55 protein-coding genes and 1 pseudogene (2 of these 56 only partly in view) are annotated in these 56,251 nt (G+C 72.4%); 32 read left to right on the forward strand and 24 right to left on the reverse strand.

Annotated features, from left to right (window positions below):
* On the forward strand, window positions 1-664 hold the 3' portion of the coding sequence (locus OO54_RS27765; RefSeq protein WP_033207665.1) for a GNAT family N-acetyltransferase. 476 nt of this gene lie to the left of the window's left edge; the window shows 664 of its 1,140 coding nt (coding positions 477-1,140); the start codon falls outside the window, past its left edge; it ends in the stop codon at window positions 662-664.
* Between the two features lie 30 nt (window positions 665-694).
* Here OO54_RS27765 and OO54_RS27770 read toward each other — a convergent pair whose 3' ends face one another.
* A complete protein-coding gene (locus OO54_RS27770; protein ID WP_033207668.1) occupies window positions 695-2,152 on the reverse strand; it encodes a glycoside hydrolase family 26 protein in 1,458 nt (485 codons plus the stop codon).
* Between the two features lie 157 nt (window positions 2,153-2,309).
* On the opposite strand from OO54_RS27770, the gene OO54_RS27775 reads away from it, so the two are divergent.
* Together OO54_RS27775 and OO54_RS27780 are read left to right on the forward strand one after the other, a co-directional pair.
* Window positions 2,310-3,620, forward strand: coding sequence for a carboxylate--amine ligase (locus OO54_RS27775; protein ID WP_033207671.1), 1,311 nt, complete (start codon window positions 2,310-2,312; stop codon window positions 3,618-3,620).
* A gap of 35 nt (window positions 3,621-3,655) precedes the next feature.
* Window positions 3,656-4,912: an FAD-dependent oxidoreductase gene (locus tag OO54_RS27780; protein WP_033207674.1), complete on the forward strand. Its 1,257-nt coding sequence runs from the start codon at window positions 3,656-3,658 to the stop codon at window positions 4,910-4,912.
* A 26-nt stretch (window positions 4,913-4,938) separates the two neighbouring features.
* Here OO54_RS27780 and OO54_RS27785 read toward each other — a convergent pair whose 3' ends face one another.
* Window positions 4,939-5,172 (reverse strand): chaplin, encoded by a 234-nt coding sequence (locus OO54_RS27785; protein WP_033207677.1) that lies wholly within the window; start codon window positions 5,170-5,172, stop codon window positions 4,939-4,941.
* Between the two features lie 176 nt (window positions 5,173-5,348).
* A complete protein-coding gene (locus OO54_RS27790) occupies window positions 5,349-5,759 on the reverse strand; it encodes a rodlin (RefSeq protein WP_033207680.1) in 411 nt (136 codons plus the stop codon).
* A gap of 218 nt (window positions 5,760-5,977) precedes the next feature.
* Here OO54_RS27790 and OO54_RS27795 point away from each other — a divergent pair, with 218 nt between their 5' ends.
* The 3 genes from OO54_RS27795 (at window position 5,978) to OO54_RS27805 (ending at window position 8,325) form a co-directional block, all read left to right on the forward strand.
* Entirely contained in the window at window positions 5,978-6,388 is a 411-nt protein-coding gene (locus tag OO54_RS27795; RefSeq protein WP_033207683.1) for a rodlin, read from the forward strand.
* A 394-nt stretch (window positions 6,389-6,782) separates the two neighbouring features.
* Window positions 6,783-7,823 carry an LCP family protein gene (locus OO54_RS27800; protein ID WP_033207684.1) on the forward strand — a complete coding sequence of 347 codons (1,041 nt, stop codon included), beginning with the start codon at window positions 6,783-6,785 and terminating at the stop codon, window positions 7,821-7,823.
* A 94-nt stretch (window positions 7,824-7,917) separates the two neighbouring features.
* Window positions 7,918-8,325: a rodlin gene (locus OO54_RS27805; protein ID WP_033207686.1), complete on the forward strand. Its 408-nt coding sequence runs from the start codon at window positions 7,918-7,920 to the stop codon at window positions 8,323-8,325.
* Between the two features lie 79 nt (window positions 8,326-8,404).
* On the opposite strand, the gene OO54_RS27810 is transcribed toward OO54_RS27805, so the two are convergent.
* Window positions 8,405-10,423, reverse strand: a complete 2,019-nt coding sequence (locus OO54_RS27810; RefSeq protein ID WP_033207688.1) for a thioredoxin domain-containing protein — start codon at window positions 10,421-10,423, stop codon at window positions 8,405-8,407.
* 231 nt (window positions 10,424-10,654) lie between these two features.
* Between OO54_RS27810 and OO54_RS27815 the strand changes: the two genes are divergently transcribed.
* On the forward strand, window positions 10,655-11,221 hold the full coding sequence (locus tag OO54_RS27815) for a Uma2 family endonuclease (protein ID WP_033207690.1): 567 nt from the start codon (window positions 10,655-10,657) through the stop codon (window positions 11,219-11,221).
* Window positions 11,222-11,332: 111 nt separating this feature from the next.
* Here the strand turns inward: OO54_RS27815 and OO54_RS27820 are convergent, their stop codons facing one another.
* A complete protein-coding gene (locus tag OO54_RS27820; protein WP_033207692.1) occupies window positions 11,333-12,310 on the reverse strand; it encodes a winged helix-turn-helix domain-containing protein in 978 nt (325 codons plus the stop codon).
* Between the two features lie 89 nt (window positions 12,311-12,399).
* Between OO54_RS27820 and OO54_RS27825 the strand changes: the two genes are divergently transcribed.
* The 4 genes from OO54_RS27825 (at window position 12,400) to OO54_RS27835 (ending at window position 15,196) form a co-directional block, all read left to right on the forward strand.
* Entirely contained in the window at window positions 12,400-13,701 is a 1,302-nt protein-coding gene (locus OO54_RS27825; RefSeq protein ID WP_051787235.1) for an MFS transporter, read from the forward strand.
* Between the two features lie 127 nt (window positions 13,702-13,828).
* Complete coding sequence (locus OO54_RS27830) at window positions 13,829-14,413, forward strand: DinB family protein (RefSeq protein ID WP_033207694.1); 585 nt, start codon at window positions 13,829-13,831, stop codon at window positions 14,411-14,413.
* 363 nt (window positions 14,414-14,776) lie between these two features.
* Entirely contained in the window at window positions 14,777-14,914 is a 138-nt protein-coding gene (locus tag OO54_RS46485) for a DUF6126 family protein (protein WP_167348156.1), read from the forward strand.
* Window positions 14,915-14,992: 78 nt separating this feature from the next.
* Window positions 14,993-15,196 (forward strand): hypothetical protein, encoded by a 204-nt coding sequence (locus tag OO54_RS27835; RefSeq protein WP_051787236.1) that lies wholly within the window; start codon window positions 14,993-14,995, stop codon window positions 15,194-15,196.
* A 63-nt stretch (window positions 15,197-15,259) separates the two neighbouring features.
* Here OO54_RS27835 and OO54_RS27840 read toward each other — a convergent pair whose 3' ends face one another.
* The 3 genes from OO54_RS27840 to OO54_RS27850 form a co-directional block, all read right to left on the reverse strand.
* Entirely contained in the window at window positions 15,260-15,622 is a 363-nt protein-coding gene (locus OO54_RS27840) for an ArsR/SmtB family transcription factor (protein WP_033207697.1), read from the reverse strand.
* Window positions 15,623-15,945: 323 nt separating this feature from the next.
* Window positions 15,946-16,299 carry a pyridoxamine 5'-phosphate oxidase family protein gene (locus OO54_RS27845; RefSeq protein ID WP_033207808.1) on the reverse strand — a complete coding sequence of 118 codons (354 nt, stop codon included), beginning with the start codon at window positions 16,297-16,299 and terminating at the stop codon, window positions 15,946-15,948.
* 49 nt (window positions 16,300-16,348) lie between these two features.
* Window positions 16,349-16,720, reverse strand: a complete 372-nt coding sequence (locus tag OO54_RS27850; protein ID WP_033207809.1) for a zinc ribbon domain-containing protein YjdM — start codon at window positions 16,718-16,720, stop codon at window positions 16,349-16,351.
* Window positions 16,721-16,879: 159 nt separating this feature from the next.
* Between OO54_RS27850 and OO54_RS27855 the strand changes: the two genes are divergently transcribed.
* From OO54_RS27855 to OO54_RS27870, 4 genes are read left to right on the forward strand one after another with little or no spacing between them, the layout of a single operon-like run.
* Entirely contained in the window at window positions 16,880-17,221 is a 342-nt protein-coding gene (locus OO54_RS27855; protein WP_033207699.1) for an ArsR/SmtB family transcription factor, read from the forward strand.
* Between the two features lie 56 nt (window positions 17,222-17,277).
* A complete protein-coding gene (locus OO54_RS27860; RefSeq protein WP_078905377.1) occupies window positions 17,278-18,945 on the forward strand; it encodes a SulP family inorganic anion transporter in 1,668 nt (555 codons plus the stop codon).
* A complete protein-coding gene (locus OO54_RS27865) occupies window positions 18,942-19,406 on the forward strand; it encodes an ATP-binding protein (RefSeq protein WP_033207702.1) in 465 nt (154 codons plus the stop codon). Before OO54_RS27860 ends, OO54_RS27865 begins: the two co-directional genes overlap by 4 nt.
* On the forward strand, window positions 19,403-19,816 hold the full coding sequence (locus OO54_RS27870; RefSeq protein ID WP_033207705.1) for a hypothetical protein: 414 nt from the start codon (window positions 19,403-19,405) through the stop codon (window positions 19,814-19,816). Before OO54_RS27865 ends, OO54_RS27870 begins: the two co-directional genes overlap by 4 nt.
* Before the next feature lie 413 nt (window positions 19,817-20,229).
* On the opposite strand, the pseudogene OO54_RS44020 reads toward OO54_RS27870, so the two are convergent.
* The 3 genes and pseudogenes from OO54_RS44020 to mca form a co-directional block, all read right to left on the reverse strand.
* Window positions 20,230-20,397, reverse strand: a pseudogene (locus OO54_RS44020) (DUF255 domain-containing protein); the annotation flags it as partial.
* Between the two features lie 410 nt (window positions 20,398-20,807).
* Window positions 20,808-21,038: a hypothetical protein gene (locus tag OO54_RS27875; protein WP_033207707.1), complete on the reverse strand. Its 231-nt coding sequence runs from the start codon at window positions 21,036-21,038 to the stop codon at window positions 20,808-20,810.
* A 1-nt stretch (window position 21,039) separates the two neighbouring features.
* Complete coding sequence (mca, locus tag OO54_RS27880) at window positions 21,040-21,921, reverse strand: mycothiol conjugate amidase Mca (protein WP_033207710.1); 882 nt, start codon at window positions 21,919-21,921, stop codon at window positions 21,040-21,042.
* A gap of 98 nt (window positions 21,922-22,019) precedes the next feature.
* Between mca and OO54_RS27885 the strand changes: the two genes are divergently transcribed.
* From OO54_RS27885 to OO54_RS27900, 4 genes are all read left to right on the forward strand, one after another.
* The gene (locus OO54_RS27885; RefSeq protein WP_033207712.1) at window positions 22,020-22,421 is read left to right on the forward strand and encodes a DUF4307 domain-containing protein; all 402 of its coding nucleotides are present in this window, start codon (window positions 22,020-22,022) and stop codon (window positions 22,419-22,421) included.
* A 188-nt stretch (window positions 22,422-22,609) separates the two neighbouring features.
* Entirely contained in the window at window positions 22,610-23,107 is a 498-nt protein-coding gene (gene greA, locus OO54_RS27890; RefSeq protein ID WP_017239792.1) for a transcription elongation factor GreA, read from the forward strand.
* A gap of 139 nt (window positions 23,108-23,246) precedes the next feature.
* Complete coding sequence (locus tag OO54_RS27895; protein WP_033207714.1) at window positions 23,247-25,826, forward strand: protein kinase domain-containing protein; 2,580 nt, start codon at window positions 23,247-23,249, stop codon at window positions 25,824-25,826.
* A 4-nt stretch (window positions 25,827-25,830) separates the two neighbouring features.
* Window positions 25,831-28,107 carry a protein kinase domain-containing protein gene (locus tag OO54_RS27900; protein WP_033207716.1) on the forward strand — a complete coding sequence of 759 codons (2,277 nt, stop codon included), beginning with the start codon at window positions 25,831-25,833 and terminating at the stop codon, window positions 28,105-28,107.
* A 30-nt stretch (window positions 28,108-28,137) separates the two neighbouring features.
* On the opposite strand, the gene OO54_RS27905 is transcribed toward OO54_RS27900, so the two are convergent.
* From OO54_RS27905 to ilvA, 3 genes are all read right to left on the reverse strand, one after another.
* Window positions 28,138-28,986: an ABC transporter permease gene (locus OO54_RS27905; protein ID WP_033207718.1), complete on the reverse strand. Its 849-nt coding sequence runs from the start codon at window positions 28,984-28,986 to the stop codon at window positions 28,138-28,140.
* A complete protein-coding gene (locus tag OO54_RS27910) occupies window positions 28,983-30,014 on the reverse strand; it encodes a daunorubicin resistance protein DrrA family ABC transporter ATP-binding protein (RefSeq protein WP_033207720.1) in 1,032 nt (343 codons plus the stop codon). The genes OO54_RS27905 and OO54_RS27910 overlap by 4 nt, the downstream gene beginning before the upstream one ends.
* A gap of 122 nt (window positions 30,015-30,136) precedes the next feature.
* Window positions 30,137-31,366: a threonine ammonia-lyase gene (ilvA, locus tag OO54_RS27915; protein ID WP_033207722.1), complete on the reverse strand. Its 1,230-nt coding sequence runs from the start codon at window positions 31,364-31,366 to the stop codon at window positions 30,137-30,139.
* 148 nt (window positions 31,367-31,514) lie between these two features.
* On the opposite strand from ilvA, the gene OO54_RS27920 reads away from it, so the two are divergent.
* The 3 genes from OO54_RS27920 to OO54_RS47610 all read left to right on the forward strand — a co-directional run bounded on the left by OO54_RS27920 (window position 31,515) and on the right by OO54_RS47610 (window position 32,939).
* The gene (locus tag OO54_RS27920; RefSeq protein WP_017239786.1) at window positions 31,515-32,072 is read left to right on the forward strand and encodes a MarR family winged helix-turn-helix transcriptional regulator; all 558 of its coding nucleotides are present in this window, start codon (window positions 31,515-31,517) and stop codon (window positions 32,070-32,072) included.
* A gap of 64 nt (window positions 32,073-32,136) precedes the next feature.
* Window positions 32,137-32,691, forward strand: a complete 555-nt coding sequence (locus OO54_RS27925) for a sigma factor-like helix-turn-helix DNA-binding protein (RefSeq protein ID WP_033207725.1) — start codon at window positions 32,137-32,139, stop codon at window positions 32,689-32,691.
* A complete protein-coding gene (locus OO54_RS47610; protein ID WP_033207727.1) occupies window positions 32,688-32,939 on the forward strand; it encodes a hypothetical protein in 252 nt (83 codons plus the stop codon). Before OO54_RS27925 ends, OO54_RS47610 begins: the two co-directional genes overlap by 4 nt.
* A 222-nt stretch (window positions 32,940-33,161) precedes the next feature.
* On the opposite strand, the gene OO54_RS27935 is transcribed toward OO54_RS47610, so the two are convergent.
* The gene (locus OO54_RS27935; protein WP_033207730.1) at window positions 33,162-34,316 is read right to left on the reverse strand and encodes a cystathionine gamma-synthase; all 1,155 of its coding nucleotides are present in this window, start codon (window positions 34,314-34,316) and stop codon (window positions 33,162-33,164) included.
* A gap of 73 nt (window positions 34,317-34,389) precedes the next feature.
* Here OO54_RS27935 and OO54_RS27940 point away from each other — a divergent pair, with 73 nt between their 5' ends.
* The 6 genes from OO54_RS27940 (at window position 34,390) to OO54_RS27965 (ending at window position 42,733) form a co-directional block, all read left to right on the forward strand.
* On the forward strand, window positions 34,390-35,496 hold the full coding sequence (locus tag OO54_RS27940; RefSeq protein WP_033207732.1) for a hypothetical protein: 1,107 nt from the start codon (window positions 34,390-34,392) through the stop codon (window positions 35,494-35,496).
* 117 nt (window positions 35,497-35,613) lie between these two features.
* The gene (locus OO54_RS27945; RefSeq protein WP_033207735.1) at window positions 35,614-37,212 is read left to right on the forward strand and encodes a M48 family metallopeptidase; all 1,599 of its coding nucleotides are present in this window, start codon (window positions 35,614-35,616) and stop codon (window positions 37,210-37,212) included.
* Between the two features lie 77 nt (window positions 37,213-37,289).
* Complete coding sequence (locus OO54_RS27950) at window positions 37,290-38,408, forward strand: hypothetical protein (RefSeq protein WP_033207737.1); 1,119 nt, start codon at window positions 37,290-37,292, stop codon at window positions 38,406-38,408.
* Complete coding sequence (locus tag OO54_RS27955) at window positions 38,405-39,478, forward strand: hypothetical protein (protein ID WP_051787238.1); 1,074 nt, start codon at window positions 38,405-38,407, stop codon at window positions 39,476-39,478. Before OO54_RS27950 ends, OO54_RS27955 begins: the two co-directional genes overlap by 4 nt.
* Window positions 39,479-39,654: 176 nt before the next feature.
* Complete coding sequence (gene msrA / locus OO54_RS27960; RefSeq protein WP_033207740.1) at window positions 39,655-40,317, forward strand: peptide-methionine (S)-S-oxide reductase MsrA; 663 nt, start codon at window positions 39,655-39,657, stop codon at window positions 40,315-40,317.
* A gap of 181 nt (window positions 40,318-40,498) precedes the next feature.
* A complete protein-coding gene (locus OO54_RS27965) occupies window positions 40,499-42,733 on the forward strand; it encodes a protein kinase domain-containing protein (RefSeq protein WP_033207742.1) in 2,235 nt (744 codons plus the stop codon).
* 25 nt (window positions 42,734-42,758) lie between these two features.
* Here the strand turns inward: OO54_RS27965 and OO54_RS27970 are convergent, their stop codons facing one another.
* Window positions 42,759-44,093, reverse strand: coding sequence for a BTAD domain-containing putative transcriptional regulator (locus tag OO54_RS27970; protein ID WP_033207813.1), 1,335 nt, complete (start codon window positions 44,091-44,093; stop codon window positions 42,759-42,761).
* A 116-nt stretch (window positions 44,094-44,209) separates the two neighbouring features.
* On the opposite strand from OO54_RS27970, the gene OO54_RS27975 reads away from it, so the two are divergent.
* Window positions 44,210-44,764 (forward strand): hypothetical protein, encoded by a 555-nt coding sequence (locus OO54_RS27975; RefSeq protein ID WP_033207744.1) that lies wholly within the window; start codon window positions 44,210-44,212, stop codon window positions 44,762-44,764.
* A gap of 97 nt (window positions 44,765-44,861) precedes the next feature.
* Here OO54_RS27975 and OO54_RS27980 read toward each other — a convergent pair whose 3' ends face one another.
* Window positions 44,862-46,130: a L,D-transpeptidase gene (locus tag OO54_RS27980; protein WP_033207745.1), complete on the reverse strand. Its 1,269-nt coding sequence runs from the start codon at window positions 46,128-46,130 to the stop codon at window positions 44,862-44,864.
* A 236-nt stretch (window positions 46,131-46,366) separates the two neighbouring features.
* On the reverse strand, window positions 46,367-46,708 hold the full coding sequence (locus OO54_RS27985; RefSeq protein ID WP_017239775.1) for a hypothetical protein: 342 nt from the start codon (window positions 46,706-46,708) through the stop codon (window positions 46,367-46,369).
* Window positions 46,709-46,820: 112 nt separating this feature from the next.
* On the opposite strand from OO54_RS27985, the gene OO54_RS27990 reads away from it, so the two are divergent.
* The gene (locus tag OO54_RS27990) at window positions 46,821-47,087 is read left to right on the forward strand and encodes a hypothetical protein (RefSeq protein WP_017239774.1); all 267 of its coding nucleotides are present in this window, start codon (window positions 46,821-46,823) and stop codon (window positions 47,085-47,087) included.
* 67 nt (window positions 47,088-47,154) lie between these two features.
* On the opposite strand, the gene hutH is transcribed toward OO54_RS27990, so the two are convergent.
* The 5 genes from hutH to OO54_RS28015 all read right to left on the reverse strand — a co-directional run bounded on the left by hutH (window position 47,155) and on the right by OO54_RS28015 (window position 53,170).
* On the reverse strand, window positions 47,155-48,699 hold the full coding sequence (hutH, locus tag OO54_RS27995) for a histidine ammonia-lyase (protein WP_033207748.1): 1,545 nt from the start codon (window positions 48,697-48,699) through the stop codon (window positions 47,155-47,157).
* 128 nt (window positions 48,700-48,827) lie between these two features.
* On the reverse strand, window positions 48,828-49,979 hold the full coding sequence (locus tag OO54_RS28000; RefSeq protein ID WP_033207751.1) for a GGDEF domain-containing protein: 1,152 nt from the start codon (window positions 49,977-49,979) through the stop codon (window positions 48,828-48,830).
* Window positions 49,980-50,086: 107 nt separating this feature from the next.
* Window positions 50,087-50,881 (reverse strand): enoyl-CoA hydratase/isomerase family protein, encoded by a 795-nt coding sequence (locus OO54_RS28005; RefSeq protein WP_033207753.1) that lies wholly within the window; start codon window positions 50,879-50,881, stop codon window positions 50,087-50,089.
* A gap of 67 nt (window positions 50,882-50,948) precedes the next feature.
* Window positions 50,949-52,118, reverse strand: coding sequence for an adenylate/guanylate cyclase domain-containing protein (locus OO54_RS28010; RefSeq protein ID WP_033207754.1), 1,170 nt, complete (start codon window positions 52,116-52,118; stop codon window positions 50,949-50,951).
* A 206-nt stretch (window positions 52,119-52,324) separates the two neighbouring features.
* Window positions 52,325-53,170 (reverse strand): biotin--[acetyl-CoA-carboxylase] ligase, encoded by an 846-nt coding sequence (locus OO54_RS28015; RefSeq protein ID WP_017239770.1) that lies wholly within the window; start codon window positions 53,168-53,170, stop codon window positions 52,325-52,327.
* A gap of 134 nt (window positions 53,171-53,304) precedes the next feature.
* On the opposite strand from OO54_RS28015, the gene OO54_RS28020 reads away from it, so the two are divergent.
* On the forward strand, window positions 53,305-54,909 hold the full coding sequence (locus OO54_RS28020) for an acyl-CoA carboxylase subunit beta (RefSeq protein ID WP_033207756.1): 1,605 nt from the start codon (window positions 53,305-53,307) through the stop codon (window positions 54,907-54,909).
* A gap of 28 nt (window positions 54,910-54,937) precedes the next feature.
* Entirely contained in the window at window positions 54,938-55,150 is a 213-nt protein-coding gene (locus tag OO54_RS28025) for an acyl-CoA carboxylase epsilon subunit (RefSeq protein ID WP_017239768.1), read from the forward strand.
* Between the two features lie 88 nt (window positions 55,151-55,238).
* On the opposite strand, the gene OO54_RS28030 is transcribed toward OO54_RS28025, so the two are convergent.
* Window positions 55,239-56,251, reverse strand: the 3' portion of a protein-coding gene (locus OO54_RS28030) for an MFS transporter (protein ID WP_033207758.1). The gene runs 382 nt beyond the window's last position; only the last 1,013 of its 1,395 coding nucleotides appear in the window; its start codon lies beyond the right edge, outside the window — the gene reads right to left on this strand; it ends in the stop codon at window positions 55,239-55,241.

A 56,251-nucleotide genomic window follows, 5' to 3' on the forward strand; every position in this document is an offset into this window, starting at 1 on the left:
ACCCATGGAGGGGCTGCTCGAACGGATCCCCTCCGGGAAGGCCCAGCGGGTCCGCGCCAAGCTGCGGAAGCTGGACGCGCTCGGCATCGACGCGCACATCGTCTCCGGGGAGGAGGTCCCTGCCGCCCTCGACCGGCTCCTCGCGCTCCACCGGCTCCAGTGGCAGGGCCGCGGCGTGACCGCCGAGCACACCAGCCGGCGGTTCGCCCAGCACCTCACCCGGGCCGTACGGCCGATGGTCGAGCGCGGCGACGCGATGGTCACCGAGTTCCGGCTCGCCGGGGACGTGGTCGCCGCCGACCTCACCCTCATGTCGCCCCGGCTCGCCGGCGGCTACCTGTACGGCGCCGATCCGGCCCTGCGGGCCCGCAAGGTCGACGTCGCCGCCATGCTCCTGCGCCACGGCGCCCGCGAGACCAGCGCGGGCGGCCGCGCCACCCTCAGCATGCTGCGGGGCAGCGAGTCGTACAAACAGCACTGGCGCCCCGAACCCGTCCGCAACCGGCGCCTCCTCCTCGCCGGCCGCGGGACGGCCCCGCTGCTGTGGCTTCGCGCCGGCGCCGCCGACGCCCGCCGTTGGGCGGCCGGCCAGGCCCGCCGGCACGCCTGGCTCCGCCGCGCCCTCGACCGGCTCCCGGGCCGTACCCCCTCCGGCGGCGGATGAACTCCGCCGCCGCCGTGACCGTCCGGCCGGTCAGAAGGGCCAGACCCCCTTCAACGCGCCCTTCCAGTCGAGATCGACCTCGTCCTTCCACGAGTCCTTCGGCACACAGACGGGCCCACCGATCCAACTCTCCACCCACGAACCGAGATTCACGGTCCAACAGCTGGGCTCGGGCTTCGGCTCGGGCTTCGGCTCGGGCTTCGGTTCCGGCTTCGGCTCGGGCTTCGGTTCCGGCTTCGGTTCCGGCTTCGGTTCCGGCTTCGGCTCGGGCTTCGGTTCCGGCTTCGGCTCGGGCTTCGGCTCGGGCTTCGGCTCGGGCTTCGGTTCCGGCTTCGGTTCCGGCTTCGGTTCCGGCTTCGGTTCCGGCTTCGGTTCCGGCTTCGGTTCCGGCTTCGGTTCCGGCTTTGTGGGATCCGTCGGGTCCACCGGGTCCGTGGGATCCGTCGGGTCCACCGGGTCCGTGGGATCGGTCGGGAGTTCCGGCTCGGCGCCGTAGAGCGCCTGGCGGAAGACGAGGGACGACTGCGGATTGTCGTCGCACTGCCAGACGCCGTGCGGGCAGTAATCGGTGATCGTGTGGTAGAGCGGCTTGTGCTGCTTCATCCATTCCAGCATGCGCCGCATGTACGTGGGATTGTCGCCGTTGCGGAAGAGTCCCCATTCGGGATAGGAGATCTCCTTTCCGTGTTCGGCCGCGAAATCGACCTGCTTCTGGAGCCCGTACGGCTCGCTGACGTGCTGGTCGAAACTCATTCCCGGCGGCTGGTCGTACGAGTCCATGCCGATGATGTCGACGACGTCGTCACCCGGGTAGCACTCGGTCCACGGGACGGCGTCGCGGCCGCGGCTCGGGTTGAAGTCGAAGCGGAACTCCTGGCCCGGAACGGAGCGCATCGCGGTGACGATCCGGTTCCAGTACTTCTTCCACGCGGCGGGGTCGGGCGCGCACCGGTGGGTGTAGGTGGTGCCGTTCATCTCCCAGCCGAGGACGATGACGGTGTCGGTGGCGTTCAGCCCGACGAGGCGTTCGGCGAGGGTCTTGAAGTGGTGGTCGTAGTAGCCGGCGGCGCCGAGCTGGAGCTGGCGGCGGACCTCGTGGTCGGAGACGCCGGCCTCGTTCCGTTCCAGCATGGGCACGTTGAGGACGAAGAGGCGGTCGGCCCTCTCGTTGCGCCAGTCGGCCCACGCGTCGAGGAAGCCCGGGGGTCCCTCGATGCTGCTCCACTGCTCGCCGGGGAGGTAGGTGTGGCCGACGCGGAGTTCGTGGCCGCCGAGCCAGCGCTCCAGCTGCTCGATGCGGGCGACCCCGAGCGCGCCCGAATCGAGGAAGGCCCCCATGGCGCCGGCGAGGGTGGGTGAGGGGTCTTTCGCCGCGACGGAGTCGGTGGCGTGGGCGGGGGACGAGAGGACGACCGACCCCGTGGCGAGGAGACCGGCGGTGAACACCCCCAGCCACCTTCTCGATGTTCTCCGATGCGCAGCTGCCATGGCCGCTCCTTAACGTCGTTCACTTTTTGATGATCCGTCAATCCGATACTCCGAAAGTATTCCTAATGAGCCGACCGTGAACTCGGCTTCCCTCTGATCAGTAGTCCATTAGAGGATTTGATCGCCCGGTTGGGGCACCCGAGAGGAAAGGCATGCCGTGCCGCACGGTCAGAGTTTCGACACCCGCGTCCCCGCCGTCCTGGTGCGGCTCGACCGGAATCCCTTTCATCACGGGACGCTCGGCGCCACGCGCTCGCTGGGACGGGCGGGAATCCCGGTCCACGCCGTCATCGAGTCGGACACCAGCCCGGTCTCCCGTTCCCGCTACCTCCGCTCGGCCCGCACACGCCCCGGTGCGACCTCCGCGCCCGAGCTGGCCGCCCTGCTGACGGACATGGCCGACGAGATCTCCGACGACCCGTCACACCCCCTGCTGCCCGTACCCCTGGACGACATCAGCGCCCTCGCGCTGGCCCGGCACCGCGCCGAACTCGCCCCCCGTTTCCTGCTGCCCGCGCAGAGCGAGGCGCAGCTGCTGCGGGTCGCGGACAAGGCGGCGCTCGCCGGCACCTGCGCGGAGCTCGGTCTGCCCCATCCGCGGACCGAACTGCCCACGGGAGCCGACGAGGCGGCCGCCATGGCGTGGGCGCTCGGCCTGCCGGTGGTCGCGAAGTGGAGCCGGCCGTGGCTGCTGCCGGCGGGCGGCGGGCTGCGCAGCACCACGATCGTGCGGTCGCTCACGGAGGTGAGGGAGCTGTACGCCCGCACGCCGGAGGCGGGCAGCCGCCTGCTGCTCCAGGAACTCCTGCCGGCGGGCCGGGACCTGGACTGGTTCTTCCACGGGTACGTGGACTCCCGGGGCGGCTGCGCGACCGGGGCGACCGGCCGCAAGGAGCGCTCCTGGCCGGACGGGGCGGGGCTCACCGCCGTGGGCCGCTGGACCGTGAACCCGGCCGTGGACCGGACGGCCCGCGAACTGCTCGACGCGCTCGGCTACCGGGGCGTGTGCGATCTGGACTTCCGGCTCGACCGGGCGACCGGCGCGTACCACGTCCTCGACTTCAACCCCCGTCCCGGCGCGCAGTTCCGGCTCTTCGCCGACGCCGCCGGACTGGACGTGGTCCGGGCCCTCCACCTGGACCTCACCGGGCGTCCGGTGCCGCCGTACTCCCCCGCGTACGGCCGCCGGTTCCTGGTCGAGAACTACGCGGCGCTCTCGCTCCTGACCTCGCCGCGCCGCCGGTACGCGGCCGGGCCGGGGGCCGCCCGGCAGCGGACCGAGTTCGCCTGGTGCGCGGCCGACGACCCGGCGCCGGCGCTCGCCATGGGCCGCGCCTGGGCCGCCCATCTGCTGCGCAGGGCGCTGGCCGCGCTCCGCGGGCTGTTCCGAGCGGTCCGGACGCGCCCGCAGGGCGTCGCCTCGCCGCCCGCGGCCCGCACCCCCTCCCACCAGCTCACCCAACGATGAAGACGGAAGGCACGATGTCGAATTCGTCGAAGCCGATGTACGACCTGGTGGTCGTCGGGGCCGGACCCTACGGTCTGTCCGTGGCCGCGCACGCGGCGGCCCGCGGACTGAACCTCCGGACCTTCGGCCGCTCGATGGAGTCCTGGCACGCCATGCCCTCGGGCATGTTCCTGAAGTCGGAGCCCTGGGCGTCCCACCTCTCCGACCCGCGGGGCGCGTACGGACTCGACGCCTACGCGGCGACCCGGGGCGTCCGCGCCGCCCACGGCGTGCCGCTGCCGGTCGACTTCTTCGCCGCGTACGGCGACTGGTTCGCCCGGCAGGCCGTCCCCGCGCTCGACGAGCGGCTGATCGCGTCCGTGGCGCCCGGCGCCGAGGGGTTCGAGCTGCGGACGGAGGACGGCGAGCCGCTCCGCGCACGGACGGTGGCACTCGCCGTCGGCGTCCTGCCGTTCACGGAGGTCCCCGGGCCGCTGCGCGGGCTCCCCCGGCGGTACGTCACCCACTCCAGCCACCACGGCGAGCTCGACGGCTTCGCCGGCCGGGACGTCACCGTCATCGGCGCGGGCCAGGCCGCCCTGGAGACCGCCGCGCTCCTCACCGAGCGGGGCGCCGCCGCCGTCCGGATCGTCGCCCGCGCGGACCGGCTGAACTGGAACACCCTGCCCCCGGCCCTCGACCGCGGCCTGTGGCCGTCGCTGCGCGCCCCGCACACGGGACTCGGCTGCGGCTGGAAGAACAAGCTGTACGCGGACACCCCGGGCGTCTTCCGGCGCCTGCCGGCGGCCACCCGCGCGCGGATCTTCGACTCGGCGCTCGGCCCGGCGGGCGCCTGGTGGCTCCGGGAGCGGTTCGCGGCGATCGGGGACGTACGCCTCGGGCAGCGGATCACCTCGGCGGCCGTGACCGGGGACGAGCGGCTGCGGCTCGACGTCGCCGGGCCCGCCGGGACGACGGTCCTGGAGACCGACCACGTCATCGCGGCCACCGGCTTCACCCCGAGCCTGGACCGGGCCGGCGTCCTCTCCCCCGCGCTGCGCGGCGCCCTGCGCACGGTCGGCGCGGGCGGCGCGCCGGAGGTCGGCGGCCTCTTCGAGTCCTCGTGGCCCGGCCTGTTCCTCGCCGGGCTGCTCACCGCCCCTTCGTACGGCCCGTCGATGCGGTTCGTCCTCGGTGCCGAGTACACGGCGGGGCGCCTGGTGAAGGGGGTGCGGCAGCGGCTGCGGTCCGGTGTCCCGGGCGGGAGGGTCGGACGGCCCCGTACGGGCGAGAAGGCGGCGGTGACGGCATGACCGAGGGCCGGCCTGGCGCCGTGGACTCAGACGTTGACGCAGGTGTTGAAGGCGGCCGGGTTCAGGGCGCCGATGACGTTCACGCTGTTGCCGCAGACGTTGATCGGCACGTGGATCGGGACCTGGACGACGTTGCCGGACAGGACGCCCGGCGAACCGATCGCCACACCGTGCGCGTCCGCGTCCGCGAAGGCCGGCGACGCCGCACCCATGGCCATGACGATTCCGGCGATGACGGCCGCAGCCTTCTTACAGTTCATTTCGTCTGGATCCTTTCCTCGGCGGAATGCATTTCCGCAGCACACAACACAACGAACACGCCTCGGAAAGGAAACCGAAACGGCGAAGTCGTTCCGTCATTCACTCCATTGCCCGCACGGAACAGGGCCGGCGGGAACGCTCTCGTTCCCGCCGGCCCTGTGTCGCGCGGCGCGGATCAGCTGTTGTAGGCGCCGTTGCCCGAGAGGACCGGGATGTCCTCCAGGATGTGCGACAGCGGCTCGTCACCCTTGGCCTGGGTGGAGTTCTCGGCGCACTGCTGGTTCTGCGGGGAGGACAGGACGTTGATGTCCTGCGCGGTGATCGGGATCGCGCCGATGAGGGAGCCGAGGTTGCCCTTGACCGGAACACCGAGGCAGAGCTTGTTCAGCGAGCCCTGGACGGCCGAGAACTGGGGGCTCATGTCGCCCTTGGTCTTCGAGTTGCCGAAGGACTGGTGGGCGCCGTTGCCCGAGAGCGACGTGGTGCCGCCGTCGTTGGCGGTGGCGAGCGCCGGGGAGGCCATCGCGGCAGAAGCGCCGACAACAGAGGCCGTAACAGCCGCAGCCGCCATAATCTTCTTGATCACGGTGATTCCGTTCCTGTTCCCACCAATCGACTTGATTGATGCGACGGGATCAACTGCGCACGTCGGCTTTGGTTCCGGCGCTTCACTCGTTCGACTGGGCCCTCTTTTCGCGCTGCCGCGTGCGCTCCGCCAAGGGGGTGACACAGCGGAACCCTTGCGTCCGTGGCCAGTTGATCAGGCCGCTCCCTGCACGGAGCCGGTTCTAGAAGGGAACTCCCGTGATCAAGAAGGTTATGGCGACCGCGGCCGCGGCCGTCTCCATCGTCGGCGCCTCCGCCGCCGTCGCCACCCCGGCGCTCGCCATCGGCAACGACGGTGGCACCACGTCGCTGTCGGGCAACGGCGCCCACCAGGAGTACGGCAACTCCGCCACCTACGGCAACATGAGCCCGCAGTTCGCGCTGGTCCAGGGCTCCCTGAACAAGCCGTGCGTGGGCCTCCCGGCCAAGGTCAACGCCGGTTCGCTGATCGGCCTCATCCCGATCACGGTCCAGGACATCAACGTCCTGTCCTCCCCGCAGAACCAGCAGTGCACCGAGAACTCCACCCAGGCCAAGGGCGACGAGCCGCTGTCGCACATCCTGGACGACATCCCGGTCCTCTCGGGCAACGGCGTCGGCAACAACTGACGTTCCGCCACCGCGCGACGACGTTCACACGTCAGGGGCCGCCCTCCGGGGCGGCCCCTTTCGTGCTGCTACCAGGTCGGCCACACCGGTGCGGCCATCAGTCGTTCCCACTCGCGGTCCGGCATCCCCGGGACCGTGCGCCCCGCCTGCACCCACTGGGCCACCAGGGCGGAATACAGCGGGAACGGTGTGCGATCGGGAGGGGGTGGTTCACTCACATACCGGCTCTTCGGAATGAAGGCCATCCGTTCCCATTTTCCGGGATCCGGCGCCATCTTCGCTCCTTCCGCTGCGATTCCCGCATTTTTACACAGACGCCGCAGGAGAGTGATTCGACCTGTTCATGTCGCGTCGCGTACCTGTGTGCGAGCCGGGTCGAAATAGCGTGCGGGGCATGAAATTCCCGCGTCCCCGGCGGCTGCGCCGCGCGCTGCTCGCCGCGGCGGCCTTCACCGCTCTCGCCGCCCTCGCCCCCGGCGCCGTCGCCGTCGCGCCGTCCGACCTCCCCTCCCCCGAACAGGGCCTCAACCTGCTGGTGGTCGGCATCGACAGCCGCAAGGGCGTCACCGACGAGGAGAAGGAGCGCTTCCGCCTCGGCGGGCAGGAGTGCGACTGCACCGACGTGATCATGCTGGTGCACGTGTCGGCGGAGAACGACCGGATCAGCGTCGTGAGCCTGCCGCGCGACTCGCTCACCGCCTTCCCCGACCAGCACCGCGACCGGCGCACCGGGAAGCTGCACGCCGCCCACCCCGCGAAGATCAACAACGCCTGGGCGGAGGGCGGTTCCTCCTTCACGGTGGAGACCGTCGAGTCGATGACCGGACTCCCCGTCCACCGCTACCTGGAGATCGACTTCCGCCGCTTCATGGACACCGTCGACCGGCTCGACGGCGGGGTCCCCGTCTGTACGGCGGAGCCGCTCAAGGACCCGGTCACCGGCATCGACCTCCAGCCGGGCACCAAGCGGGTCGCCGGCGGCGAGGCGCTCCAGTACGTGCGGTCGCGGCGGGCCGACGGCCAGATGGACTTCGGCCGGATCCAGAAGCAGCAGAAGTTCGTGGCGAACACGCTCGAACGGCTCCGCGAGGGCGTCCTGGACGACCCGGAGGCGCTGCTGGACTTCGCCGCGACCCTGCGCGGCACGGGCGCCGTCGAGCGGGGCATCACGGCGACGGAGCTCCTGACGCTCGCCGCCCGCCTGAAGGACCTGCCCCCGGACCGTACGGAGTTCTCGACCGTGCCCGTACGCGGCTTCAACCCGAACATCGCCGGCGTCGGGTCGACCCTCGCGTGGGACGAGAAAGGCGCGGCGGAGGTCTTCGGGCGGCTGCGCGAGGACCGGCCGCTGCCGGAGGCCGGGGCGGTGGCGCCGAGCGAGATCCCGGTGGGCACGTACCGCCCCACGCCCGGGTCCTCGCTCATCTGCCCGTAGTCCGTCCGGTGGACTTCCCGGAACCTCCGGGCCTCTGACCAGTTGATCAGCGCGGCTCGGCACTCAGCGGGCCAGGATCCGAAAGGCCTGAACAATGAAGAAGCTTCTGGCGACGGCTGCTGTGGCCGCATCCGTTCTCGGCGCGACGGCGGCGGGTGCCGGTCAGGCGCTGGCGATCGCCGACGACGGCGGCACCACCTCGCTGTCGGGCAACGGCGCCCACCAGGAGTTCGGCAACTCCAGCACCCACGGCGACATGAGCCCGCAGTTCGCGCTGGTCCAGGGCTCCCTGAACAAGCCGTGCGTGGGCCTCCCCGCCAAGGTCAACGCCGGTTCGCTGATCGGCCTCATCCCGATCACGGTCCAGGACGTCAACGTCCTGTCCTCCCCGCAGAACCAGCAGTGCACCGAGAACTCCACCCAGGCCAAGGGCGACGAGCCGCTGTCGCACATCCTCAGCGACATCCCCGTGCTGTCCGGCAACGGCGCCGGCAACAGCTGAGCAACGCCGCTCGGCAACGGTGCGGCCCCGCCACCCCTCCTCGGAGGGGCGGCGGGGCCGTCCCCGTTCCACGCCGGAGTCAGAGCGTGCGGCGCAGCTCGGCCGGGTCGGTGACCGGTGCGTCGCAGGTGAAGTGACGGCAGACGTACGCGGCCGGTCGTCCGGCCACCAGCGGACGGTCCTTCAGGAGCGGGAACTCCTCGCTGTCGGGGGTGCCGGCGGCGAGGACCGCGCCGGGAGCGGTGGCCAGCAGCGCGGCACGGCGCAGCTCCTGGAAGGCCTCGTCGCCGGGGGCGCCCACCACGGCGATCTCCCGGGGCCCGTCGAGGAGGGCCTCGGCGACGGCGAGGCCCCAGCCGATGAAGCGGGGCGCACGCGGGCCAAGGGCCTTGACGACGCCGAGCGCTCCCTCGGCGGCGGCACGGTGGGCCTCGGAACCGGTCTGCGCGGCGTAGGAGAGGAGCGCTCCGGCGGCGGCGGTCCAGCCCGAGGGGGCGGCGTTGTCGGTGGGGTCCTGGGGGCGCCGGATGAGGGCCTCGGCGTCGTGGGCCGTGTCGTACAGCGCGCCGCCCTCGGCGACGAAGCGGTCGAGGACGATGTCCAGGAGGAAGCCGGCGAACTCCAGCCAGGCGCCTTCGCCGGTGACGGCGGCGAGGGCGAGGAACCCCTCGGCGACATCGGCGTAGTCCTCGAGGACCCCCGCGTTGGTACCGGCCCGGCCGTCCTTGGAGGTACGGGTGAGCCGGGCCTGCTCGTCCATGTGGACGCGGACCAGCAGGTCGGCGGCCTCCGTGGCGCGCTCGACGAGGTCGGGGCGGTCGAAGAGGGCGCCCGTCTCGGCGAGCGCGGCGATCGCGAGCCCGTTCCAGGCGGCGACGACCTTGTCGTCGCGGCCGGGGCGGGCCCGCTCCTCGCGGGCCGCGAGGAGCCGGGCCGCGATCGACGCGATCCGCTCGGCGTCGGCCGGACCCGCGCCCTGCGGCAGCTGGAGGACGGAGCTGCCGTGCTCGAAGGTGCCGTCCTCGGTGACGCCGTAACGGGCGGCGGCGAGGGCGGCGTCCTCCTCCCCGAGGACCTCGGCGAGCTGCCCCGGAGTCCACACGTAGAACGCGCCCTCGACGTGCTTGCCGGTGCCGTCGTCGCTGTCCGCGTCGAGGGCCGAGGCGAAGCCGCCCTCGGGGGTGCGGAGCTCGCGGACGAGGAAGTCGGCGGTCTCCAGGGCCACCCGGCGGGCCAGGTCGCTGCCGGTGGCCTTCCACAGGTGGGCGTACGCCCGGCAGAGCAGGGCGTTGTCGTACAGCATCTTCTCGAAGTGCGGGACGACCCAGGCGCGGTCGACGGCGTAACGGGCGAAGCCGCCGCCGAGCTGGTCGTAGATGCCGCCGCGGGCCATCGCCTCGCACGTGTCGGTCGCCATCTGGAGAGCGCCCTCCGAGCCCGTACGGGCGTGATGGCGCAGCAGGAACTCCAAGGCCATCGACGGCGGGAACTTGGGGGCGCCGCCGAAGCCGCCGCGGGTCGCGTCGTACTCGCGGGTCAGGCCGAGCAGGGCCTGCGCCAGCTCCTCCTCGCCGGGGACGCCGTCGCCGCCGAAGGCCAGCGAACGGCCCGCGAGGTCCTTCACGATCCGGTCGGCGACCTCCCCGACCTCCTCCCGGCGGCCGGTCCAGGCGTCCCGGACGCCCTCCAGGACCTCGGGGAACGACGGCATGCCGTGACGGGGCTCCGGCGGGAAGTACGTACCGAAGTAGAACGGGGCCGCGTCCGGCGTCAGGAAGACCGTCATCGGCCAGCCACCCTGGCCGGTGGCCGCCTGGACCGCCTCCATGTAGACGGCGTCGACGTCAGGGCGCTCCTCCCGGTCGACCTTGACGGCGACGAAGTGCTCGTTGACCAGGGCGGCGGTGGCGTCGTCCTCGAAGGACTCGTGCGCCATGACGTGACACCAGTGACACGCAGAGTATCCGACCGACAGCAGAACGGGTACATCGCGCCGTTTCGCTTCCTCGAACGCCTCGGGTCCCCACGGCCACCAGTCGACCGGATTGTCAGCGTGCTGAAGCAGATAAGGCGAGGTCGTGCCAGCCAGCCGGTTCATGCGACCCAGCCTCTCACGCCGACACGACCCTGCCGATTCGGCCCGCAAGCCCCCGCCCTACTTGGCCGATTTGCACTCATGCGCCATCACGTGGTGAATGCGGATCGCCCCTTTTGCACCCAGGTCGCCCTGCGGACGCTGGAGGTTCTGCCCCGACTTAGAGCCGGTGCCCGACTGGAAGCGGGCAGTACGCTGAGTCGAGCAGCACCGCATCCTCGAAGGAGGTACTTCATGACCGCCGAGATGGTGGCGCCCGCGTGGATGCACACGCAGATCAGCGCGGAACAGTACGCCTCCTGGTCCGAGGAGCAGTGCGCCGGCGTCGAGATCGTGGACGGCATGGTCGTCGTGAGCCCGAGCGCCTCCAAGCGGCACAACCGGCTGGCTCGGCTCCTGGCCAATGCCCTGGACGCCGCCGCGGGCCCGGACTGGAACGCCGACACGGACTTCGACGTCCGCTTGCAGGACGTGCCGCTCACCAACCGCCGTCCGGACGTCATCGTCTACCGGGCGGAGACCATCGACCTCACGCCCACCCGCCCTGAGCACGTACTCCTGGTCGTCGAGGTCGTGTCGCCCGGTTCGGAGACCACGGACCGGATCGTGAAGGTGGACCAGTACGGCAAGGCAGGCATCCCCTTCTACTGGCGGGTCGAGCAGGCCGCCACCGGCGTCCCGATCGTCTACACCTACGTCCTCGACCCCGCCACCAAGGCTTACAGGGACGGCGAGATGTTCACTGGCACTGTGAAGGCCACGGCGCCCTTCTCCATCACGGTCGACCTTGGGGCCCTGTGAGCAACGAGGCTGCCGGTCGGAGGGTGCCGGCCTCGCGGTTGACAGCGAGGGGGCGGTGACCGTGCTGCGGGTGGTCAAGGCCGCGCAGCGGCTCGGTGCTGATCTGAGCCCTCAGCCCGAACCTGCGACCAGTGCCTCGCCAAGCGGGGTGCGCCGGTAGAGCACTGATCGTCCGGACCGGGCGCGGACCAGCAGTCCCGCGCCTCGCAGGATGGCGAGGTGGTCTCCTACCGCGCCGGGTGTCATGGCGAGGCTTCGGGCGAGGTGGCTGGTGCTGGCCGGGGCATCCAGCGCCAACAGCAGCCGGGCTCGGGCCCGGCCGACCAGGGCGGTCAGCGCGTCCGGTTGGGGGACGTTCTCCTGTTCGCCCCACAGGGCGGCGGTGCCGCGGGCCGAGTAGACCAAGGTCCTGGGCCAGGGGTCTTCCATGTGGGCGGCGACATGCCCGACGAAGACCGAAGGGATCACCAGGAGCCCGTCGCCGGCGAGGCGGACTGTCCCACCTCGGAGGAAGCCGACCTCGATACCGTCGGCGCGCCAGGCGACGCCCGGGTGCAGGCTTTCGATGGCCGCGACCCATCCGTGTTCGCCGATCACCCCCACCCGGTGTACGACATCGCGCTCACAGATCGCGCGCAGTTGCGGCCAGTCCGCGGCGAGCAGCTCGTGCCACGCCTGGTCCATCGCCTCGGCGATCCTGGGGACGGCGTCCGTCGAGTCCAGCACGGCGCGTACGCGGGGGTCACGGACGGCCGGGCCGGTCGAGCCGGCGGCGAATTCGCGACGGGCCGCTTCCAGCGGTGTGGCCCGGATCACGGCCAGGTCGTCCGCCCAGGTCTGGCCGAGGCCGCGCGGGGGCGGGGCGACGAAGTTCGGTCCGCTGTGCGGGGCTTGCAGAGCGAGGACGGCGTCCAGCTCGGTCTCGCGGCGAAGCCGTTCGAAAGCCGGCATGAGCCGGGCGGACCAGGCTCGCGGCAGCGGCTGGCCTTGGCCGGCGAGCGAGCGCAGCAGCAGGCAGAGGTCCAGCGCGGGCGACAGCGCGAAGCGGCTGCGCAGCAGGTCCTCGACGGAGACTTCGAAGCGCAGCACCCGGCGATGCTACCGCGGGACATCTGTTCCGATTCGTCCAGCGACGAATCATTGGTGAGTGGCACGAGTGCACGTCGAGGCTGAGCGCCATGACCCCAAACGCCGGACCCGCGCAGGGCGACCGCCACGCCACCTACTGGGAGGTGCTGGCCGAGCCTCGGTTCCGGCTGCTGTTCTTGACTCGCACCGTCGCGATCACCGCGGACTCGCTGCGGATCACCACGTTTTCGGTGCTGGTCTTCGCGGCCACCGGCTCCGCACTGTTGAGCGCACTGGCCTTCGGCATCGGCTTTCTCCCGCAGGTGTTCGGCTCGCTGCTGCTGGGCTCAATGGCCGACCGACTGCCGCCCCGCGCGCTCATCGCCGGCGGCTATGCCTTGGAGTGCGCCGCCGCCCTGCTGCTCGCCCTGGTACGGATGCCGATCGCGGCAAGCCTCGGCGTCGTGGCGCTGGTCGCCCTCGCCACACCGGTGTTCAGCGGCGCGTCGAGCCGGCTGGTCGCACAGTGGTTGGAGGGCGACGCCTACGTACTCGGCCGCTCGCTCAACAACATCGCCGGCTCTGGCGCCCAACTGCTCGGTCTGGCACTGGGAGGTGCGGCCGTCGCGGCACTCGGCCCGCGCCGGGCGCTCGCGTTCAGCGCCGCCCTCTACCTCGGCTGCGCGCTCGCCATCCGCTGCCGAATGGCCCGGCTGGAGCCGGGAGAGTCCGGCGGCTCAAGGGGTGATGGCGGGGCCGTCCGAGCAAGCCTGCACGGTGCCGGCCTGCTGCTGCGCGGACGTACGGTGCGACGACTGATGCTGGCGCAGTGGCTGCCGCCCGCGTTCGTGGCGGGCGCGGAAGGACTGATCGTCGCCTACGCGGGAGGCCGCCACTTCGCGCCCGGCTGGTACGCGGTGCTGATGGGCTGTCTGCCGGCAGGCATGGTCGTCGGTGACCTTCTGGTGGGACGGCTGCTCCGGCCGCCGACCCGGGAGCGACTGGTAGTCCCGTTGACCACGCTGATGGGACTGCCGCTGGTCGGCTTCGCCGCCGAGCCCGGGGTGGGCCTCTCGTCCTGTCTGCTGCTGCTCTGCGGCTTCGGATTCGCCTACGGTCTCGGCCTGCAACGGCCGTTCCTGGACGCCCTGCCGCAGGACAGCCAGGGCCAGGCCTTCGGCCTGCTCGGCTCCGGTGGCATGACGCTCCAGGGCGTCGGCCCGGCCTGCTTCGGCGCAGCGGCCGCAGGTATCGGAACAGGCGGCGCGATCGCCCTGGCTGGCGGTGCCGCGGCGCTTACCGCCGGCTGGATCCTCACCTGGCACCCGCCCGCGTCCCCGCTCCCCGCCCCTACGGACTCGACGGACTCGGAGAACGGCACCGGACAGCCGTGTGGTTCTCCTGCTCGATAGCGCCGCGGGGCGGGTTGGCCGCGAGCCTTCACGCACCCCACCCCACCGCTCCCACCCCCACCCCGTTCCCCCACGGCTCTCTACGTGATCGTGAAACCACGAACAGTACATGGAAGGTGCATGCCGCATGATCGATGAATTCGCGAAGGACAACCTGCACGGGAGACTGCGTCGGGACCGCGAGGCGCTGCTCTGGAAGCTCGACGGCCTGTCCGAATACGACGCTCGCAGGCCGCTGACGGCAACCGGGACCAACCTCCTCGGCCTGGTCAAGCACGTGGCCACCGTCGAGGCGAGGTACTTCGGCGAGATCTTCGACCGCCCTTCCCCGGAACCGCTATGCCGGTGGCAGGAAGCCGACGGCAGCGATCAGTGGGCGACCGAGGGTGAGACCCGCGATCAGATCATCGGGTTCTACCGGCGCACGTGGGAACACTCGGACGCGACGATCAACGAGCTTCCCCTCGACGCCCCCGGCCACGTCCCGTGGTGGCCGGAGCCGTATTCCCACACCAACCTGTTCGCCGTCATGGTCCACGTCCTCGGCGAGTCCATCCGGCATGCCGGACATGCCGACATCCTCCGCGAAAGCGTCGACGGCCGGACCGGGCTGCGCGCCGAACACGAGAGGCAGATCGACGAGGAAGCCCGTGGCGCCTACCGAGCGAAGATCGAGCAGGCCGCCAGGTCAGCCGCGTCGATCAAGCCTTAGCCAGACATACCGGACCGCCTGGCATCAGCTCCCCTACCCGCACTGGCGATTTCCGGCGCAGGGCGCCGGCGGCTGAGTTCGAGGCGGGCGTAGCTCCTCCCTGGTGGCCCCCGGTATCCTCTTAAAGACTTTCGCAATTCGCCAGATTCGTTGGCGGGCGTCCTTCCGGCGAGGTAGCCAGGTGGCAGGACTGGGCCGATGAAGGGCATGCGCGGCTTCGGGCCACCGCGGGGGTGTACGGCAGGACGCGGCGGGAGCCGGCACGCGACGAGCCAGGTAGGGCCGCCCTCGTACGGTCCCGGCTTCCCTCGTGGGCCCACAGCGCCAGAGACCCGATCGCCCCGCACGGAAGGAGAGGACCCCATGAGCGACAGCATGGACGACGAAGCCCGGAAGGAGCGGGGTGTCTGGTTGCGCGCCTTCTTCTACATCTTCGGCACGCACCTGTTCGCCGGGTTCGTCTGGCTGCTGTTCTACGTCGGCCAGCACGCCCACAAGTAGGCCCCTGTGATCGCGCTGGTGGGACATACGGATCTTGCTCCCTGAACCCTGGCACTACTGACGCAGCGGTTGAGTCCGGTGGACTACGACCCCGCCGACGGTCCCGCCTGCCTGCACACCGACGAGCGGATGATTCAGGCCTGCACCCGCGTCCTCGTGGTCTGGGACGGCTCCCCGACCACCCCGTGCGACGCCACCGCACATCTCGTGGCCTACGCGCGCGGCCTCGGCCGGACGGTCGACGTGCTCTGGCCTACGGGCGCCGAGCGCCGCACCTCGTGAGGGTGACCGCCTTCCACCGCCCCTGAGGTGCTGTCCATCGGGTGAGCGGGAGGCGGCCACCGGTCAATGGCCCGCGCGCGGCGGGGGCGCCGGCGTCTGCTGCTCCGCGCGGAGGTCGCCGAGGAGCCTGGCCTGGTCGGCCAGCACGCCCGAGAGGATCTCGCGGGCCACCCGGAGCAGTTCCGCCACTCGCGGGCTGGCCAGGGAGTAGTGGACGGTGGAGCCTTCCTTGCGAGTGACCACCAGGTTGGCGCGGCGCAGGACGGCGAGCTGCTGTGACAGGTGTGCCGGTTCGACGCCGACCTCGGGCAGCATCTCGGACACCGCGTGCTCGCGTTCGGCCAGCAGCTCCAGCACGCGGATGCGCGCCGGATGCCCCAGCGTCTTGAAGAAGTCGGCCCTGGGCTGGTACAGCAGCGCGCTCACGGTGCGGGCCCCTCCTCGTCGACGGCCGCTGTCGGCCGTCCGTACGCCTTCCATGGACACCGGCCATCCTGACGCAGAACCTGTCCGGAACGGACGGCTCCCTGCTGAAGTGCCCGTCCTGCCGGTTGAAACTCCCGCGGGCGGCGGGCGGCCCCGAGGGCGAGTGCCCGCGTTGCGGTCACTCGCCGCTGCCGAGCGCGGACGCCCTGCGCGGCGGCACCGCTGCCGCACGCCGAACCTCCGCATAGCCGCACGCAGAGGCCCATGCCGGAGCGGCTCGCTCAGCGCCCCTCGCCCGGCGCCACGCGGAAGCCGGTCACGGTCTACGGAGTGATCCGGAGCAAGGTGTCATGCGGTCCGTGGACCCAGCCGTCCAGGGTGCGGCGGCAGTGGGCGGCCTCGTGCGGCTCGGCGATCTCCGTCGCGGGGCCCATGACGGTGATCGACCAGCCGGGGACGGCGGAGCCAGGGAGATCGTCCACCTGGTAGGTGACCGCCGGCGGAACGGACGCCGCCTGTACCGGCGCGCGGACGACGAGATGGCGTGCGTCCAGGTGTGCGGCAGGCCGTACGACAGGCTCGCCGCGACGCAGCAGGACGAGGCGGCCTCGCGCGCTCCCCTCCAGGAGCCACAGCGCTTCCGCGCCCGACATCTCCGCCAGCCGTCCGGCCGTCATCCGTACCTCTCCTCGTCCCGCCCGCCTCCGTGTGGCGATCGCCACCGGGTCAGCCCTTCTTGACCACGCTCGACTTGAGCTGCATGTTGCCGAAACCCTCGATGCGGCAGTCGATGTCGTGGCCGTCGACGCCGTCGACCAGGCGGATGTTGCGGACCTTCGTGCCGGCCTTGATGCCGTTCGGGCTGCCCTTGACCTTCAGGGTCTTCACCACGGTCACGGTGTCACCGTCGGCGAGGACGTTGCCGACGAAGTCCTTGACGACCTTCTCGCCCGCGCCGTCGGCGGTCGTGTCACCGGCGGCGGCCGGTTCCCACTCGTGGCCGCACTCGGGGCAGACGAGCAAGGCGCCCATCTCGTAGGTGTAGGCGCCGGAGCACTCGGGGCAGGGCGGCAGCTGGTTCTCGGCGTTCTCGGCCACGGGGGAAGGTCCGTTCCACTTCATCGGTCTAGGAAGGTCCATAATTGCATAATTCTGCAATTCATTAGATGCTCTAGTGGCCGTGCCCGTAGGTAGCCGCGGGCACGGCGCCCAGCCCGCGCCGTAATGACGGGCTCGACGACGAGGAGAGTCAGGGACGTGCCGGTTCCGCTGTACCAGGCGAAGGCCGAGTTCTTCCGGATGCTGGGACACCCGGTCCGCATCCGGGTGCTGGAGCTTCTCCAGAACGGACCGATGCCGGTACGTGATCTCCTGACGGAGATCGATGTCGAGGCGCCGGCGCTCTCCCAGCAGCTCGCGGTGCTGCGCCGGTCCGGGATCGTGACCGCCAGTCGCGACGGGTCGACCGTGATCTACACCCTGGCCGGCGGGGACGTCGCCGATCTGATGCAGGCCGCACGCCGGATCCTCACCCAGATGCTCACCGGCCAGAACGAGCTTCTCACCGAGCTTCTGGGGGCCGAGGCGGCCGAGCGGTGAGCGCGCTGTGGAAGCGGCTGCGTTCCCTGCTGCCCACCCGCGCCGACGCCGCCGCCATGGGCCGCAACCCCCGGCGCGACCTGCTCGCCGGCCTCACGGTCGCCATCGTCGCCCTGCCGCTGGCCCTCGGCTTCGGTGAGACCTCCGGGCTCGGTGCCGAGGCCGGGCTCGCGACCGCCGTCGTCGCGGGCGCGTTGGCCGCCATCTTCGGAGGATCCAACCTCCAGGTGTCCGGCCCGACCGGGGCCATGACGGTCGTCCTCGTCCCCATCGTCGCCCAGCACGGTCCGAGTGGCGTACTGACTGTCGGCCTGCTCGCGGGCCTCATCTGCGTCGGCCTGGCCCTGGTACGGGCCGGCCGCTCCATGGCCTACATCCCCGCCTCGGTCGTGGAGGGCTTCACGCTGGGGATCGCGCTCGTCATCGGCCTCCAGCAGGTACCCAACGCCCTCGGTGTCCCCAAACCCGAGGGCGAGCGGGTCCTGGAGGTGACGTGGCGCGCCGTCGAGGAGTTCGTCCAGGCCCCTAACTGGACGGCCCTCGGGCTCGCCCTGGGCGTCGCCGCCCTCATGCTCGGCGGCGCCCGGTGGCGGCCCGCAATCCCCTTCTCGATCCTCGCGGTGATCGCCGCCACGATCGTGGCCCAGGTCTTCCACTTGGACGGGGCCAAGCCGATCGGCGAGCTGCCCTCCGGGCTTCCCGCCCCGTCCCTCTCCTTCCTCGACCTTTCCGCGCTGGGTTCCCTGATCGCCCCGGCCGTCGCGGTCGCGGCGCTCGCCGCCCTGGAGTCCCTGCTGTCGGCGCAGGTAGCCGACGGCATGACCGTCGGGCAGGGGCACGACCCGGACCGGGAGCTGTTCGGGCAGGGCCTGGCGAACATCGCCGCCCCGTTGTTCGGCGGCGTCCCGGCGACCGGCGCCATCGCCCGTACCGCCGTCAACGTCCGTACCGGAGCCTCCTCCCGGCTCGCCGCGCTCACCCACGCGGCGATCCTCGCCGTGATCGTCTTCGCCGCCGCCCCGCTCGTGTCGAAGATCCCGCTCGCCGCCCTGGCCGGCGTCCTCCTCGCCACGGCCGTGCGGATGATCGAGGTCGGCTCGCTGCGCGCCATGGCGAAGGCCACCCGCTCCGACGCCCTCGTCCTCGTCCTCACCGCCGTCGCCACGCTCGCACTCGACCTCGTGTACGCGGTGATCATCGGCATGGCCGTCGCGGGCGCCCTCGCACTGCGGGCCGTGGCCAAGCAAGCCCGCATGGACCAGGTGGACTTCCGGCCAGACCTGCCCGGCGAGCACAGCGACGAGGAGCACGCGCTGCTGGCCGAGCACATCGTCGCGTACCGGATCGACGGCCCGCTGTTCTTCGCCGCCGCGCACCGCTTCCTGCTTGAGCTGTCGGAGGTCGTCGACGTCCGGGTCGTGATCATGAGGATGTCGCGGGTGACGACCATGGACGCCACCGGCGCGCTCGTGCTCAAGGACGCCGTCGAGAAGCTCAACCGGCGCGGCATCGCCGTCATGACCTCAGGCATAAGGCCGGGTCAGCGGCAGGTCCTCGCCTCCGTCGGCGCGCTCGACCTGCTGCGATACGAGGGCCGGGAGTACGCCACGACGCCCGAGGCCATCGCGGGCGCGCGGAGCCATCTTCAGACGACCGGGGTCCTCGCCTCAGTGCCCCCGCGGAAATCCGCGGCTTCCCCGAGCACACCGGCGGGAACACGGTGAGCGCCGCGCCGGAGGCCCTGCCGCACCGCCACGTCCTCACCGTGCCGACAGCCTCGGCCTCGGTGCGCCTGGCGCGCGAGACCGCGGAGATGACGTACGCGTCATGGGGCATCGGCACGGCCCATCCCGCCATGGGGCCGGCCCTGTTGATCCTCAGCGAGCTGGTCACCAACAGCGTCCGGCACGCCGCCGTGACCTCCCCGAGCCTGACGGTGACGTTCGCGGCCGGCGAGGACGCGCTCGCGTTCGCCGTCCATGACCGACACCCCTACCACCCCGGGGTCGTCCCCGTCGCGGGCCACACGGGCGGCCTGTTCACCGTCGCCGAGGTGCTGGCGGAACAGGGCGGCACATTGGCGCTGAGGCGGGACGCGGACGGTGGCGGTAAGAGCGTGTGGATCACCCTCCCCCTGCGAGATCCCCTGAGTCCCCTGAATGCAAGAACGAAGGCGAGCCCATGACCATCGAGTGGCGATACACCGTCCGGGAAGACCTGGGTGTCCTGTCCCTGGCCGGGTTCCTCGGCCCCGAGGCCGTCGACCGGTTCGCCGGCGCGGTCGGCTGGGCCCTGGCGCGCGGCACCGGTCCGGTCATCCTGGACCTGACGAGCCTGCGCGGCTGGTCGGTCGGCGGCCAGCTCGCCGTCGCCGCGGCCGCACGGCGGCTGGCCGCCGAAGACCGTCCTCTCGAACTCGCCGCCATCCCCGCGGACGGGTCCCTCGTCCCCGACAGCGGCCAGCCGCCCATCGTCGTCCACTGCGACCTGCCGACCGCGCTCGCCGCCCACGGCGCCGGGTCGAACGGGCAGCGCGAGTGGTACAGCGACGAGTGGCCCGGCACCCGCAGGCCTACCGAGCGCCCGGTCGCGTAACGGCCTTCGCGGACAAGACTCCTCGTTTGTCCGTGGTGGCCCAGTCACCGGCGCGCTGACACGTCCTGGCCGGCAGCGCGGTCCGCCTCCGCCGTCAGCGTCGCGGCGGCACGCATCAGACGTGCGCCGATCGATAACCGAGGGTGCCGTGCACGAGGGCGGGTCGGCCCCACGCACAGCACTACGGTGTCGGCTGCGGCCTGTGGCTCCGTGCTCCTACTCCTCGGCGGCGACGGCGAATGCGCCGCCCTCCAGGAGTTGGCGGATGCCGACGAACTTCTCGGGCCCCACTCGGGCGAAGCCGCCAGTTCGGCCTCTACCCAGGCGTCGATACTTGCGTCCAGTTTCTCGTCGTACGTATCCATACGGCTACCCTCTGACAACACCCCAGGTCGTGACTACCCGGTTGTTCACATGCACTGGCACCAGTGGCAGGAGCCGTACCCGACGCTCAGCAGCCCCGGGACGTCGCGGCGACGGGCCTCCTCGAAGGCCTCGGCCGACCACGGCCACCAGTCGACCGGGTTGTCGGCGTGCTGCAGGAGGTATGGAGAGGTCTCATGGGCCAGTCGGTTCGGCATACCGCCCATCCTGCCGCAGCCACGGCCCCCGCACGCCGCACCCTGCGCCCGTTGCGGGCCCGCGTCATGGGCCCACGCCCCCGCGTTGCGGGCTGCGCCCCGGCCCCGCCCGTCATGGGCAATCGTTCCGCCGGGGCGGTGCCCACCGCCCGCGCCCGCGCCCCCGCGTTGTGGGCAATCGTTCCGCCGGGGCGGAACGGGTGGGCACAACGGACGGCGCCCCTTGCCGGGCCCAGGCTTCCGCGCCTGAACCCGCACGGACAGCGCGATGCTCAATGGGTGCGGGTCCAGGCACAAGGGGCGGGGGCGCCGCCGAGGGCGCCGTCCCGTGTGCCCACCCGTCCCGCCCCAGCGGGACGATTGCCCACACGGGGGTGGGCGCAGGCCCGTACGGGCGGGGGGCGTCCGGGTTACTTGGGGGACGGGGTCGGGGAGGGGGTGTCCGGGGTGGCCGTGGGGTCAGGGGCCTCTTCGAAGGAGACCTTGCCCATGTGGCGGTTCATGGACTTCATCAGGAACCAGACCGCGAGGGCCAGCGCGGCGAAGACGACGAAGCCGAGGACGCCGGGGGTCACCTTGTTCTTGTCCAGCTCTTCGGCGGCGAAGGGGACAAGCTGGGTCAGTGCCAGGTGTGCGCTCATGTCAGGCATTGTCGCGGATGCCCGCGAAGAGATCTTCCTCGGGGAGGGAGGTCGGGACCAGCGCCTTGCTGAGCTCGTACTCCTCCGTCGGCCAGACCTCCTTCTGGACCTCCATGGGGACCCGGAACCAGCCGCCGTCGGGGTCGATCTGGGTGCGGTGGGCGATGAGGGCCTTGTCGCGGGTCTCGAAGAAGTCGGCGCAGGGCACGAACGTGGTCAGCGTCCGGGGCTGGCGCTCGAACTCCTTCCAGCGCTCCAGCCACTCCCCGTAGGGCGACTCAAGGCCGCGGGCGATGAGCGCCTCGTGCAGGGCGGTGGTGCGGGGGAGGTTGAAGCCCTGGTTGTAGTAGAGCTTCAGGGGCTGCCAGACCGGGCCGAACTCGGCCTCCGGGTACTTCTCGGCGTCGGCCGCGCCGTCGAAGGCCACCATCGTGATCTTGTGGGTCATGATGTGGTCGGGGTGCGGGTAGCCGCCGTTCTCGTCGTAGGTCGTGACGACCTGCGGACGGAAGGAACGGATCTTGCGGACCAGCTCGCCGGAGGCCGTGTCGACGTCCTCCAGGGCGAAGCAGCCCTCCGGCAGCGGGGGCAGCGGGTCGCCCTCGGGGAGACCGGAGTCGACGAAGCCCAGCCACTCCTGGGAGACGCCGAGGATCTCGCGGGCCTCGTCCATCTCCTTGCGGCGGACCTCGTGGATGTTCTCCTCGATGTAGGGGTCGCCCTGAAGCTGGGGATTCAGGACCGAGCCTCGCTCGCCGCCCGTGCACGTCACGACAAGGACGTCCACCCCCTCGGACACGTACTTGGCCATCGTCGCCGCACCCTTGCTCGACTCGTCGTCGGGGTGGGCGTGAACGGCCATCAGTCGCAGCTGCTCAGTCAAGACTCGATCCTCAGTGATTCGATGCGAAGCCAGGTCTCTATAGTGACGGAATCGGGGGAGCGAAAATTCCGCCACCCCCGGCTTCGAGAGGATCGATCATGAGCGCGGTGCGAGAGCAGCTGCCCGAGGGGCGCTACGGGCGCTCAGCGGACGAGCGGGCCGACCGCAAGCTCAAGATCATCGGTGCCGTGCTCGGTGTCCTCTTCCTCGGCCTGATGGGCTGGTTCGGCTGGCACTACGTCGTCGCCAACAAGATCAGCGCCGAGATGATCAAGTTCGACGTGGTGAGCGACACCGAGGTCCAGGTCCACCTGGAGATCCGCAAGGACGAGGGCGTCGAGGGCGTCTGCACGCTGCGCTCCCGCTCCGAGGACGGGGCCGAGGTGGCCCGCAAGGACGTGCGGGTCGACGACCCCGGCAGCCGGGTCGACCGCGTCTACTCGCTGCGCACCACCGCCCGCGCGACCAGCGCGGAACTGATCGGGTGTACGGCGCCGTAGCGGTGGGTAGGGACCGGGTGACGAGTCCTGGCGGGTCACCACGGTGACCTGGGGAGACGCCATCCTGATGGTTTATGTCCTCCCGCTTTTCGCCACTCATTGTTAGGCTCGTGGTTTCGCCCACCCGGGACGCCGGCATTCCCGTGTAGGGCGATGCTTTGTATTCCCAGTACCTACGAGGAGCACCTGTGACCCAGACCAGCGACAACGTCACCTGGCTCACCCAGGAGGCGTACAACAAGCTCAAGGACGAGCTTGAGTACCTGTCTGGTCCCGCGCGTACCGAGATCGCGACCAAGATCGCCGCGGCGCGCGAAGAGGGCGACCTGCGCGAGAACGGCGGGTACCACGCGGCCAAGGAGGAGCAGGGCAAGCAGGAGCTCCGGGTCCGCCAGCTCACCCAGCTGCTCCAGCACGCCAAGGTCGGCGAGGCGCCGGCGGACGACGGCATCGTCGAGCCCGGCATGGTCGTCACCATCGCCTTCGACGGCGACGAGGACGACACGATGACCTTCCTGCTCGCCTCCCGCGAGTACGCGAGCGGCGACATCGAGACCTACTCCCCGCAGTCGCCGCTCGGCGTCGGCGTCAACGGCAAGAAGGCCGGCGACGACGCGGAGTACGAGCTGCCGAACGGCAAGAAGGCCACGGTGAAGATCCTCAGCGCCAAGCCGTACTCCGGCTGATCCGCACTTCTTCGGCGAAGGGCCGGCCCCCTCCTGGGGGCCGGCCCTTCGCCATGCATGTACGTGTCATGATGCGGGACTGACGTGGCGTCACACACGCGTCGCGCACGTCACACGTCACACACGTCTGCATGGGGGGATGGACGAGGTGCTCGGACCGCTGCGCGAGGGCGCGCCACGGCAGATCGGACCGTACGAGGTGCTCGCCCGGCTCGGCGCCGGCGGCATGGGCGAGGTGTTCCTCGGCCGCTCCGCCGGCCCGGCGGGGACCGGGGACGGGAGCGGTGATCCCGCCCCCGGGAGCGCCGGGCCGGCCGCCCGGAGCGGTGGAGCGGCGTCCGGAAGCGAAGGATCGGGCGACGGGAGCGGTGGAGCGGTGGGCGACGGGGCCGCTGCCCCGGGCGGGGATTCCGCCGCCGGGTCGCCCGGGCCCGTGGCCGGGGTGTTCGTGGCGGTGAAGACCGTGCGGCGGGACGTGGCGGGGGATCCGGCGTTCCGGGATCGGTTCCGGCGTGAGATCAGGGTGGCGGGGCTGGTGGGCAGCCGGTACGCCGCGGCGCCCGTGGGGGGCGACGCCGATGCCGAGGTGCCGTGGCTGGCGACGGCGTACGTGCCGGGGCCGAGCCTCGCCCAGGCGGTGCGGCGCGGCGGAGCGCTGCCGGTGGCCACCGTGCGGGCGCTCGGCGCGGACGTCGCGCGGGCCCTGACCGACCTGCACCGGGCGGGGGTCCTGCACCGGGACCTCAAGCCGGGGAACGTCATGCTGTCGGTCGAGGGCCCGCGCCTCATCGACTTCGGCATCGCCCGCAGCAACGCCGCCACCACCATGACCGCGACCGGCCTGATGGTCGGCACACCGTCCTTCATGTCCCCCGAGCACGTGGCGGGCGCCCGGCACGTGACCGCCGCCTCCGACGTCTTCTGCCTCGGTTCGCTCCTCTGCTACGCGGCGACCGGCGAGGACCCCTTCGGCGACGGGCCGCTCGCCGCCGTCCTCTACCGGGTCTCCCAGGCCGAGGCCGACCTGTCCCGGGTGCCGGACGAGCTGCGCGAGACCGTCGCCGCCTGCCTGGCCCTCGACCCCGCGGCCCGGCCGACGCCCGAGCGGCTCGTGGAGCTGCTCGCGCCCGGTGCCGGGGCGAAGCCCTTCCCCTGGCCGGAGGGCGTACGGGAGCACATCGGCGAGTACGGGCGGGAGCTCGCGCAGCTGGTGGCCTCGGGCGGGCCGCTCCTGGAGGCGCCGCGCGTCACCGGGCCGGTCGTCACTCCCGCCGTGCCCGGCCTGCACTCCGTACCGACGGAGGCTCCGCTCCCGCGGCCCGCCGCGCCGCCCCGGCGGCGCCGGGGCCGGGGCCTCGCCGCCGTGCTGGCCCTCGCGGTCGTGGCCGGTGGCGTCGGCACGTACCTGCTGTGGCCGGAGCAGAAGAAGCCGAAGGCCCCGCCGCGTGCCGCCCCGCCCGCGGCGCCCCGCGTCCCGGGCGTCGACGACCGGGGTCTCGCCGACGCCTCCGGGCTCGTCCCGCAGAACGCGGCCCAGCGCCCGGCCGGCTGGAAGCCCTGGCACACGAAGCTGACCGCCCCCGCCTTCGGCTGCTCGGCCAACGAGAAGGTGCTCGTCTGCCGGACGACGGACGGGCGGTACGAGGCGCTGGACCCGGCGAGCGGGACGAGGCTGTGGGACGTGGAGCGCCCGAAGGACACGCCCGGCGACACGTACACCAGTGGCCACGGCTATCCCTTCGCGGCCGGCAGCGCCACGCGCCCCACGGTTCACGAGGGGAGCGTGGTCCTGGTCGCGGGGCGCGTTCTGCAGGTGCGCGACGCGCGCACCGGGGCCGCGCGCTGGGAGAAGCCGGCCCAGGGGCCCCAGGGCTTCTGGGCCACGCGCCCCGTGGTCGCGGACGGGATCGTGTTCGCGGCGACGGAGGTGCAGGAGGACAACTCGTGGGTCAGGGCCGCCCTGACCGCGTTCTCCCTGGCCGACGGACGGCAGCTGTGGTCGAAGGAGCTCACCAACGGGCAGATCTCCTTCGCCGAACGCAAGGCGTACGAGCCGGTGGCGTACGCGCGGGGGGTCGTCTACGCCCTCAGCCAGGGCGGCCTCGTGGCCTACGAGGGCAGGAGCGGCACCCAGCTGGGACAGGCCGAACCGGACGCCAGGGAGTGCGAGACCGTCAAGGTGCTGGGCGCTGCCGCGTACTGCGCGGGCGACGGGTTCGGTGCCGACACGGACACCACCCTGCACGTGCTCGACGCCCGCACCCTCGCCACGAAGGCGTCGCTGCCGGGTGCGCTCGGCAAGGCCGCGCCCACGGCGGTCGGTCCGCGCGCCGTCGTGTCCTGGGACAAGGGCCTGCGGATCCTCGACCCGCGCACCGGCGAGACCCTCGCGTCCTTCCCGCTGAAGGCGGCCCCCGCGGGACTGGCCCAGACGTGGTCGTCGCCGCTGCTCGCGGGCGATCAGGTCGTGTACGCCGACTACTCGGCGCTCTACAGCGTGCGGCTCGGAGCCGACGGCAAGCCGGGCGGGCTCAAGGTCACGCCGGTCCCGGGGGCACCCGGTGCGCGGGCCGAGGAGGAGGACTACGACCCGAACTACGGCGAGTTCGTCGCCAAGCAGATCCGGGAACCCGAGGTCCTGCCCGTCGGCGGCATCGCGTACGTCGTCTTCGACAAGGGCGTCGTCGCCGCCGTCGAACTTCCCGCCGAGAAGGAGTAGTCCGTTGCTGGAAGCCCTGCCCGTCGGACAGCCCCCGCGTCTCGTCGGCCCTTACCGGCTGCTCGCCCGGATCGGCGCCGGCGGCATGGGCGAGGTGCACCTGGCCTGCCGTGCGGACACGCCGACGGCCGATCCGTACCGGATGGTCGCGGTGAAGACCGTCCGGGAGGAGCTGGAGGTCGACGCGGACTTCCGGACGCGGTTCCGGCGGGAGATCGCGGCGGCCCGGACGGTGGACGGGCCGGGGGTGGCGCGGCTCGTGGACGCGGACGCCGACGCGGCCTCGCCGTGGCTGGCGACCGAGTACGTGCCGGGGCCGTCGCTCGCCGAGGCCGTCGTGCGGTCGGGGGCGCTGCCGGTGCCGGCCGTGCGGGCGCTGGGCGTGGCGCTCGCCGGGGCGCTGGCGGGGGTGCACGGGGTGGAGGTGCTGCACCGGGACCTGAAGCCGGCGAACGTGTTGCTGGGCGCGGCGGGGCCGAAGTTGATCGACTTCGGCATCGCGCAGGCCTTCGAGGCGACGGCGCTGACGTCGACGGGTCTGGTGGTGGGCTCGCCCGGGTTCATGTCGCCGGAGCACCTGGTGGGGAGCCGGGCGGTGGTGCCGGCCTCCGACGTGTTCTGTCTGGGCGCGGTGCTCGTGTTCGCGGCGAGCGGCCGGGGGCCGTTCGACGACGAGGAGATGGGCGCGGTGATCTTCCGGATCAGCCGGGCCGATGCCGAACTGTCCGGCGTTCCGGAGGAGTTGCGGCCGGTGGTGGAGCGGTGTCTGCGTCTCGATCCGGCCGGGCGGCCGTCACCGGCCGAGCTGGTGTCGCTCCTCGGCGGCGGGGACGCGCCCGAGGTGTTCCCCTGGCCCGGCGGGGTGCTGTCGCTGCTCGGCGAGTACGGGGAGGCGGCCCGGAGCATCGGGGAGGCGGCGGGGTCCGGCGCGGGTGTGGCGGACCTGCCGACGCTCGGCCCGGTCGTCCCCTACTCCCCCACGGCGATGACCGACCGGCCGGTGGTCCCGCCCGCTCCCGTCCGGCGCCGCCCGTGGGGCGCGGTCGTCGCGGGCGCGGTGGCGGTGGCCGTGCTGGCAACGGCGGGCGTGGTGCTGCTGAACCGGACCGGCGAGGAGGGCGGTGCGTCCACGGGCGGGAGCGCCGGGCCGACGCCGGGCACCGGCACCGGCACCTCGGCCCCCGTCGCGCTGAGCCGGGTCGTCCTGCCGTACGGCTCCGAGGGCCGCACCAACGACTTCGGCAAGGCCGGCACGGACCGCGCGTACCGCCCGGCGGGCTGGGCTCCCTGGACCACCGAGGTGGAGCCGGGGGTCGGTGCCTGCGCGCTCTCGCCGAAGCTGCTGGTCTGCCCCGGGAACGCCGGTGCGGTGACGGCACTGGGCGCGGCGGACGGCAAGGAGGTGTGGAAGGTGCCCGCGCGGGCCGGGAGCGAGCTGAGCGGGCCCAAGTACCCGGCGGTCGTCGGAGACGAGGTGTACGTGACGGGCATGGACGGGGTCTCCGTCTACGGGCTCGCCGACGGGAAGGCGAAGGGCAGGATCCCGGGGCCGGAGGGCGACTGGGGCATCAAGCACACCGATCTGGTGGACGGTGTCCTGTACTCGACGTACTTCGGCGTCCGCGAGGAGGGGACGGGGCTGCTGACCGCCGTCCGCCTGAAGGACCGCCGACAGCTGTGGAGCGCACGGCTCGGCGGCGTGCCGGAGGAGCTCGTCGTGGGCGCGGGCAAGGCGTTCGTCACGCTCGGCTCGGACGAGTCGCTGGCGTTCGACGCCGACGAGGGCGGGAAGCCGGGCCGGATCCGGGAAGCCTGCGGCACCTTCGTGGTGCACGAGAAGAGCGGGAGCGTGCTCTGCGCGGGCCGTGCGGACGGGTCGGTCGTGGTCCTCGACGCGCGGACCCTGAAGGCGCTACGGGCCCTGGGCGGCGGCGGGGGCATGCTGAAGGCGGGGCCCGCCGTCGGCGCGGACGGTCTGGTGGCGGTGCTCGACGGCCTCGGCGAGCTGGTCGGGTACGACCTGGGGACCGGGCGTGAGCGGTGGCGGCAGTCGGCCGACTCCGGCGACCGCGTGTACCTCGTGGGCGACCGGGTCGTCACCACCGGCCCGTTGTGGGTGGTGTCCTATCCGGCGTCCGGGAAGGGCGACGTGGAGAGGTACCAGCCCAACACGCCCGACAGCCTCGGGCATCTGCAGTCCGGCGGTGACGCGCTGGCCGCCGGAGGGGCCGTCTTCCTCGCCCTCCCCGACGGCCTCGCCGTCTCCGCCTACCTCCCCTGACCATCGGGCCAGGGGAGGTGGGCCGGAAGGTCACACCGTCGCCGAGCGGTACTTCCGTACGGACAGGGTGCGGAAGACGAAGACGATCAGGATCGAATAGAGGATCGACGCCCAGACGGGGTACCGCATGGGCCAGGCGTCGGACTGGACGACGCCTGGGTTGCCGAAGAGTTCGCGGCAGGCCTGGACGGTGGCGCTGAAGGGGTTCCATTCGGCGATGGGGCGGATCCAGTCGGCCATCATGCTGGGGTCGACGAAGGCGTTGGAGACGAAGGTGACCGGGAAGAGCCAGATCAGGCCGCCGGAGGTGGCCGCCTCGGGGGTGCGGACGGAGAGGCCGATGAGGGCGCCGATCCACGAGAAGGCGTAGCCGAGGAGGAGGAGCAGGGCGAAGGCGCCGAGGGCCTTCGGGACGCCGTTGTGGATGCGCCAGCCGACGAGCAGGCCGACGATCGCGAGGACCACGAGGGTCAGCGCGGTCTGGACGAGGTCGGCGAGGGTACGGCCGGTGAGGACGGCACCGCGGGCCATCGGCAGCGAGCGGAAGCGGTCGACGAGGCCCTTGTGCATGTCGTCGGCGATGCCCGCGCCCGCTCCGGCGGTGGCGAAGGTGACGGTCTGGGCGAAGATGCCGGCCATCAGGAACTCGCGGTAGACCGCCGGGTCCGTGTTGCCTCCGACGCTCATCGAGCCGCCGAAGACGAAGCTGAAGAGGACGACGAACATGACGGGCTGGATGAGCCCGAAGACGACCATCTCCGGGATGCGGCTCATCCGGATCAGGTTGCGCTTGGTGACGACCAGCGAGTCGTTGATCGACTGGGCGACGCCCCCACGCGGCCTGGGGGCCCCGGGGACGTTGTCGGTCAGAGTGGTCACGAGGCCTTCTCCTTCCGGTCCTTCCGGCTCTTGCCGGCGGCGCCCGCCGTGCCGTTCTCCTCCTCTTCCTCGCGCTCGGCCGCGTGGCCGGTGAGGTAGATGAAGACGTCGTCGAGGGTGGGGCGGCGCAGGCCGATGTCGTCGATCCCGACGCCGACGGCGTCCAGGTCGCGGATGACCTCGGCGAGCAGCTTGGCGCCGCCGGTGACGGGGACGGTGAGCTTGCGGATGTGGTTCTCGACGGAGACGTCGCCGTGGCCGGTGCCCGCGACGCCGTAGCGGGCGAGGACGTCCCGGGCGCCGGCGATCATCTCGGGCTGCTGGACGACGACCTCGACGCGTTCGCCGCCGGTCTGCGCCTTGAGCTGGTCGGCGGTGCCGCGGGCGATGACCTTGCCGTGGTCGACGACGCAGATGTCGTGGGCGAGGTGGTCGGCCTCCTCCAGGTACTGGGTGGTGAGGAGCAGGGTCGTACCGCCCGCGACGAGCTCGTTGATGACGTCCCAGAGGGCCTGGCGGTTGCGGGGGTCGAGGCCGGTGGTCGGTTCGTCCATGAACATGACCGGCGGGGCGACGACGAGGGCCGCCGCGAGGTCGAGGCGCCGGCGCATGCCTCCGGAGTACGTCTTGGCGGTGCGGTCGGCGGCGTCGGAGAGGCGGAACCGGTCGAGGAGTTCGCCGGCCCGTTCCTTCGCGGCCTTCGCCTTCATCTGGTAGAGCTGCCCCACCATCTGGAGGTTCTCGCGGCCCGTGAGGTACTCGTCGACGGCGGCGAACTGGCCGGAGAGCCCGATCGAGCGGCGGACCTCGTTGGGGTGCTTGAGTACGTCGATCCCGGCGACGACGGCCCGGCCGCTGTCCGGCTGGATCAGTGTCGTCAGGACGCGCACGGTGGTCGTCTTCCCCGCGCCGTTCGGACCGAGCAGGCCCAGGACGGTGCCCTCGGGCACGTCGAGGTCCACGCCGTCCAGAGCTCGTACGTCACCGAAGGTCTTCACCAGACCCTCGGCGTAGATCGCGCCTGGCATAGGAATTCTCCCAGGGAGATTCGGGCGTTTCCGTCCGATCCTAGGCGCGCCGGGCGGACCCCGCCCAGTGGATTCGTGACCTGCGCCACACCGTCTCGGGGTGGTGCGCGGCGCGGTACGGGTCAGCCGAGGACCGTGTACCCCGCGTCCCGCAGCGCGTCCTCGACCTCCCGGCAGTGCTCCGGGCCCTTGGTCTCCAGGTGCAGCTCCACCTCCGCCTCCGCCAGGCCGAGGCGCGGGTCGGTGCGGACGTGGCTGACGTCCAGGACGTTCGCGTCGACCACCGTCAGGACCGCGAGCAGCGTCGCGAGCGCGCCCGGCCGGTCCGCGACCCGCAGCCGCAGGCTCAGGTAGCGGCCTCCGGCCGCCATGCCGTGCCGGAGGACGCGCTGGAGCAGCAGCGGGTCGACGTTGCCGCCGGACAGGACCGCGACCACCGGCCCCTTGAACGCCTTCGGGTCTTCGAGCAGGGCCGCGACCGGGCTGGCGCCGGCCGGTTCGACGAGCAGCTTCGCCCGCTCCAGGCAGAGCAGGAGGGCCGAGGAGAGGGCGTCCTCGGAGACCGTGCGGACCTCGTCGACGTACTCCTGGACCAGCGCGAACGGCACGTCGCCCGGCCGCCCCACCTTGATCCCGTCCGCCATCGTCACCGGCGACTCGATCACCACCGGATGCCCGGCGGCCAGCGAGGGCGGATAGGCGGCCGCTCCCTCCGCCTGGACGCCGATCACCTTCACGTCCGGGCGCAGCGACTTCACGGCGAGCCCGATGCCGGCCGCCAGACCGCCACCGCCGACGCCCACCAGGACCGTCCGGACCTCCGGGCACTGCTCCAGGATCTCCAGGCCGACCGTGCCCTGGCCCGCGATGACGTCGGGGTGGTCGAAGGGGTGGATGAAGACCGCGCCGGTCTCCAGCGCGTACCGCTCCGCCGCCGCGAGCGTCTCGTCGACGACATGGCCGTGCATCCGGACGTCGGCGCCGTAGTCCCGGGTCGCCGCCACCTTCGGCAGCGGGGCGCCGACCGGCATGAAGACCGTCGCGTGCACACCGAGCAGTTTCGAGGCGAGCGCGACGCCCTGCGCGTGATTGCCCGCCGAGGCGGCGACGACGCCGGCCGCGCGCTCCTCGGGACGCAGGCAGGCGATCCGCACGTACGCCCCTCGGAGCTTGAAGGAACCCGTCCGCTGGAGGTTCTCGCACTTGAGCTGGACCGGCGCTCCGACCAGGGACGACAGGTGGCGGCTGCCCTCCATCGCGGTCACCCGGGACACCCCCGACAGCATCTTCTGCGCGCCGCGCACGTCGTCCAGCATCAGATGGTGCAAGGGGTCTCGCGTACGGAAGCTCATGACACCAAGTCTCGCAGCTCACGGCCCTGGTGGCCGCCCGGCGGACAGGTGCGTCAGCGGGTTTGGTCAGCCCTGGTACGCACTCCGTCGGGTCCGCGTACTCTGTCCCCCACCGACCGATCACTCCCTCAGAGAGAGACCCACAGCCATGCCCACATCTCAGGACATGACGACTGAGCTCGACCCCGGTCTCCTCGACGCCCTCCAGCACCAGGTGGCCGTCTTCGCCCGCCGGGCCGAACAGACCCGCCTCGGCGGCACGGGACAGCTCCGCAACTCCATGGACCGGGCCGCCTACCTGCTCCTCAACAGGCTGGACCAGGAAGGCCCGATGGGCGTCAAGGCGCTCGCGGCCGGCATGGGCATCGACTCGTCCACCGTCACGCGGCAGGTCGCCCCGCTCGTGGACACCGGCCTCGTCAAGCGGACCTCGCACCCGGAGGACGGGCGCGCGGTCGTGCTCCAGCTGTCGCCGCGCGGTCTCGCCCGCCTGGAGGAGGTCCGCTCCTCGCGCCGCCAGCTGATGGTCGAGGTGACGGACGGCTGGACCCAGGACGAGCGGGAGTCGTTCTGCAACCTGCTCACGCGCTTCAACACCGCCCTGTCCGCGCGGCAGTCGGGGCACGGCCCGGCGGGTGCGGCGGGCGCGGCGCGCGCGGCGGCGGAGACCACGGCCGAGACGACGGGCGCGACGCCGGCCGAGTAGCCGGCCCCCCGGCGGTGGGCACCGACCCCTTGACCCCGTCCGTCCGCTGTCCTCATATGAGGACGTGGGACGACAGTCGAGTGAGCATGATCGCGAACGTGCCTACCGCACGCGGGAGTTCGACGCGTTCGTGGCCGGGGCGGCGGGTCGGCTGCTGCACACCGCGACCCTCCTCACCGCCGAGACCCGCGGCCGCAACCCGTACGCCCGGGACCTGCTGACCGCCTCGCTCGCACACACGTACGCCATGTGGGGCCGGCTGCGCGACGAGGACCCGTACGACCTCACCCGCCGCGACCTGGCCGCCCGCTTCGCGCGCGGCGCCTGGCGGCACCACGGCGGGCACGGCGGGGTGCTGTCCGCCCTCGGCCCGCGGGAACGGCTCGTGGTCGTCCTGAGGCTGTACGAGGGCGTGGCCGAGGAACAGGTCGCGGCCCTGCTCGGGGTCTCCGAGGCGCGCGTCCGTGCCGTCTGCGCCCGCTCCGTGACGGCGCTGCGGGAGGCGGCGCGGCTCGGCTCGGGGGCTGCGGGGCCTGCGGGGGCCGGGGGGACCGCCGGGGCCGCGGGGGCCGTCGCTCACCGTGAGACCGGGGCCGGGTCCGCGGGGGCCGCCGCGTGAGCCGCTACGGGGACAGGGAGGCGGCGGTGCGGCGGCTGCTCGACACCCCGCATCCACCGGTGCCCGGCGACCTGTCGCTGCGGGCCGCCGAGCGCGGGGCCCGGCTGCGCCGCCGCGCCCGTACCGCGCGGCGGGTGTGGTGGGCGGTGTGCGCGGTCGCGGCGCTGGCCTTCGTCGTGTGGGCGTCGGCGGCCCGGCCCTGGGAGGTTCCGCCGGCGGCGACGACGCCGGTGGTCGAGGGGTGGTGAGGCGGCCGGCCCGGCAGGCCCGGGCGCGGACGGTGGGCACGGAAGCCTTGGCCCGGCAGGCCCGGGCGCGGACGGTGGGGGCGGAAGCCTTGGCCCGGCGAGGGGCGCCGTCCCGTGTGCCCACCCGTCCCGCCCTGCGGGACGATTGCCCACACGGCGGGGCGGGCGGGGGGCTGGGCGGAGGCCCGGGCGCCCTTGTGGGGGACCGGGCCTCGGGGGGGACTAGCCGAGTGCCTGGCGGAGGTCGGCCAGGAGGTCGTCGACGTTCTCGATGCCGACGGAGAGGCGGACGAGGTCGGCGGGGACCTCCAGGGCGGAGCCCGCGACGCTCGCGTGCGTCATGCGGCCGGGGTGCTCGATGAGGGACTCGACACCGCCGAGGGACTCGCCCAGGGTGAAGAGCTGCGCGCGGTTGCAGACCTCGACCGCCGCCTCCTCGCCGCCCTGGACGCGGAAGGAGATCATGCCGCCGAAGGAACGCATCTGCTTGGCGGCGACCTCGTGGCCCGGGTGCTCGGGGAGGCCCGGGTAGAGGACCTGGGTGACCTTCGGGTGCTGGGTGAGCATCTCGACGATCTTCGCCGCGTTCTCGCTGTGGCGGTCCATGCGCACGGCGAGGGTCTTGATGCCGCGGAGCACGATCCACGAGTCGAAGGGTCCGGCGACCGCGCCCATCGCGTTCTGGTGGTACGCGAGCTCCTCGCCGAGCGCCTCGTCGGCCGTCACGAGGGCGCCGCCGACGACGTCCGAGTGTCCGCCCATGTACTTGGTGAGCGAGTGGACGACCACGTCGGCGCCGAGGGCCAGCGGCTGCTGGAGGTACGGCGAGGCGAAGGTGTTGTCGACGACGAGCTTCACGCCGGCCTGGCGGGCGACGCCGGCGACGGCCTCGATGTCGGTGATGCCGAGGAGCGGGTTCGACGGGGTCTCGACCCAGATCAGCTTCGTGCGGTCGTTGACGGCGCCCCGCACCGACTCGATGTCGGAGGTGTTCGCCACCGAGAAGTCGACGCCCCAGCGCTCCACGACCTTGGCGAAGAGCCGGAACGTGCCGCCGTAGGCGTCGTTCGGGATGACCACGTGGTCGCCGGGCGCGAGGAGCGTGCGCAGCAGGCAGTCCTCGGCGGCCAGGCCGGAGGCGAAGGCCAGACCGCGCCGGCCGCCCTCCAGGGCCGCCAGGTTCTCCTCCAGGGCGGTACGGGTCGGGTTCGCGCTGCGGCTGTACTCGTATCCGCCGCGCAGCCCGCCCACGCCGTCCTGCTTGTAGGTGGACACCTGGTAGATGGGCGGGACGACCGCGCCGGTCAGCGGGTCGGCGGTGTTGCCCGCGTGGATGGCGCGGGTCTCGAAGTTCTGATGCGTGTGCTGGTCGCTCATGAGTCAGGAGCGTAGTCGCGCGCACACCCCGGCGCCCGCGATCGTCTCACCGGGTGTCCTGGACAATGGACACATGGAGATTCTCTGGTTCCTGATCGCGCTGGGCCTGCTGTTCGGCGTCCTCGGCCCCTACGTGCTGCGCCGGCGGCGTGACGGGATCAAGGTGGTCGCCCCGGGCGCGCCGGACGCGGCCGACCCGGAGGCGTACGGGTTCGTGCGGCAGGAGGACCAGGACGTACGGCTGCCGGGCGCGGACGACGACCTGCTCGACGTGCTCGACGTCGTCCAGGCCACCCAGGACTGGCGGGCGGCGGCACAGCTGCTCGCCGGCACCGACAAGGCCGGCGAGGTCCGCTGGCAGCGCGTCCAGGCCTTCGCGGGCGCGGCCTCCCTGGAACTGCGGGACAGGCCGGGCGTCGGCGGCGCGTGGCTGCGCTCGTGGCGGGCCGAGGCGCCGAAGGACCCGGGCGCCGCCGCCGTGCACGCCGAGTTCCTGGTGCAGCAGGCGTGGCGGTCCTCGTCTGCCGGGACCGACGACTTCCGGATCATCCTCGAAGAGGCGCGGAAGGTGTGCGCCGAGGCCGCGCTGCTCGCGCCCGGCGACCCCGTGCCGTACATCGTGGAGCTGGCCGTGGCCCGCGGGCTCGGCTACCCCCACGAACAGTTCGACCAGCTGTGGGCGAAGGTCATCGACCGGGCGCCGGAGCACATGGGCGCGCACCTGGCGGCCCTGCACTACTGGTGCGAGAAGTGGCACGGCTCCCGTGAGGAGGCCGACCACTTCGCGACGACGGCCGCCGCCCGTGCGCCGCGCGGGTCGCTGCTCGCCGCGCTGCCGCTGTTCGCGGTGCACGAGCACGTGCCCGAGGTCGTCCTCGTGCAGGACTTCTTCCGTACGGCGGTGGTGTCCAAGGCCCTCGACGGCGCGCTGTACGCGGTCCACTCGGCCCGTCACGACGACCCGATGCTCGCGCACGTCCGCCATCTGCTCGTCTGGTTCCTGGTGCGGGCCGAGCGCTGGGCGGAGGCCATGCACCAGCTGGTCCGGGTCGACGGCCACGTGGGCGCGGTGCCGTGGACGCTGAGCGGGGACCCGGCGGAGACGTACACGCTCTTCCGGAACCTGGCCGTCGCGGGATACGAGGCGAACGGCGGGAGCCCGGCGACGCTGCCGCGGTAAGCCGTCGGCGGGGCCCACCTGCGGGAACGGTGTGGACGGTGGTCGGTGCGGTGGGTCATACTCCGGCCCCACCGTCCATATGATCATCACGCCGTTCCCGTGGGGGGAATCAGCCCGATGGGCGCAACCCTGCGCGCGCTGCGCGCCCTCGTCCTGATCGCCGGCTTCCATCTGCTCGGCCTCGTCCTGCTCTGCGCGCTCGGCGCCGTGGACTGGGCCGCCTACCGGTGGGCGCCGGCCGGCTGGGCTCTCAAGTTCTACGTCGTCAGCTTCCTGCTCGCGGTGCCCGTCGTACGCGGCATGCTCCTGCTGCGGACGCCCCGCGACGAGGAGGTCGCCGGCATCCCCGTCACCGACGCCGACGAGCCCCGGCTCTGGGCGGCCGTGCGGGAACTCGCCGAGCGCGTCGGCACCCGCGGGCCCGACGAGATCAGGCTCACCGCCGACATGAACGCGGCCGTCACCGAGGAGGCCCGCCTCCTCGGCCTCATCGGCGGCACCCGCCGCCTCTACCTCGGGCTCCCCCTCGTCGCCGGCCTCTCCGACGCCCAGCTGCGGGCCGTGCTCGCCCACGAACTCGGGCACTACGGGAACTCCGACACCCGGCTCACCGGGATCACCGAACGCTGCCGCGTCCATGTCGCCCGTACCGTCGACCGCTTCGAGGAGAAGTCCGGGCAGACGATCGCCAAGGAGCGCGCCCGCCAGGAGCGGAAGTCCGCCAAGCGGGTCGCCAAGGGCAAGTCCGCCCGCGAGGTCGACACCACCGGCGTCGGCTTCACCTACCGCGCGATGGCCCGGATCTACACCGCGTACGGCCGCTTCTGCATGCGCGCCACCCAGAGCGGATCCCGCCGCCAGGAGCTCGCCGCCGACCTCGGCGCCGCCCGGATCGCCGGCCGCGACGCGACCGCCTCGGCCCTCCGCGCGCTCCCCGTGCTCGACTCCGCGCACGAGTTCTACCTGAGCTCGTACGCGACGCTCGGCGTCGAGTTCGGGATGCTGCCGCCGCGCGGGGAGGTGTTCGGCGGGGTGCGCCGGCTCCTCGACGCCCGCGCCGAGGAACTGGCCGGGCTGTGGGAGGCGTTGCCCGACGAACCCGCCTCGCCGTACGACTCGCACCCGCCGACGGCCGAACGCGTCGCCGTCCTCGAAGCCCTGACCGACGACGGGCGCGGCGCCGAGGAGGCCCGCCCCGCGTTCGGCCTGTTCACCTCGCCCGAGGCGGTGCTGATCGACGTCGAGGAGGCCACCCTGGCCCCGGAGGCGCTGCTGATGCGCCGCCTCGACTGGCCCGACCTGGTCCACGAGGCGATGACCGCGCGGTACGTCCAGGACGCCGAACCGGTGCGCGAGGCGCTGGGGCCGGCGGCCGCGGACGCCGAACCGGCCGCCCTCCTCCGCGACTTCCTCGACGCCGTCGACGCCGGCACCGCGTGGGACGTCGTCGGCCGGCTGCCGCGGTCCGACGAGGCCGCCGCCGCGACCGGCCGCGCCGCCCGCGAGTTCGCCCGCTCCTCCCTCCGGCGCGAACTCGCCCGCCTCACGACGGCCGTCCTCGCCGCCGACGGCCGCGCCCGCTGGCAGCTCTCCTGGTCGGACCCCGCCTCCCTGCACCTCCCCGACGGCTATGCCGCCGCTCTCCCCGCCGCCCTGGACGCGGCGATCACGGACCGGCCGGACACCGAACCCCTGCGCAAGCTGCTGGCGGGCTGACCACCGGGCCCCGGGCCCGTACCCGTCGGCCGCCTCCGTCCTCGAACCCTCGAACCTCGAACCTCGAACGAGACAACGTGATCATCCTGCTCTGGGTCGTCCTGACCCCCCTCGCCCTCGGCCTGCTCGCCATCGGCCTCCGCCTCCTCAACGCCGTCGTCCGCGGCTACATCGAGGGCTCGCGCGCCGACCCCCACGCGGCCAGGGCGGCGGCGCGCGTCGCCGCGCTCAGCCTGCTCGACGCCGAACGGCAGCACACCGAACTGGCCGCCCCGCTGCCGCCCGCGGTCGCCGTCGCGCTCGCCGCCGCCCCGGCCGGTGACTGGGAGCCGGCCGCCGACCTGCTCGACGCGACCGCGGCGGCCCGCGACTGGGAGCGCCGCACGTTCCTCTGCGAGCAGCTCGCGGACCTGGCCGCCGACGACGACACGTGGCTGCGGGCCTGGGAGGAGTCACGGCCGGGCGACCCCGGCGCGGCGCTGGTACGGGCCCGTGGGACGGTCTTCCTGGCGTGGAAGGTGCGGGGCGCGAAGCGGGCGGCGGCCACCACGGAGGAGCAGTTCGAGGGCTTCCACCGCACGCTGACCCGGTCCCGCGAGGAGCACCTGCGAGCCGTGGCCCTCGCCCCGGTCGACGACCCCTCCCCCTATGTGGGCGAGATCTGGACGGCGATCGGCCTCGGGCTGCCGCACGACGAGATGCGGCGGCTCTGGCGGGAGATCACCGACCGGGCCCCGCACCACTACGAGGCCACGTTCTCGGCGCTGCAGTACTGGTGCGGCAAGTGGTGCGGTTCGGCCGAGTCGGCGCGCGCCTTCGCCGTACGGGCCGCCGCCGGGGCGCCGCCCGGGAGCCTGATGACGGCCTTCCCGCTGATCGCCCACTACGAGCACGACGAGTCCGACTCGACGGACGTGGACCGCACCCCCGAGATGTTCGCCGCGGTCGACGCGGCCCTCGCCGACGTGGCCGCCGCCGACCCCGGCCATCCGCGCCTGGCGGAGGTACGGCACCTGCTCGCGTACTACCTGTACCTGCAGAACCGGTGGGACGAGGCGCTGGAGCAGTTCCGCCTGCTGGACGGTTACGTCGGTGCGGTGCCCTGGCGGTACAAGGGGGACCCGGCGGCGGAGTTCTGCCGGATGCGCGACGAGTCCGCGCGGTACGCCACGCCCGGCGCCCGGGAGGCCTCGTGAACACGGACATCGCACGCGTCGTCGTCCTGGTCGCCGTCGGCGCCATCTGCTTCCTCGTCTACCGGCACCACGCCTCCGGCCCCACCCCGCCCGACACGCCGCCGCCCGGGTTCCTGCCCCCGTCCCGGCAGAACACCACGTTCGCCGGCCCCGACCCCGCGCTGCACCCGGCCATGGGCATCGCGTCCCGAGGCAGGTGGGAACCGGCCGCGCGGCTGCTCGCCGCCACCCGCGAGAAGCGGGACTGGGCGCTCCGCGGCGCGTACGTCGGGGCCTTCGCCACGGTCGCCGTGCGGCCCGACGGCGGCGAGGCCGCCTTCCTCACCGCCTGGGAGCAGGCCGTCGGACCGGACGACCCCGACCTCGCCGCCGTCCGCGCCGAAGCGGTGGTCGAGCTGGCCTGGCAGCTGCGCGGCTCGGCCTGGGCCAAGGACACCAGCCAGGAGCGGTTCCGCAACTTCCACGGCGTGCTCGCCGCCTCCCACGGGGTGATCGCGCACGCCGTGGAGCTGGCTCCGGAGGACCCGACGCCGCTCCTCGCCGACGTGTCGGCGGGAATCGGGCGCGGCCGTTCGCACGAGGAGATGCGGGCCCTGTGGGCGCGGATCACCGCGCTCGACCCGTACCACTGCGGGGCGCACCTCCGCGCCCTCCAGTACTGGTGCGCCAAGTGGCACGGCTCCGAGGAGCTGGCGACGTCCTTCGCCCGGGAGGCCGCGGCCGCGGCCCCGGCGGGGTCGCTGCTCACGATGCTGCCGCTGCTCGCCTGGCTCGAGCACCAGCCCGACATCGACAAGCCGCCGCGGTACCGCACGCCCGAGGTGACCGCCCTCGTCGACGCCGCCCTCGCGGACGTCGCCGCAGCCCACCCCGACCACCCCTGCCTCCCCCGCGCCCGCCACCTCCTGGCGTTCTTCCTCACCCAGCAGGCCCGGTACCCGGAGGCCGCGGTCGAGTTCCGCCGTGTCGACGGCCATGTGGGCGCCCCGCCCTGGGTGTACTTCGACGACCCGGCGGCGGCGTACTGCCACTGGCGTGACCGGGCGGTACGGGGCGGCCGACGGCGCTGACGGAGGCGTACGGGACAGGCCGTGCCGAACGCGGACGGAGGCGTACCGGACAGGCCGGCCGAACGCGGACGGAGGCGTGCGGGCCGGTCACCGGGGCGCCGGTCGCGGGCCGGGAGGGAATCCCTCCTCGGTCCGCGGCGTTGTGTCCTTCGCCGACCGTCGAGGAGAGATGCAGCATGTTCCTGTCCCGCACCCCCGTCCTCCCCACCCCCGAGCAGGCCCTGCGCGGCCGCCCCGAGCCGGAGTTCTCCGTCCCGGAGCGCCACACCGTCCTCGGCAACCCGCTCCTCGGCCCCTACCCGGAGGGCCTGGAGGTCGCGGACTTCGCCCTGGGCTGCTTCTGGGGTGCCGAGCGCAAGTTCTGGCAGACCGACGGCGTCTGGACGACCCTCGTCGGCTACCAGGGCGGCCTCACGCCGAACCCGTCGTACGAAGAGGTCTGCTCCGGCCTGACCGGCCACACCGAGGTCGTCCGCGTCGTCTTCGACCCCGCGAAGGTCTCGTACGAGTCCCTGCTCAAGCTCTTCTGGGAGTCCCACGACCCCACCCAGGGCTTCCGCCAGGGCAACGACGTGGGCACCCAGTACCGCTCCGCCGTCTACACCCACACCCCGGCCCAGGCCCAGCAGGCCGCCGCCTCCCGCGACGCCTACCAGCGGGTCCTCACGGGCTCCGGCTACGGCGAGATCACCACCACCGTCCTCCCCGCCGACGAGACCCGCCCCTTCTTCCCCGCCGAGGCCTACCACCAGCAGTACCTGGACAAGAACCCGGCCGGCTACTGCGGCATCGGCGGTACGGGCGTCTCCTGCCCGATCGGGGTGGCGAAGGCCGAGTAGCCCCCGGCACCGCCGCCATCGCGTCGTGTCGGCCCCTCGGGTCAGGAACCCGCGGGGCCGGCACGAACCCGGCCGACTCCGACTCCGCACGCCTATGGTGACGCCGTCCCGGGGGCAATATGGTCATCTCTCCGGGGGAGGGCAGCCGTCCCTCCGCGAAGATCCGGTGGGTGGGAATCACATGAACAAAGCCGTCATCGTCGGCATCGACACGTATGCCGACGCGCCCCTCTTCGGGTGCGTCAACGATGCCCAGGACGTTGCCTCGTGCCTCTCCTTAGGCCAGTACGACTTCGACAGCCTGGTCCTGCTGAACGGCCGGGCCACACGGGCCAACATCCTCAGGGAACTGAACCAGATCGCCTACAGCGAGGAACACCAAGGGCAAGGAAGCATCCTTCTCTTCTACTTCGCGGGGCACGGTCAGGTACTCGGCCAGGCGGGACACCTGGTGACGCATGACGCGGAGAACTTCGACCCGGGGATCGCGCTGGCTCACCTGGCCCAGCTCATGGAATCCGCCAGCCTCAAGTTCGATCACGTGGTGTCCATCCTGGACTGCTGCCACTCCGGCTCCGCCTTCACCTGGTCCAACAGCCGCCCGCTCAGCCCCGCCGACGTGGAGCGCGAGGTGCGAGCGGTCAACGAGAGCCGTTGCGTGCTCGCCGCCTGCCGGCCGGAGGAGGAGGCGCAGGAGGCCGACGGACGGGGCATGTTCACCGAGTTGCTGACGGACGCCCTCCTCGGCGCCGCCGTGAACTGGGACGGCGACGTCACCCTGATGAGCATCTACGAGTACGTCGCCAACGCCATGCCCGAGGACATCCAGACTCCCGTCTTCAAGGGGGACGTGGCGGGCACGGTCGTGATCGGGCAGGGTTTCGAACCACGCCAGGGCCGCCAGATCGACAAGAGCGAGCTGAACCAGGTCCTCTCGAAGGCCCAGAACCTGATCGACCAGTACTACTACCTGCAGCTCGCGGAACTCACCGAACGCACCGTGCGGCTCTCCGGGGGAGCCAAGAGGTGCGCCACCGAGCTCGAGAGGGTGGTGGAGTGGTTCGAGGAGACCGAGCACGATCTGCCCGACGTACGCCGCCACCCGGACTGGGACGACCTGACCCGCCGGCTCAGGGAGTTCCGCAAGCACCTGTCCGAGGTCAGCGTGGGCGAGGAGACCCGGTTCGGCAAGATCATCCGCCATATCGGGCACGGCGGCTACGGGCACGTGTGGGAGGCCGAGAACGAGAAGGGCGAGCGCTTCGCCGTGAAGCTCTTCCACGGCAACGAGCTCGACGACGCCGTGAAGGTGCAGCGTTTCGGCAACGGCTACCGCAACATGCGCGACCTGCACCACCCGCGCATCGTGCGCGTACACAAGATCACCGCCGCGCCCTACGGATTCAGCATGGATTCCATCCAGGGCGACAACATGCGCAAGTTCTACATCGAGCGAAACGGAAACGCCGAGGCCATCGTCCGCCTCATGATCGACATCTGTGAGACGGTCCAGCACGCCCACTCCCAGAAGGTCCGCCACCGCGACATCAAGCCGGAGAACATCGTCATCTCGTACGGCTCGGACGGACACCTGGAGCCGTACCTGACCGACTTCGACCTGGCGTACCACGAGACGAACCGCACGATGACGGCCAACTTCGGCGTCGGCGGAGTCCTCAGCTACGCCGCTCCCGAGCAACTGTACGAACCCAACGCGAAGACGGCCCGCAGCGAGACCGTGGACGTCTTCAGCCTCGCCCAGTTGATGTTCTTCCTGGTCACGGGCCGGGACCCCAACCCCGAGAACTTCACCAAGAACCACGAGATCCTCGCCCACGAACTGTCGAACTGGGTCGACGACCGTGCGTCGGTACAGCTCTTGGAGCTGTACAAGAGCGCCACGGCGAAGGCTCCGGCCGACCGCCCCCAAACAGTGATCGACTTCGTCTCCCCGCTGCGCTCGGCGGAGGCCATCATCCAGGTCGCCAGCGGTTCCGACGACGTGCCCGAGGAAGACCTCTGCCGCCGCATCGGCCAGCTCTACGTCGGCATGGGCAGGTACGAGGCCGGCGACGGACAGGTGCGGATGCCCAGCCAGTCGGGCCAGGTGGAGATCGTCGCCCGGCTCAAGTCGCACAACCCCCCCAACACGGCGGTCGTGGAGATCGAGTGTTCGGTGAACGGCAACATTCCGGTCGGTTCGTTCAAGTCCGGAAAGTCCGCCCGGGAAACGATAAACAACCGCCTCGACAAGATGCTGAGCAAGCGGCACGGACACACGGTCCAGCGCCACCCCGGCAGCAAGGGGGCGTACCAGGTGTTCGTGACGATCGCCGACGTGAAGTTCGACGTCACCGGAGTCACGCGCGTGTGCGACATCATCGACACGACGGTCAGCGGCATCGAGAGCTGGTAGAGCGCCGACGGTCGCACCCGTCCGCTCAGGACCGGCCGGCGCCGCAGGTCGCCGTCGCGCACCAGCGGCGGCGGCCGGTCGTGTCCGGGAAGAGCCAGCCGCAGTCGTCGCTGGGGCAGGCGCGGAGGGTGAGGCGGCGGGGGTCGGCGAGGAGGTCGGCGGCGGCGCGGGCGGTGGCGAGGAGGGGGAGGCGCAGGCCTGCGGCGGGCGGGAGGCGCCAGTGGGCGAGGCCGTCCTCGTCGAGTTCGAGGACGGCGGCGCGGGCGGCGCCCTCGGCTGCCGTGGCGACCGTGCGGAAGGCGCGGAGGTCGGTGGGGTCGGTGAGGCAGGCGTAGAGGGCGGTACGGAACGACCTGGCCTCCGCGAGGGCGTCGGCGGCTTCGGCGGGCCGGGCGCGTGCGGTGTCGAGGAGCCGGTCGACGTCGGGGTCGTCGGCGAGGGCCTGGTGTCCGGCCCAGACGGCGAGGGTGCGGTAGGTGCGCAGCCAGTCGGAGCCCGGCACGGCGGGGGCGCGGTGCCAGCCCGCGTAGGTGTTGCAGAACTCCAGGGCCGGGTGGCCGCCGGTGGACCAGGGGAGCCATTCCTCGCGGACGCGGACCGCGTAGAGCGGGGCCGGGGGGCGGTCGAGCCGGGGGTCGGCGTTCAGGATGCGTTCGTGGAGCGTGGTGAGGGCCGGGCCGGGTTCGACGCCGAGTTCGGTGACGAGGTGGTCGCGGGTGGCGCGGTGGAGTTCCAGGGCCTCGGTCTGCCGGCCGGCCCGGTAGAGGGCGGTCATGTGGGCGGCCACCAGCCTTTCGCGGCCGGGGTGTTCGCCGGTGAAGGGGGTGAGGTCGGCGAGGACCCGGTCGTGGAGGCCCATGGCGAGCTGGGCCTCGGCACGCTGTTCCAGCGCGGTCAGGCGCAGTTCGACCAGCCGGCCGCCGAGCCGGTCCCGCTGGGTCCCGTCGAGGGTGTCGGCGAGGAGGGGGCCGCGCCAGAGCGCGAGGGCCGCGTCGTGGCAGCGGACCTGTTCGCCGGGGTCCGCCGCGAGGGCGGCCCGGCCGGCGAGGTCCAGGAACTCCCGTACGTCCACGGCGTGTCCGGTCACGTCGACCGCGTAGCCGTCGTGGCGGGTCTCGACGGTCACGCCGTACGGCCTGAGCGCGGCCCGCAGCCGGCCGACGTACGTGTGGAGGGTGGCGCGGGCGCCGGCGGGCGGGGTGCCGTTCCACAGGAGGTCGGCGAGCCGGTCGGTGGCGACGGGGCGGCCCGCCTCCAGGAGGAGGATCGCGAGCAGGCACCGCTCCTGGCGGCGGCTGCCGAGCCGCACGCGGCGCCCTTCGTGGCGGGCCTCGAAGGCACCGAGCAGGGTGAAGTCCATGGTGCCGGTCACCTTAGGGGGTGTCCGGAGCGGTGCCCTGGGGCGTGGTCAGGATCCGGTCAGGGGGCGGGGGGAGGGTGACGCCCGTTCACGTTCCCGCTCACCGAGGAGTTCTCTTGAAGCGACGGATTCTCGTGCCCCTGGCGGCCGTCTGCGCCGTGCTGGCCGTCACCACTTCCGCCGGCGCCGACACCGGTACCGCCGCCGCCGGCGCAGGCGCAGGCGCAGGCGCAGGCGCCCCGAACGACGGCTGGGAGCCGGCGCCCTCCCCTTCCTGGTCCCATCCGGCCGGGGCGCGCTGCGACTTCGCCGTCCAGGGTTCGCCCGTGGTCGACGAGGTCGTGCGGCGCACCCTCGCCACGTACGAGGACGGGACGAAGGTCGTCGAGTACAAGGGCGATCTGGTGGTCCGGGTCGTCAACTCCGCGACCGGCGCCTCGTACGACGCCGACGCGAGCGGCCGGGCGGTGGTCGAGATCCGTCCGGACCGCTCCCAGTCCTGGTACGTGGTCGGGCCGATCCTCGCGGGCTTCGGCGAGGGCGGCGGGAACGTGCCGCGCGGCCTGTACACGGTCGACGGCGCCTACACCCTCACGGTCTCCCCCACCGGGTACAAGACGCTCACCCAGCTGCACGGTTCGACCGAATCCCTCTGCGAGAAGGTGGGCTGACGGTCGCCGGACCGGGCGCCCTGCGGACCCGCGCGGCCGGACGCGCGAGTGGCCCCCTCCCGGAGACGGGAGGGGGCCACGGGCCCGTGTGTCCGGGTCAGACCGCCGAGCCGGCCTTCCACTCCGACCAGCTCATGTTCCAGCCGTTGAGGCCGTTGTCGGGCTTGATCGTCTTGTCGTCGGAGTTCTTGACGATGACGACGTCGCCGACGATCGAGTGGTCGAACAGCCAGGCGGCCATCTGGTTCGGGTCGCCGGCGCCCTTGACGTCGGCGAGGCCGACGCAGCCGTGGCTGGTGTTCACGGAGCCGAAGATCGACCGCGCGCCCCAGTAGTTGCCGTGGATGAAGGTGCCGGAGGTGGACAGGCGCATGGCGTGCGGCACGTCCTTGATGTCGTACTCGCCCTTGCCGTCGTCGTCGGTGAAGCCGACGGTGGCGCCGTTCATCCGGGTCTCCTTGAACTTCTCGGAGATCACCATCTGGCCGTTGTAGGTGGTGTTCTCCGGGGAGCCGGCGGAGATCGGGATGGTCTTGATCGTCTTGCCGTCCTGCTTGACCGTCATGGTCTTGGTGGCGACGTCGACGGTCGAGACCTGGTTGCGGCCGATCTTGAAGGTGACGGTCTTCTGCTGGACGCCGAAGACCCCGTCGGCGCCCTCGACGCCGTCGAGGTCGAGCTTCAGCGTGACGGTCGAGCCCTCGGCCCAGTAGTCGTCGGGGCGGAAGTCGAGGCGCGTGGAGTTGAACCAGTGCCCGACGACCTCCTGGCCGGAGCTGGAGGAGACGCTGATGCCGCCCTGGACGGCCTTCTTGTCGGTGATCGACTTGTTGAAGTTGATCGAGACGGGCATGCCGACGCCGACCGTCGAGCCGTCCTCGGGGGTGAAGTTCCCGATGAAGCTGTTGGCCTGCGAGACCGTGGTGAAGGAGGAGTTCTCGTGGGCCTCCAGACCGTCCGCGTCGGCGGCGGTGGCGGCGATCTTGTAGACCGTGGCGCGCTTGAGCGGGCCGGAGGGCGTCCAGCTGAGGCCGTCGGCCGCTATCTCGCCCTTGACCTCGGTGCCCTCGGCGGAGGTCATGGTGACCTGGGTGAGCTTGCCCTCGGTGACGGTGACCTTGGCGTCGTTGTTGATGGAGGCGTTCTGCGCGCCGTTCTTCGGCGAGATGGTGATCTGCGCCTTGGAGGTCTTCTGCGCGGCCGCCTCGTCGACCTGGGCCTGCGACTGTGGCGTGGGAGATCCGGAGGCGCTGCCGTCCTTGTCCCCGTCGTTGCACGCCGAGAGCACCAGCACGCCACCGAGCACGGCGGCCGCGGCGGCCAGGCTCTTGCGGCGCTTGCCGTCCGTCATCACACGCTTCTCCATCGTCGCCGATTCCCTGCCGGATCTTGCTACATCTACTTGAATACCCATGACACCCCGTCCGGTTCCGGAACCGGACGGTTTGTGGGGAACACCACTGATCGACACGCACCGGCGGAGCGTCCGGTTCCCGGCAGCTCCCGACGCGTCGGCCGACCCGCACGGGAAAGGCCCCGGGACACCGTCCCAGGGCCTTCGATCAGGGCGTTCACCGGCGGCGCTGCGGCCGGCGCCCGCCCCTACGGCCGGTCGTCGTCGTCTTCCTCGTCCCCATCTTCCTCGCCGAGGTCCCACTCCAGCGCATCGGGGTCGTACTCGACCTCCTCGGTGCTCCAAGAGGCCTGGACCATCTCGATGCCGGGGACGTCGCGGATCAGGTCGAACGGCTCGACGAGGTGGGCGAGCGCCTCGGCGCTGTCCTCGGTCGCGGCGGCGCGGGCCTGCACCCGCTCCTCCTCCGGCATGAACTCGTCGCCGTCGATCCGGGCCTTCGCGGCCTCGATCAGCTCGGCCGGCCCGTCGATCTCCAGGACGACATCGACGCGAAGACGTACATAGCGTGCTGTCTCAGAAGTACTCATGGGTCGGAGCGTAGGGGTCGGGAGGGCCTCGGCTTTCCCGCGACCCGCTGTGTTCATTAGCATCTGCGCACCGACCAATTCGCGGTTTCCGCAAGGGGGGATCGAAATTTCCGTGTCCGCCGCCCGACGCCCACTGCTGACCGCCACCGCCGCGGGGACGCTGCTGTGCGCCCTGTGGTTCGTGCCGTCCGCGAACGCCACCGACGAGCAGGGCGGGGTCCGGGTCGGGGTGAGTCAGGACGGCCCCGTCGCCGAGGGGCGCCTGGCCGACACCGGCCGGCTCGACACCACCCCGTACGTTCTGGGCGGCACGGGCTTCCTCGGCGTCGGCGCGGGCTTCGTGGCCCTCGCGATGCGCCGGCGCGGCCGGGCGTTCTGAACTCCCCTACGCACGAGGGCCCGCCCCCGGAAACCGGGGGCGGGCCCTCGTCACCCGCGGGTGATCGTCACGCCAGCGGGCCGGTGACCGGCTCCACGGCGGCGACGAGCTTCCCGTCGCGGACGAAGGCGTCGGCGGCGGCCAGGTCGGGGGCGAGGAAGCGGTCCGGGCCGGGGCCCTCGACGCCGGCCGCGCGCAGCGCGTCGATGGCGGCCCGCGAGGCGGGCGCCGGGGTGAGGCCCTCGCGGAGCTCGATGCCGCGGGTGGCGGCGTACATCTCGACCGCGATGATCCGGTTGAGGTTGCCGATCGCGGTGCGCAGCTTGCGGGCGGCGGACCAGCCCATGGAGACGTGGTCCTCCTGCATCGCGGAGGACGGGATGGAGTCGGCGGAGGCCGGGACGGCGAGCCGCTTCATGTCGCTGACCAGGGCGGCCTGCGTGTACTGGGCGATCATCAGGCCCGAGTCGACGCCGGCGTCGTCCGCGAGGAACGGCGGCAGGCCGTGCGAGCGGTTCTTGTCGAGGAGCCGGTCGGTGCGGCGCTCGGCGATGGAGCCGAGGTCGGCGGCGGCGATCGCGAGGAAGTCGAGGACGTACGCGACCGGGGCGCCGTGGAAGTTGCCGTTGGAGCGGACCTGGCCGTCGGGGAGGACGACCGGGTTGTCGACGGCGGCGGCGAGCTCGCGCTCGGCGACGAGCCGGGCGTGGGCCATGGTGTCGCGGCCGGCGCCGGCGACCTGCGGGGCACAGCGCACCGAGTAGGCGTCCTGGACGCGCGGCGCCTCGCCCGCCTGGGCGTGGCCGGTGAGGCCGGAGCCCTTGAGGACGGCGAGCATGTTGGCGGCGGAGGCGGCCTGGCCGGGGTGCGGGCGGATCGCGTGCAGCTCGGGCTCGAGGACCTTCTCGGTGCCGAGGAGGGCTTCGAGGGAGAGCGCGGCGGTGATGTCGGCCGACTTGTAGAGGGTGTCGAGGTCGGCGAGGGCCATGACCAGCATGCCGAGCATGCCGTCGGTGCCGTTGAGGAGGGCGAGGCCCTCCTTCTCCTTGAGCTCGACGGGCGCGATGCCGGCGGCGGCGAGCAGCTCGCCGGCGGGCTTGACCACGCCGTCCGGGCCCTCGGCGTCGCCTTCGCCCATGAGCGCGAGGGCGCAGTGGGAGAGGGGGGCGAGGTCGCCGGAGCAGCCGAGGGAGCCGTACTCGTGCACGACCGGGGTGATGCCGGCGTTGAGGACGTCGGCCATGGTCTGCGCGACCTCGGGGCGGACGCCGGTGTGGCCGGAGGCCACGGTCTTCAGCCGCAGGAACATCAGCGCGCGGACGACCTCGCGCTCGACGCGCGGGCCCATGCCGGCGGCGTGCGACCGGACGATGTTGCGCTGGAGCTGGGCGCGGAGCTCGTGGCCGATGTGCCGGGTGGCGAGGGCGCCGAATCCGGTCGAGACCCCGTAGACGGGCTCGGGCTTGGCGGCGAGGGCGTCCACGATCTCCCGCGCGGCGGCCAGCGCGGCCACCGCGTCGGTCGACAGCTCGACGCGGGCGCCGTGGCGGGCGACGTCGATGACGTCCTGCGGGGTCGTGCCGGACGTGCCGAGGACGACGACTGTCTGCATATCCATATTCAGCACCCTACGGATTGAAGACCGACATGTCACTAGGGGAATGTGTCACTGTCCCGACACACCGCGGACCCTTACCGGTCGAGGAGGCCGGCCGGAGCGTCCGGCAGGCCCCGGCCCCGTCAGGACGGTTCGGGCGGGCGGGGGTTCGGCGGGGGTTCGGCGGTGGGGGCGTCGCGGAAGCGGCGGCGGTCGCGGGCGCCGGGCGGGGCGTCCGCGAGACGGATGACGGTGCCGTGGCGGCCGGCGACGACGGGCTTGGCGGAGCGGTCGGCCTTGGCCTGGTACTGGGCCGCGTCGGCGAGCCGGAAGAGGCGGCGGGCGGACTTGAGGGGGCCGATGGGGTCGCCGGTGGAGGCCACGCCGCAGGCGACGCCCTCGCCGAGTTCCAGTTCGGCGGCCCGTACGCAGAGTTCCTCGGCGACGGCGACGACCTCGTCCGCCGTGGGGCCGACCGCGAGCAGGCAGAACTCGTCGCCGCCCAGGCGGGCCGCGAGGGCGCCGGGGAGCCGGGCGCCGCAGCGGGAGAGGACGGAGCCGAAGCGTTCGAGGAGACGGTCGCCGACGGCGTGGCCGTGGGTGTCGTTGACCCGCTTGAGGCCGTTGAGGTCGCAGACCACGAGGCTGACCACGGAGCCGTCCACCCGGTAGCGCTCGATGGCCTCGTCGAGGCGGGTGTCGACGGCGCGCCGGTTGGCGAGTCCGGTGAGCGGGTCGGTGAAGGCCAGCTTGCGCACCTCCTCCAGGCGCTCGGCCTGGGCGATGCCAGCGGCGACGACCGCGGAGAGGACGGTCGCGAAGTCGGCGTCCGCCCGGGTGAAAGGTTTCGCCTCCGGCGGGCGGGCCACGTACAGCTCCCCCCAGGCCCGGCCGTGCAGCACGATCGGGGCGACCACGCAGCAGCCCCGGCCCCGCTTCCGCAGGCCCAGGACGCGGCCGGTGGGGACCCGGTCGGCGGCGGTCTCGACCCAGGAGTCGGGCTCGCCGCCGCCCGCCCACTGATCGTGCAGGAACTCGGTGATCTCGGGGAACTGGTGCACCGGATACGTCTCCGAGTCCGGGAACTCCTCCTCGCCCACGGCCCGCACCCCCGCGTTCACGAGGACCTTCAGCCGGCCGTGGTCCCGCTGCCAGACGGACAGGGCCGCGAACGTGCCGTCCAGCCCCTCACAGGCCCCGAGCGCCGCCGCCCGCCAGAACTCTCGCGGAGTGTGCGCCGCCGCCATCCCCTGCGCCAGCGCCACTACGGCCCGCAGCCGTACATCCTCTCCCATTCCTCCAGCTTAGGGAGGTTTGACCCGATTTCACCTTCGAGACGTCACCGTACGTGACATTCGGTGAAATTCGAGAGGAACACGGAAACCGGGACGGCGCGGGACTCCTACTCGCCCGGCCAGTTCGGCCTGCGCTTCTCGTTGAAGGCCGCGACGCCCTCCGCGCGGTCGCCCGAGAAGGCCACCGAGCGCCAGGCCGCGTCCTCGACCTCGAGGCCCGCCCGCAGGTCGAGCCCCTGACCGAGCCGCATCGCCTTCTTGGCGGCGCGGAGCCCGACGGGCGAGTTGGCCGCGATCCGGCCGGCCAGTTCGAGGGCGGCCGTCCGCGCGTCCTCCTCCAGGAGGTCCACGAGGCCGAGCTCGCGGGCCTCCGCCGCCTCCACCCGGCGGGCGGTGAAGACCAGCTCGGCGGCGCGCGCCGCGCCCACCCGGCGCGGGAGCAGCTGCGTACCGCCCCCGCCCGGGATGACGCCCACGGAGACCTCGGGGAGGCCGACCACGGCGGTCGCGTCGGCCACGATGACGTCGCAGGCGAGCGCCAGCTCGAAGCCGCCGCCGAGGGCGAAGCCGTGCACGGCCGCGACGGTCGGCATCGGCAGTTCCAGGACGCCGGTGTAGGCGGCGCGGGCGGTGGGCCGCTGGCGGACCAGTTCGGCGTCGGTGAAGGAGTTGCGCTCCTTGAGGTCGGCACCGACGCAGAAGGCCCGGTCGTTCGACGAGGTGAGCACGGTGACGCGGACCGAGGCGTCGGCGGCGAGCGCCTCGCAGGCGGCGCCGAGGGAGCGGGCCATCTCGGACGAGACGGCGTTCATCGCCTTGGGCCGGTCGAGGACGAGCTCGGCCACATGACCGTCCCCGTCCTTCCTGACCACCACGAACTCACCGAAGCGCTGCTCGGACATGACCGCACACCCTCCCGACCGCAGACCCGCCCGTTAACGGCTGTTAACCGGCGTTCACCGGGAGATCCTAGGCCCTGCCGGATCCGCCGGACAGGCCCTGGGTCGGACGGCGGGTCAGGAGCCAGGGCTCGATGACGCCGAGGCCTCGGACGGGGCGCTGCCACATGGGCTGCAGGGCGAAGCGGTAGCGGGCGGGCTCGCGGCCCTCCTTCTCGGCGCGGGCCGCGTCCTCGGCGGCCGCCGTCTCGGAGACGGGCGCCTCGCCGGTCCTGGACAGCTCCTCCGCGAGCGCGCCGTCGACGAGGACGGCGTCCTTCGGCGCTATCGAGGTGAGGCGGCTCGCGAGGTTCACGGTGGTGCCGAAGACGTCGCCCATCCGGGTCGTGACGGTGCCGAAGGCGATGCCGACCCGCAGCGCGGGCATCGTCTCGTCGTGGCTGAGGGTCTCGATCAGGCGCAGCGCGATCTCGGCGGCCGTACCGGCGTCGTCGGCGGCGTACAGCACCTCGTCGCCGAGGGTCTTGATGAGCCGGCCGCCGTGGGCGGCGACGAGGTCGGCGCAGGTCGTCTCGAAGGCCTCGACCAGCTCGCCGAGCTCCTCCTCCTCCAGGCGGCGGGTGAGCCGGGTGAAGCCGACGAGGTCCGCGAAGCCGACCGCGAGCCGCCGGTCGACCATCTCCTCGTCGTCGGCGGCCTGCACGACCCGGCCGGTGGCGGCGGCGAGCTGCCTGCGCCACACGTAGATCAGGAACTCCTCCAGCTCGGGCAGGAGCAGCTCGACCAGGGGGTACGTGACCTCCGTGCGGGTCATGCCGGGCTCGGGCGGCTCGGTCAGGCCCTCCAGGAAGGAGTCGATCTGCCATTCGGCCAGCCGGGCGGTGGTCTGGCCCGTGGAGCGGGCGACCTGCACCGCCATCGGCTCGCTGAGCAGTCCCGCCTCGACGAGGCCGGCGAGCCGGCGCAGGGCCAGCACGTCGGCCTCGGTGAGCGCCTTGGCCTGGCCGATGTCGGCGAAGCCCATGGCGCGCCAGAAGCGGGAGGCGAGCTCCATGGAGACGCCGGCGGTGCGGGCGGCCTGGAACGGGGTGTAGCGACGGTCCGCGCCGAGGATGAGCTGTTCGAGGCGGATGGCGAGGGGGTCGTCGCTCGGCTCGGCCGTGTGGTCGACCTCGTGGTGAGGGGTGGGGTACGTGGGGGGCTCGGGCGTGCCGCCCTCGTTCTCGTCGTCGACGGTCACCGGCCGCCTCCTGCCCGTTCCCTGCCCACTTGCCCTGCCGATCTGTCGCCTGGATCGCGCTCCACGATACGACAGGTGTGCGCTGGCTCACGCCGGAACGCTCACCCGGCCCCGTGGCGCGGGAGGCCCTCCGGGTGAAGTGCCCGGAGGGCGCGGCACCCATCGGGGGCGTGCCCACCCGTTCCGCCGGGGGCGGAGCGCATGCCCTAGGTCCGGAGGTGGACGATGTCGCCCGCGCCGACGGCTTCGGTGCCGCCGCCTTCGGTGGCGACGACGAGGCGGCCGTCGCCGTCGAGGGCGACGGCCTCGCCCTCCAGCATCCGTTCGCCGGGAAGGTCGGCGCGGACGCGGCGGCCGAGGGTGGCGCAGCCTGCGGCGTAGGCGGCCTGGAGGCCGGAGACGTCGGGGTCGCCGTCGGCCCGTACCCAGTCGCCGTACCACTGGCCGAGGGAGCGCAGGACGGCCCGCAGGAGGGTGTCGCGGTCGGTGGAGACGGCCCCGGCGAGGAGGAGGGACCCGGCGGCGGGGACGGGGAGTTCGTCCGCGCGGAGGGTGACGTTGATGCCGAGGCCGACGACGATGCCGTCCGCGCCGGCCCGCTCGGCGAGGATGCCGCCGGTCTTGCGTTCCTCGCCGTCGACGGAGACGAGGAGGTCGTTGGGCCACTTGAGGGACATGTCGACGCCGGCGGCCTTCGCGAGGCCGGTGGCGGCGGCCACGCCGGTGAGCAGCGGGAGCCAGCCCCAGCGGTGGACCGGCACCTCGGGCTTGAGGAGGACGGAGACGAAGAGTCCGGAGCGGGCCGGCGCCGTCCAGCTGCGGTCGAGGCGGCCGCGGCCCGAGGTCTGCTCCTCGGCGACGAGGACGGCGCCTTCGGGCAGCTCGTCGGCGCGGGCGGCGAGGTCGCTGTTGGTGGAACCGGTGGTGGTGACCACGTCGAGCGAGGTCCAGGGACCGTCGGGCGTCACGAGCGCGCGGCGCAGTCCGGGAGCGTTCAGCGGGGGCCGGTCGAGGTCGGACCAGGGTCCGCCGGAGCCTTGGGAGGACGTCATGCAAGCCAGAGTAGGTGTGGCAAAGACCGCAGTGCCGAACCGTATGTGCGTCGATACGCTACGGGTCAGTAGGTCAGCAGTAGCCCATTCGTAGTCAACGAACCCCCCGTGACCAGGCAGGGAGCCGCATCCCGATGTCCGAGCCGGCAGAGCAGTACGAGATCGACATTCACACGACCGCAGGCAAGATCGCGGACCTCAAGCGCCGTATCGACGAGGCCACTCACGCCGGCTCGGAGCGTGCGGTGGAGAAGCAGCACGCCAAGGGCAAGCTGACCGCGCGCGAGCGGATCGCCCTGCTCCTCGACGAAGGCTCGTTCGTCGAGCTGGACGAGCTGGCGCGGCACCGGTCGACCAACTTCGGCCTGGAGAAGAACCGCCCGTACGGAGACGGTGTCGTCACCGGCTACGGCACGGTCGACGGGCGCCCGGTCGCCGTCTTCTCGCAGGACTTCACCGTCTTCGGCGGGGCGCTCGGCGAGACGTACGGCCAGAAGATCATCAAGGTGATGGACTTCGCGCTGAAGACCGGCTGCCCGGTCGTCGGCATCAACGACTCGGGCGGCGCGCGCATCCAGGAGGGTGTGAGCGCGCTCGGCATGTACGGCGAGATCTTCCGCCGCAACACGCACGCGTCCGGGGTGATCCCGCAGATCTCGCTGGTCGTCGGCCCGTGCGCGGGCGGCGCGGTGTACTCCCCCGCGATCACCGACTTCACGGTGATGGTGGACCAGACCTCGCACATGTTCATCACCGGTCCGGACGTCATCAAGACGGTGACCGGCGAGGACGTGGGCTTCGAGGAGCTGGGCGGCGCCCGGACGCACAACTCGACCTCGGGCGTGGCGCATCACATGTCGGGGGACGAGAAGGACGCGATCGAGTACGTGAAGTCGCTCCTGTCGTACCTGCCGTCGAACAACCTCTCCGAGCCGCCGGCCTTCCCGGAGACCGCGGAGACCGAGGTGTCGGACGAGGACCGCGAGCTCGACACGCTGATCCCGGACTCGGCGAACCAGCCGTACGACATGCACAAGGTCATCGAGCACGTCCTGGACGACGGCGAGTTCCTGGAGACCCAGGCGCTGTTCGCGCCGAACATCGTGACCGGCTTCGGCCGGGTGGAGGGCTTCCCGGTCGGCGTGGTCGCCAACCAGCCGATGCAGTTCGCGGGTTGCCTGGACATCAACGCGTCCGAGAAGGCCGCGCGGTTCGTCCGCACCTGCGACGCGTTCAACATCCCGGTCCTGACCTTCGTGGACGTACCGGGCTTCCTGCCGGGCGTGGACCAGGAGTACGGCGGCATCATCCGGCGCGGCGCGAAGCTGATCTACGCGTACGCCGAGGCGACCGTCCCGCTGATCACCGTCATCACCCGCAAGGCCTTCGGCGGCGCGTACGACGTCATGGGCTCCAAGCACCTGGGCGCGGACCTGAACCTGGCGTGGCCGACGGCGCAGATCGCGGTCATGGGCGCGCAGGGCGCGGTCAACATCCTGCACCGCCGGACGATCGCCGAGGCCGAGGCCGCCAGCAAGGACGTCGACGCGGAGCGGGCGCGGCTGATGCAGGAGTACGAGGACGCGCTGCTCAACCCGTACATCGCGGCCGAGCGCGGTTACATCGACGGGGTGATCCTGCCCTCCGACACCCGCCCGCAGATCGTGAAGGGGCTGCGTCAACTGCGGACGAAGCGGGAATCCCTTCCCCCGAAGAAGCACGGCAACATCCCGCTGTAGGCCCCGTACGAGCGCTGAAGGAGCCGTTGTGATCAAGGTCGTACGAGGAAACCCGACGCCCGAGGAGCTGGCCGCCGCACTGGCGGTCGTTCAAGCCCGGGCCGCGGCCACGGCGGCGGCGTCCGCCGAGGGCGCCGGCCCGGCGGTGCCGGAGGGGTGGTCGGATCCCTCCCGCATCGCGCGGAAGGTACGGCAGCGTCCGGGCCCGCGGGCCTGGGCGAGGTCGTACTGGCCCGTCTAGCCGACACGTGACGAGAGGCCGGACCCCGTGTGCGGGGGGTCCGGCCTCTCGCGTACGCCGATCCCGTCGGGTACGGCGGAGGGGGCCGTCACGCGCGGGGGAGGAAGAGCCCGGCCAGGACGGCTCCGGCGGCGACGATCGCGGCGTTGACGAGGACCGCGAGGCCGATGCCGTCGAGGAGCACGGGGGCGGTGACGACGACGGCGCTCATGATCGGCGTGCCCATGGTGATGCCGATCTGCTGGGTCATGGTCGCGAGGCCGGTCGCCGCGCCCTGCTCGCCGTCGGGGATGCCCGAGGTGGCGGTGACCATGAAACCGACGATCGCGAGCATGTTGCCGACGCCGCCCGCGAAGGTCGCGGCGAGCAGCAGCCAGAGGCCGCTGCGGTCGTCGCCGAGCCCGTACAGGGAGAGGGTCGCGACGGCCTGGAGGAGTCCGCCGGAGACGAGGGCGGTACGGGCTCCGAAGCGGCCGATGAAGCGGGAGGCGGTCACCCCGCCGAGGATCGTGCCGGCGCCGAGGACGCCGAAGGAGAGCCCGGCGGCGAGCGGCGAGAAGCCGAGGACGTCCTGGAGGTGGAGCGTCATCAGGAAGACCAGCGAGGTCTCGGTGACGAAGGCGACGAGCCCGGCGGCGTTGCCCCAGACGACCGTGCGGCGCTTCAGGACGTGGAGGGGGACGAGGGGCGAGGCGGCGCGGCGCTCGACGAGGCCGAAGGCGGCGAGGAGGACGGCTCCGGCGGCGAGGGCGAGGAGGGCGGCGGGATCGGTCCAGCCGTGCTCGCCGGCGACGGTCAGGCCGTAGACGAGGGCGAGGAGGCCGCCGGTGACGGTGATCGCGCCGGGCACGTCGAGGCGGGGGCGGACCGCGGGACGGCTCTCCTGGACGACGGCGGGGGCGACGAGGAGGACGGCGAGGGCGACCGGCACGTTGACGAGGAAGGCCCAGCGCCAGGAGAGCAGGTCGGTGAGGACGCCGCCGAGGATCGCGCCGGTGGTGAAGCCCGCGGACATCAGGGCGCCGTTGAGGCCGAGCGCCTTGGCGCGCAGCGGGCCCTCGGGGAAGGAGGAGGTGAGCAGGGAGAGCCCGGCGGGGGTGA

This window comes from Streptomyces wedmorensis, assembly GCF_000716445.1.
Taxonomy (GTDB): domain Bacteria; phylum Actinomycetota; class Actinomycetes; order Streptomycetales; family Streptomycetaceae; genus Streptomyces; species Streptomyces wedmorensis.

Coding starts and splice junctions, on each gene's coding strand:
- OO54_RS27940 (WP_033207732.1), top strand. CDS start 34,390: ATGGAGATTCTCTGGTTCCTGATCGCGCTGGGCCTGCTGTTCGGCGTC.
- OO54_RS27970 (WP_033207813.1), bottom strand. CDS start 44,093: ATGGACTTCACCCTGCTCGGTGCCTTCGAGGCCCGCCACGAAGGGCGC.
- OO54_RS27885 (WP_033207712.1), top strand. CDS start 22,020: ATGAGCGCGGTGCGAGAGCAGCTGCCCGAGGGGCGCTACGGGCGCTCA.
- OO54_RS27980 (WP_033207745.1), bottom strand. CDS start 46,130: ATGGAGAAGCGTGTGATGACGGACGGCAAGCGCCGCAAGAGCCTGGCC.
- OO54_RS27800 (WP_033207684.1), top strand. CDS start 6,783: ATGAAATTCCCGCGTCCCCGGCGGCTGCGCCGCGCGCTGCTCGCCGCG.
- msrA (WP_033207740.1), top strand. CDS start 39,655: ATGTTCCTGTCCCGCACCCCCGTCCTCCCCACCCCCGAGCAGGCCCTG.
- OO54_RS27965 (WP_033207742.1), top strand. CDS start 40,499: ATGAACAAAGCCGTCATCGTCGGCATCGACACGTATGCCGACGCGCCC.
- OO54_RS27805 (WP_033207686.1), top strand. CDS start 7,918: ATGAAGAAGCTTCTGGCGACGGCTGCTGTGGCCGCATCCGTTCTCGGC.
- OO54_RS28000 (WP_033207751.1), bottom strand. CDS start 49,979: ATGGGAGAGGATGTACGGCTGCGGGCCGTAGTGGCGCTGGCGCAGGGG.
- OO54_RS27935 (WP_033207730.1), bottom strand. CDS start 34,316: ATGAGCGACCAGCACACGCATCAGAACTTCGAGACCCGCGCCATCCAC.
- OO54_RS27920 (WP_017239786.1), top strand. CDS start 31,515: ATGCCCACATCTCAGGACATGACGACTGAGCTCGACCCCGGTCTCCTC.
- OO54_RS27985 (WP_017239775.1), bottom strand. CDS start 46,708: ATGAGTACTTCTGAGACAGCACGCTATGTACGTCTTCGCGTCGATGTC.
- hutH (WP_033207748.1), bottom strand. CDS start 48,699: ATGCAGACAGTCGTCGTCCTCGGCACGTCCGGCACGACCCCGCAGGAC.
- OO54_RS27815 (WP_033207690.1), top strand. CDS start 10,655: ATGACCGCCGAGATGGTGGCGCCCGCGTGGATGCACACGCAGATCAGC.
- OO54_RS28015 (WP_017239770.1), bottom strand. CDS start 53,170: ATGACGTCCTCCCAAGGCTCCGGCGGACCCTGGTCCGACCTCGACCGG.
- OO54_RS27860 (WP_078905377.1), top strand. CDS start 17,278: ATGGGCCGCAACCCCCGGCGCGACCTGCTCGCCGGCCTCACGGTCGCC.
- OO54_RS28020 (WP_033207756.1), top strand. CDS start 53,305: ATGTCCGAGCCGGCAGAGCAGTACGAGATCGACATTCACACGACCGCA.
- OO54_RS27945 (WP_033207735.1), top strand. CDS start 35,614: ATGGGCGCAACCCTGCGCGCGCTGCGCGCCCTCGTCCTGATCGCCGGC.
- OO54_RS27845 (WP_033207808.1), bottom strand. CDS start 16,299: ATGACGGCCGGACGGCTGGCGGAGATGTCGGGCGCGGAAGCGCTGTGG.
- OO54_RS27780 (WP_033207674.1), top strand. CDS start 3,656: ATGTACGACCTGGTGGTCGTCGGGGCCGGACCCTACGGTCTGTCCGTG.
- OO54_RS27825 (WP_051787235.1), top strand. CDS start 12,400: ATGACCCCAAACGCCGGACCCGCGCAGGGCGACCGCCACGCCACCTAC.
- OO54_RS27895 (WP_033207714.1), top strand. CDS start 23,247: ATGGACGAGGTGCTCGGACCGCTGCGCGAGGGCGCGCCACGGCAGATC.
- OO54_RS27870 (WP_033207705.1), top strand. CDS start 19,403: ATGACCATCGAGTGGCGATACACCGTCCGGGAAGACCTGGGTGTCCTG.
- OO54_RS27770 (WP_033207668.1), bottom strand. CDS start 2,152: ATGGCAGCTGCGCATCGGAGAACATCGAGAAGGTGGCTGGGGGTGTTC.
- OO54_RS27875 (WP_033207707.1), bottom strand. CDS start 21,038: ATGAGCGCACACCTGGCACTGACCCAGCTTGTCCCCTTCGCCGCCGAA.
- OO54_RS46485 (WP_167348156.1), top strand. CDS start 14,777: ATGAGCGACAGCATGGACGACGAAGCCCGGAAGGAGCGGGGTGTCTGG.
- OO54_RS27910 (WP_033207720.1), bottom strand. CDS start 30,014: ATGCCAGGCGCGATCTACGCCGAGGGTCTGGTGAAGACCTTCGGTGAC.
- OO54_RS27830 (WP_033207694.1), top strand. CDS start 13,829: ATGATCGATGAATTCGCGAAGGACAACCTGCACGGGAGACTGCGTCGG.
- OO54_RS27785 (WP_033207677.1), bottom strand. CDS start 5,172: ATGAACTGTAAGAAGGCTGCGGCCGTCATCGCCGGAATCGTCATGGCC.
- OO54_RS27810 (WP_033207688.1), bottom strand. CDS start 10,423: ATGAACCGGCTGGCTGGCACGACCTCGCCTTATCTGCTTCAGCACGCT.
- OO54_RS28005 (WP_033207753.1), bottom strand. CDS start 50,881: ATGTCCGAGCAGCGCTTCGGTGAGTTCGTGGTGGTCAGGAAGGACGGG.
- ilvA (WP_033207722.1), bottom strand. CDS start 31,366: ATGAGCTTCCGTACGCGAGACCCCTTGCACCATCTGATGCTGGACGAC.